General features: G+C 70.1%; 30 protein-coding genes (1 of these 30 only partly in view). 20 read left to right on the top strand and 10 right to left on the bottom strand.

What is annotated here, in order from left to right; genetic code table 11:
- Positions 1–222: 222 nt before the first annotated feature.
- Both B0F77_RS23610 and B0F77_RS23605 read right to left on the bottom strand, forming a co-directional pair.
- Positions 223–1,200, bottom strand: coding sequence for a transcriptional regulator (locus B0F77_RS23610; RefSeq protein ID WP_143466869.1), 978 nt, complete (start codon positions 1,198–1,200; stop codon positions 223–225).
- A gap of 95 nt (positions 1,201–1,295) precedes the next feature.
- Entirely contained in the window at positions 1,296–1,592 is a 297-nt protein-coding gene (locus B0F77_RS23605; RefSeq protein WP_143466868.1) for a hypothetical protein, read from the bottom strand.
- Between the two features lie 234 nt (positions 1,593–1,826).
- Here B0F77_RS23605 and B0F77_RS23600 point away from each other — a divergent pair, with 234 nt between their 5' ends.
- The 14 genes from B0F77_RS23600 to B0F77_RS23535 all read left to right on the top strand — a co-directional run bounded on the left by B0F77_RS23600 (position 1,827) and on the right by B0F77_RS23535 (position 23,304).
- Positions 1,827–2,357 carry an NUDIX domain-containing protein gene (locus tag B0F77_RS23600; RefSeq protein WP_086665140.1) on the top strand — a complete coding sequence of 177 codons (531 nt, stop codon included), beginning with the start codon at positions 1,827–1,829 and terminating at the stop codon, positions 2,355–2,357.
- Positions 2,358–2,386: 29 nt separating this feature from the next.
- Positions 2,387–3,358: a D-cysteine desulfhydrase family protein gene (locus B0F77_RS23595; protein WP_086665139.1), complete on the top strand. Its 972-nt coding sequence runs from the start codon at positions 2,387–2,389 to the stop codon at positions 3,356–3,358.
- Positions 3,359–3,675: 317 nt separating this feature from the next.
- Complete coding sequence (locus B0F77_RS23590) at positions 3,676–5,880, top strand: vWA domain-containing protein (protein ID WP_086665138.1); 2,205 nt, start codon at positions 3,676–3,678, stop codon at positions 5,878–5,880.
- Positions 5,881–5,899: 19 nt separating this feature from the next.
- Complete coding sequence (locus B0F77_RS23585; RefSeq protein WP_086665137.1) at positions 5,900–9,055, top strand: tubulin-like doman-containing protein; 3,156 nt, start codon at positions 5,900–5,902, stop codon at positions 9,053–9,055.
- Positions 9,052–11,361 (top strand): hypothetical protein, encoded by a 2,310-nt coding sequence (locus tag B0F77_RS23580; RefSeq protein WP_143466867.1) that lies wholly within the window; start codon positions 9,052–9,054, stop codon positions 11,359–11,361. The genes B0F77_RS23585 and B0F77_RS23580 overlap by 4 nt, the downstream gene beginning before the upstream one ends.
- Positions 11,358–12,320: a protein kinase family protein gene (locus tag B0F77_RS23575; RefSeq protein ID WP_086665135.1), complete on the top strand. Its 963-nt coding sequence runs from the start codon at positions 11,358–11,360 to the stop codon at positions 12,318–12,320. The genes B0F77_RS23580 and B0F77_RS23575 overlap by 4 nt, the downstream gene beginning before the upstream one ends.
- On the top strand, positions 12,320–13,402 hold the full coding sequence (locus tag B0F77_RS23570) for a TRAFAC clade GTPase domain-containing protein (RefSeq protein ID WP_086665134.1): 1,083 nt from the start codon (positions 12,320–12,322) through the stop codon (positions 13,400–13,402). The genes B0F77_RS23575 and B0F77_RS23570 overlap by 1 nt, the downstream gene beginning before the upstream one ends.
- On the top strand, positions 13,399–15,303 hold the full coding sequence (locus B0F77_RS23565; protein ID WP_086665133.1) for a DUF4231 domain-containing protein: 1,905 nt from the start codon (positions 13,399–13,401) through the stop codon (positions 15,301–15,303). Before B0F77_RS23570 ends, B0F77_RS23565 begins: the two co-directional genes overlap by 4 nt.
- Entirely contained in the window at positions 15,300–16,526 is a 1,227-nt protein-coding gene (locus tag B0F77_RS23560; protein WP_086665132.1) for a toll/interleukin-1 receptor domain-containing protein, read from the top strand. Before B0F77_RS23565 ends, B0F77_RS23560 begins: the two co-directional genes overlap by 4 nt.
- Positions 16,523–17,434, top strand: a complete 912-nt coding sequence (locus B0F77_RS23555) for an AAA family ATPase (RefSeq protein ID WP_086665131.1) — start codon at positions 16,523–16,525, stop codon at positions 17,432–17,434. The genes B0F77_RS23560 and B0F77_RS23555 overlap by 4 nt, the downstream gene beginning before the upstream one ends.
- Complete coding sequence (locus B0F77_RS23550) at positions 17,431–18,402, top strand: hypothetical protein (RefSeq protein WP_143466866.1); 972 nt, start codon at positions 17,431–17,433, stop codon at positions 18,400–18,402. The genes B0F77_RS23555 and B0F77_RS23550 overlap by 4 nt, the downstream gene beginning before the upstream one ends.
- Positions 18,399–21,545: a hypothetical protein gene (locus B0F77_RS23545; RefSeq protein WP_086665129.1), complete on the top strand. Its 3,147-nt coding sequence runs from the start codon at positions 18,399–18,401 to the stop codon at positions 21,543–21,545. The genes B0F77_RS23550 and B0F77_RS23545 overlap by 4 nt, the downstream gene beginning before the upstream one ends.
- Before the next feature lie 41 nt (positions 21,546–21,586).
- Positions 21,587–22,219, top strand: coding sequence for a GTP pyrophosphokinase (locus tag B0F77_RS23540; RefSeq protein WP_245848576.1), 633 nt, complete (start codon positions 21,587–21,589; stop codon positions 22,217–22,219).
- Positions 22,216–23,304 carry an MFS transporter gene (locus B0F77_RS23535; protein ID WP_086665128.1) on the top strand — a complete coding sequence of 363 codons (1,089 nt, stop codon included), beginning with the start codon at positions 22,216–22,218 and terminating at the stop codon, positions 23,302–23,304. The genes B0F77_RS23540 and B0F77_RS23535 overlap by 4 nt, the downstream gene beginning before the upstream one ends.
- Here B0F77_RS23535 and B0F77_RS23530 read toward each other — a convergent pair.
- Positions 23,291–24,112, bottom strand: a complete 822-nt coding sequence (locus tag B0F77_RS23530) for a MerR family transcriptional regulator (protein ID WP_086665127.1) — start codon at positions 24,110–24,112, stop codon at positions 23,291–23,293. The genes B0F77_RS23535 and B0F77_RS23530 overlap by 14 nt on opposite strands.
- 101 nt (positions 24,113–24,213) lie before the next feature.
- Between B0F77_RS23530 and B0F77_RS23525 the strand changes: the two genes are divergently transcribed.
- The 3 genes from B0F77_RS23525 (at position 24,214) to B0F77_RS23515 (ending at position 26,128) form a co-directional block, all read left to right on the top strand.
- Positions 24,214–25,137 (top strand): anti-sigma factor RsbA family regulatory protein, encoded by a 924-nt coding sequence (locus B0F77_RS23525; protein WP_086665126.1) that lies wholly within the window; start codon positions 24,214–24,216, stop codon positions 25,135–25,137.
- A 216-nt stretch (positions 25,138–25,353) separates the two neighbouring features.
- Complete coding sequence (locus tag B0F77_RS23520) at positions 25,354–25,707, top strand: DUF742 domain-containing protein (RefSeq protein WP_086665125.1); 354 nt, start codon at positions 25,354–25,356, stop codon at positions 25,705–25,707.
- Between the two features lie 85 nt (positions 25,708–25,792).
- Positions 25,793–26,128 carry a LapA family protein gene (locus B0F77_RS23515; protein WP_245848577.1) on the top strand — a complete coding sequence of 112 codons (336 nt, stop codon included), beginning with the start codon at positions 25,793–25,795 and terminating at the stop codon, positions 26,126–26,128.
- On the opposite strand, the gene B0F77_RS23510 is transcribed toward B0F77_RS23515, so the two are convergent.
- Positions 26,082–28,706, bottom strand: coding sequence for a helix-turn-helix transcriptional regulator (locus tag B0F77_RS23510; RefSeq protein ID WP_143466865.1), 2,625 nt, complete (start codon positions 28,704–28,706; stop codon positions 26,082–26,084). The genes B0F77_RS23515 and B0F77_RS23510 overlap by 47 nt on opposite strands.
- 280 nt (positions 28,707–28,986) lie before the next feature.
- On the opposite strand from B0F77_RS23510, the gene B0F77_RS23505 reads away from it, so the two are divergent.
- The gene (locus B0F77_RS23505; RefSeq protein ID WP_158102801.1) at positions 28,987–31,530 is read left to right on the top strand and encodes an AAA family ATPase; all 2,544 of its coding nucleotides are present in this window, start codon (positions 28,987–28,989) and stop codon (positions 31,528–31,530) included.
- On the opposite strand, the gene B0F77_RS23500 is transcribed toward B0F77_RS23505, so the two are convergent.
- Positions 31,470–34,268 (bottom strand): AfsR/SARP family transcriptional regulator, encoded by a 2,799-nt coding sequence (locus tag B0F77_RS23500; RefSeq protein ID WP_086665121.1) that lies wholly within the window; start codon positions 34,266–34,268, stop codon positions 31,470–31,472. The genes B0F77_RS23505 and B0F77_RS23500 overlap by 61 nt on opposite strands.
- Before the next feature lie 58 nt (positions 34,269–34,326).
- Positions 34,327–34,878 (bottom strand): RICIN domain-containing protein, encoded by a 552-nt coding sequence (locus tag B0F77_RS23495; RefSeq protein WP_158102800.1) that lies wholly within the window; start codon positions 34,876–34,878, stop codon positions 34,327–34,329.
- A gap of 148 nt (positions 34,879–35,026) precedes the next feature.
- Between B0F77_RS23495 and B0F77_RS23490 the strand changes: the two genes are divergently transcribed.
- Positions 35,027–35,530, top strand: a complete 504-nt coding sequence (locus B0F77_RS23490) for an EF-hand domain-containing protein (protein ID WP_086665153.1) — start codon at positions 35,027–35,029, stop codon at positions 35,528–35,530.
- A gap of 128 nt (positions 35,531–35,658) precedes the next feature.
- On the opposite strand, the gene folE is transcribed toward B0F77_RS23490, so the two are convergent.
- Positions 35,659–36,228, bottom strand: coding sequence for a GTP cyclohydrolase I FolE (gene folE / locus B0F77_RS23485; protein ID WP_086665119.1), 570 nt, complete (start codon positions 36,226–36,228; stop codon positions 35,659–35,661).
- On the bottom strand, positions 36,225–36,605 hold the full coding sequence (locus B0F77_RS23480; RefSeq protein WP_086665118.1) for a DoxX family membrane protein: 381 nt from the start codon (positions 36,603–36,605) through the stop codon (positions 36,225–36,227). The genes folE and B0F77_RS23480 overlap by 4 nt, the downstream gene beginning before the upstream one ends.
- 78 nt (positions 36,606–36,683) lie before the next feature.
- On the opposite strand from B0F77_RS23480, the gene B0F77_RS23475 reads away from it, so the two are divergent.
- Complete coding sequence (locus B0F77_RS23475; protein WP_086665117.1) at positions 36,684–37,358, top strand: helix-turn-helix transcriptional regulator; 675 nt, start codon at positions 36,684–36,686, stop codon at positions 37,356–37,358.
- A gap of 28 nt (positions 37,359–37,386) precedes the next feature.
- On the opposite strand, the gene B0F77_RS23470 is transcribed toward B0F77_RS23475, so the two are convergent.
- Both B0F77_RS23470 and cobN read right to left on the bottom strand, forming a co-directional pair.
- On the bottom strand, positions 37,387–38,811 hold the full coding sequence (locus B0F77_RS23470) for a non-reducing end alpha-L-arabinofuranosidase family hydrolase (RefSeq protein WP_425435709.1): 1,425 nt from the start codon (positions 38,809–38,811) through the stop codon (positions 37,387–37,389).
- Positions 38,812–39,166: 355 nt separating this feature from the next.
- Positions 39,167–41,322 carry the 3' portion of a cobaltochelatase subunit CobN gene (gene cobN / locus B0F77_RS23465; protein ID WP_086665115.1) on the bottom strand. The gene runs 1,408 nt beyond the window's last position, so 2,156 of the gene's 3,564 nt are visible here — the last part of the coding sequence; the start codon falls outside the window, past its right edge; the stop codon is at positions 39,167–39,169.

The following is a 41,322-nucleotide window of genomic DNA, read 5'->3' as shown; positions in this document are numbered from 1 at the left end:
CGAGCCGCTGCCGGCCCGCTCCGAAATGGAGCTCGCCGCCCGCTGACGGAACGCGGCCCATGGCCACTACCAGCGCAGTTGGTGGTAGTTGAGGTGATCTGCAATCGATTACATCGGCTCGTAACTACAGCCAACTCGCAGGTGCGGCGCCGTGAGAGCGCGACCATCGCGGACGCTTGTGTCCGCGATCGCCGAAGTCGTACCCAACCCGACAAAGCACTACTAGCCCAGCAACGTCGAACGGTGCTGCCACGCCAACGACAACAGCGCCGCACCCGCCGCCTGAGTCGGCTCGTCACGCCCGAACCGTTCGATGTTCGCGGCGGTGAACGGAAGCCCCTCCAGAACGCGGCCTTCCTCGTTGTGCGACACCAGATCCCCGAACAGCTCGTCGAACCGGGCAGCCTCGATCACCGCCACCGTCAGCATGTCGGTGGCGAACGTCAGCGGATCCACGCCCATGCCGAGGTAGAACACCCGAGCCTCGGACGTCAGCTGGTGCGCGAACGGCCAGCTCGAATAGTCGACGGAGTGGATCTCCGGCGCACCGAGCAGCTCCTCGGCGAACTCGCGGATCATGCAGTGCCACAACGAGAAGTCGCTGTCCTGCGAGCCCTGGAAGACACCGACGGGCAGCACCTGGTACATCCCGCCCGCGTGGCCAACGCGCTTCGGGTCGCGCCAGTGCAGGAAGAACGTCGAGCCCTCTGGCGAGTGGCGGATGGTCAGCGTGCTGATGGCGACGTTGACCGGTCGGCGGGTCAGATCGCACGGATTGCCGATCGACGACCGCAGCGGCAACTCGGAGACCCGGCCGAGCGAACGGGCCGCGTATTCGTGCGCGCAGGCCTCGCCCACGTCGATGCCGTCGAAGTAGGAGCCGATGCCGAACGTCATGAGCCGGCCGTCGAAGTCGAGCAGCCGGTAGGTCTCGCGGTTCTGGAACACCGTGGGCGCGGCGAGAGCGGCCATCGCCGCGGAGTAGCTGCCGAAGCCGTCCGGCAGAAGATCCGAGCGCGCACCGGGGAACTCGCCGGAGCTCCGCAGGTCGAGCGACAGGTCCGAGAGCGGAACGGGCGCCGCGGGCAGCCAGTGCGGGGCGGGGTGCCGGCGACCCTGGGCACGTCCGGGTACTCCGAAACGGCCTTCAGCGCCAGGTCGTGGCGGTGTTCCAGCAGGTGAGCACGCACTTCGAGCCACTCGGCAGACGTCGGCATGGACCCCATTGTCAGGCAGCGCACATGGCGAAATGACCGGGCCGCCCTATCCAGCCCGGTCTCCGCTCTGTGAGGCTGTCAGGCCCGCCAGCGCCTGGACGCGTGGACGACTTCGCCGACCGCGCGAGCAAGACTTCCGTCGGCGTCGACGTGGCTCTCGTACTGGACGGCCGACGGAAGCGGCTTGGCCACCTCGGGCGGTGCCTCGTACGGGTCGCTGTCTTCCCAACGCAGCCTGCGCGCCGTCTTCACGAACACGACCGCCGCGGCCAGCAGCAGCACCCCGATCGCGACCGGCCACAGGACCGATTCCGCGACCGCGATGGCGAACTGGACCTGGGCCACCACGACGAAGACGACAGTGAGTCCGACCACCGACCACGGGGCCGATCTACCGTCGCTTCTGCGCTTGGCGGCACCGGTTGCCCCCATTGGCGTCACCTCCACCGATGTTGTCGTGGACATCGGCGATTGATCGCACGGAGTTACAGCCCTCAGCGTACTCCCTGGTCGTTTGGTTGCGTTCCGTCATCTTCGGCAGATCTGCGGATTTGCGAATAGCCGCTGTACAGCCGTGCGCGATTCACCCTGTGGTGTGATCATCGGCTGGTGTCCGCTCTGCACGCGGGAGATCCCGCCTCATTCGCCGCCGACGTCCTGGACGAGGGTCCGGCCGAGCTCGAGTACGAGCCGGGCGTGGCGTCCCGGCGTCCCACCAAGACGTGTGCCGGTGGCGCGCTGATCCGTGATTCCGCGGGACGTGTGCTCTTCGTGGTGCCGGTCTACAAGGCGGTGCTGGACATCCCCGGCGGCATGACCGAGGACGACGAGTCCCCCAAGGCGGCGACGATCCGCGAGATCCGGGAGGAGCTCGGCCTCTCCCTGCCGCTCGGCCGGTTGCTCGTCGTGGACTGGACGCCGCGCAACGGGGTCTGGCGCGACTGCCACCAGTTCGTGTTCGACGGTGGCGTTGTGGACGGTGCCGTGGCGCACGATCCGGAACTGTCCGGGGTGGTCTACCTGACGCTCGACGAGGCCAGGCCCAAGATCTACCCGTCGCTGCACCGGCGGCTCACTCTCGCCGTCGCGGCGCTGGAGAGCGGCACCACGCGGTACGCCGAGTTCGGCCGGGAAGTCTGAGCCGCGAAAAGGACACTAGGCTCGCGCGCATGGATTTGAGCGCGTTCCCCCGAGTCGCACTGGGCAGCTGGCCGACCCCGCTGGACGACGCCCCGAGGCTCGCGGCCGCACTCGGCAGCCCGCCGGTCCTGATCAAGCGCGACGACGTCAACGGCCTCGGCGCGGGCGGCAACAAGCTGCGCAAGCTCGAGTTCCTGCTCGGGCAGGCGATCGCGGACGGCGCCGACACGATCATCACGTTCGGGGCGCTGCAGACCAACCACGGGCGCCAGACCGCCGCGGCGTGCGCGAAGCTCGGGCTGCGCTGCGAGCTCGTGCTCACCGCCAAGGTGCCGATGAAGGGCGACGCGTACGAGCGGTCCGGCAACGTCGTGCTGGACCACATGTTCGGCGCCGGCGTGCACATCTGCGCGGACGCCGACGAGACCGTCGCGGCCTACGAGAAGGTCAACCACGACAAGGCGGTCACGCTGCCCGTCGGTGGTTCGAACGGACTGGGCACGCTCGGCTACGTCGCGGCGGCCGCCGAACTCGTCGGCCAGCTGCACGACCGAGGCATCGACAACGCCACCATCGTCGTGCCGGACGGCAGTGGCGCCACGGCGGCCGGCCTCGCGCTCGGCACCGAACTGCTCGGCTGGCCCGGCAGGGTCCACGCCGCGAGCGTCTCGCACACCGCGTCCGACGCCGAGCAGGAGCTCCGCACCCTCGCGACCGACGCCGCGGCCCTCCTCGGGCGGCCGGCACCCGAACTCGGCCACGTCACCGTCACCGACGACACCATCGGGCCGGGCTACGGCGTGCCGACGCCGGAGATGTGGAACGTGCTCAAGCTGTTCGCGGAGACCGAGGGCGTGATCCTGGACCCGGTCTACACCGGCAAGGCCGCGGTCAAGTTCCGCGACCTCGCGCCACAGAGCGATGTGCCCGTCGTGTTCGTCCACACGGGTGGTCTCCCCGGCTTTTACGGGTACGCGCCGGAAGCCGTCGCCCAGTTCTGAGGGCGTGACCCATTAACGCATCCTATCGATGCGTTTCCTCGGCGCACCCGACATGCATCAGCCGCCAATTGACCACGTTTTGTCCATGATTTCAGGTCATTTGGGCGGGCATAATCGCGTCCATGTACGAGTACGTTTCAGCGCTGCCAATTTTTCACCCTACCGGCGCAATACGTGAGAAATCCACGCCCACTGGAATCCTCTGACCTGCGGTAACACCTCTGATCAGCGGCGTAACAACTCAGCGTGCGCGCTCGATCGAAATACCGCGACCCGCCAGTGCACCATTCCACGAGCGTCAGTGGGTGAATTGAGCCATGCGTCTATCAGTGCTCGCCTCGACAGCGGTTGTCGCGCTGCTGGTGCCGTTACCGGCGGGCGTGGCACAACAGTCGGAACAAGACCCCGTCATCACTCCCGCGAACATCGTCGTGCTCGTCGACGAGTCCAGCAGCATCAAGCCCGACGACATGCAGAGAGAACGCGAGGCGGCCGCGGTCATCGCGCTCGGGGAGTTCGCGCCGGGTTCGACGGTGACGGTCGCGGGATTCGGCAGCAACAACGGCCAGCCGGGGCAGAAGGCCGTCAACGAGGTGTGCCCGCCGAGCAAGGTGGCCTCGGCGCAGGACCAGCAGCGGCTCAGCGACTGCGTGAAGCAGCTGCACAGCCGCACGGCCGCCGAGGGTGACGGCACCGACCACGCGGCCGCGCTGCAGCAGGCGCTGAACCACCTCTCCGGCCAGAAGGACGGCGCCAAGCTGGTGTTCCTGCTGACCGACGGCAAGCTCAACGTGGAGGACAGTCCCGGCTACGCCCCGGACAACGTCGGCGACCAGCGCAACAGGATCGCGGCGGGGATCATCGACACGCTGCTGGTCAAGGCCCGCGAGGAGCAGGTGCAGATCTGGCCGCTGGGCTTCGGCGACGTCGACGGGTCACGGCTGGAGCAGTTCGCGAAGAGCGCCTACCAGGGCAAGTGCGGCGCCCGCTCCCCCACGCCGTCCGCGGCGATCGTCCGGACCAGCGCGGACGTCGAACAGGTGCTGCTCAAGGCGTTCGGGGCGGCGCGCTGTGCGGGTATCGGCGACATCCAGCGGACGACGGTCGGCAGCGGCAGCACCCAGACCGCCGAGGTGGTCATCCCGGTGATCGCGACCGACGGCTCGATCGTGGTGACCAAGCACGACTCCCGCATCTCGGTGTCCTATGTGGACCCCAACGGCACCACCGTGCCGAAGAACGGCAAGCAGGACGAGTCCACGTTCCAGGTGAGCGGCGAGAACGGGTCCGTCGAGGCGCTGCGGATCGTGAACCCGTTGCCGGGCAAGTGGAAGGTCCAGATCAGTTCGACGCCGGACGTGCCGCGGCAGGACGTCAGCACGGTCGTCATGTACCAGGGCGCGGTGCGGTCGACCATGATCCTCAACCCGCCGTCGCCGCGCGCCGGCCAGGAGGTCACGGTCGCGCTGAGCCTGCAGACCCGGACCAGGTCGATCACCGACCCGGCGGTGCTCAAGGAGCTGTCGTTCACCGCGGAGGCCGCCGGAACCGGCTTCACCACCCCGATCTCGCTCAACGACGAGGCTCGCGACGGCGATGACAAGAGCCAGGACGGCGTCTACACCGGCAAGGTCGTCGTGCCCGCCGAGGCCACGGGTTCGGTGAAGTTCACCGGCACCATCGCGGGCGTCGGCATCAGCGGGGACACCCGGAGCGTGGAGGCGCCGATCGTGCAGGGGCCGCCGGCGCTGACGGCGTCGAGCACGTTCGGCAACTCCGACCGCGAGGTCGCGCCAGGCGGGTCGATGAAGGGCGAGGTCACCGTCACGAACAACTCGGGGCGGGCCAGGAAGGCGCGGATCATCGCCACCGATCCCGCGCCGGGCACGCTCGTGTCGATCCCCGGCGAGCAGACGGTGCTGGACCTGCCGCCGTCGGGCAACAGCACGTTCGACTTCGACCTGCTCTTCGCCGACGACACCGTGCCCGGCCCGAACGCCGTCACGCTCAAGGTCGTCGACGACGAGAAGCCCGACGACGTCATCTACGAGTGGCGGCTCACGGCCAACGTCGTGAAGCCCACCTCCCCGGTGGTCTGGTTCGTCATCGCCGCCGCGGTCATCGCGCTGGCCGCGCTCGCCGGGTTCGTCGTCTGGCGCCGGCAGCGGGACGTGCGCGGGCTCGTCGTCCACCTGTACGAGGGCCATCGGCCGCGCGGTGACCTCGCGGCGCCGGAACAGCCGTCACGCACGTTCCGGTTCACACTCACCGAAGCGGCGCCGGGAGTCCCGCTGCTCACCCACTCGACGGGCGGCGACGACACCTACGTGCTGCGCCGGACCGGCGGCCGGCTCCGGCTGGTCACGCCCTACGGCGAGGACACCCGTTGCCACGTGGGCGATCTCGTCGACGTCACCCCGGCGCTCGCGATCAAGGTCCTCGACGAGCACGCACCTGTTGCCTTCACCGACGAGCAGGATCCGCTCACCACCCAGTCATCCGGCGACTCAGGCCTGCTCTAGCGGCAGCGGAAGGACAACCATGCAGATCTACCAGCCCATGCTGTACGTCGGACTGGGCGGGACCGGCTGCCGCGTCGGTGCCGAACTGGAGCGCAGGCTGCGCGAGGAGCTGTGCGGACCGGACGGCCGTGAGCTCCAGCAACGCATGCAGGGCAAGAACTTCCTGCCCTACCAGCTGCCGTCGTGCCTGCAGTTCGTCTACGCCGACCTGAGCGAGGACGAGTTCGGCGCGCTGGAACGCCGGATCGTGCCCGACCCCGAATACCTGCCCGCCGCCGAACGCACCATGCACCTCGTGCGGGAACTCGTGCCACAGCACGACACCTACCCCGAGGTGGCCCGCAGTCTCCGGCTCGGCGCGGCGCGGTACGTGGACGCGTGGCTGCCGCCGCCGCAGGGCGAGCCGCGGATCGGGCCGCTCGCGCGCGGCGCCGGCCAGTTGCCGACGGTCGGCCGGGCCGCGTTGTTCGAGACCTTCCGCGGTGGCACGTCGGCCGCGCAGGCGCCGCTGGCGAAGGCGGTCGGCGAGATCAACAACTCGCTGGGCGAGCTCGCGATGCTCGGTGGCGGCAAGAGGTCGTTGTCCTGCGACGTGTTCGTGGCGTTCTCCGTCGCGGGCGGCACGGGCAGTGGCATCTTCTTCGACTTCCTGCACCTGATCGGCGACGTCTTCGCGCACCAGGACTACCGCGCCCGGATCTTCCCGCTCGTGCTGATGCCGTCGGCGTTCGACGAGGGCCTGGGCGGCGGCCGCGCGGCGCGGCTCAACGCCGGCCGGTCGCTGCTCGACCTGTTCCGGTTGGTGGACGACCAGAACGCGCAGGTGGCGGGCACCGAGCTGGACAGCTCCGGGATCAACGGCACGCTGTCCGTGCGCTATCCGGACCGTGAGGAGATCCGGCTGCGGGCCTCGACCGTGCAGACCGCGTTCCTGTTCGGCAAGGGTGCCGGGGTGCAGCGCGAGGACCTGCACCGGTCGATCGTGTCGCTGGTGCTGTCGTTGATCGGCACGGACCTCGGCACCGAGGGCGACGGCGGCCGCACTGCCATCGCGCAGACCTACATGTCGTTCGCGGACAGCTTCATCAACAGCGCGGTGGAACGCGAGGTGCCCGCCCCGACCGGCATCGGAAACCGCGGTGTGTCAACGAGTTCGGTGGCGTCGATGACGGTGCCGGTGGACGACATCGCGGACATCGTGAGCACCCGGCTGCTCGCCGAGGCCGTGCTGGAGCTGGACGAACCGCCCACCGGGCAGGCGGAGAACAACGCCCAGTTCATCGAGCGCTTCTTCACCGAGTCCAATTTGGACCCGCTGCGGCTGCGGGCACCGGTCCCGATCAGCGAACCGGCGCCCGCGGTCGGCGCGGAGGCCGTCCAGCGCGCGCTCAACACCAGGGCCCGCACGATGGAGTCCGGCCTGCGCACGCTCGACCAGCAGCTGTCGCGGCAGATCCCGGAGCTGGTCGCGACGTTCGACGCGAGTCGTGCGGTGCGGTCGTTGCTGGGCGAGATCGACCTGTTCCGGCTGCGGCGCGTGCTGAACGGGCACGACGGCCTGCACGATCCGGCGAGCGAGCTCGGTTTCGCGAAGCTGCTGGAGCAACGGCGCGGCGAACCCCAGGCGCCGGCGGGGATGACGCTGAACCCACCGGCCGCGGCGGGCATCAAGGGCAAGTTCCTGCGCAAGCTGCAGTGGTCCGATCCCGCGGTGCGGTCGGCGATCTCGCGTCAGGACGACTGGTACGCGTGGCGGGCCAAGAGGGTGTGGCACGCCGCGTGGAACGACCAGGCGGTGCGCTGGGACCTCAAGCTCAAGGCGGTGCGCGGGCAGGTCGCCGGGCTGGTCGAGGCGTTCGAGGACCAGGCACGGCAGAGCGAACGGCGGTTCACGGCGCGGGCGCGCGAGCTGTACCAGCAGCGGGTCGGCGTCACGTACCTGTTGCCGCGCCAGGGCGATCTCGAACCGTTCTACCAGGCCGTGGTGCGCCGGTTCGTGGACTACTACGTGCACCAGGGCGGACGGCTGCGGCCGACCGCGACGCCAGGCGACCTCGTGACGGAGATCCTCGGCGACGAGGGCTGGCGGTACGCGTTCGACATGGTGCTCGACGGCCGGGGCGCGGGGATGGCCGTGGCGCACGTCAAGGACCGGGTGAAGCAGGCGGTGAAGCGCCTGTTCTCCTACCGCGACGGGCAGCACCGGCCGTTGCTGCCCGCGTTGCAGGACCTGCTCGCGGCCGCGGCGGGCAAGCCGGGCGTGGCGGTCGGCGACGACGAGCTGCAGCAGTTCCGGGAGAAGCTCGCCGGGCTCGTGCCGGGCGGGTTCGCCCCGAGCGGTACCGGCCGGCTGCGCATCCTCTTCTCCTATCCCGCGTCCGCCAAGGACTTCCAGCTGGAGAAGTTCCTGCAGCAGGAGGTGTCGCTGCCGCGCAGCGGGGCGGTGGTGGAGTTCCGGCCGATCGCGGCCGAGTCGATCGCGGTCGTGCTGTTCCGCAGTTCCATGGGGCTCACCGAGGTGCCTGAGGTCCGCGAGGTGCTCAAGCACTGGTCGGACGCGTTGAAGAACGAGGAACAGCAGGACTTCCTGCGCTGGCGCCAACGGCTCGGTTACGACTTCGGTTACCTGGCCACGATTCCCGAGCACCGCGAACGCATCCTGCACCACCTGCTGTGCGCGGCCTGGAACGACCAGATCTCGGTGGTCGGCGACGAGGACTCACCGTCGGCGATCGTCGTGCGGCTCGGCGACAACGCCCAGGCGACCATGCGGCTGGAGCTGCAGCCGTTCGGCCGGCTGTCCAGCTGGGCGAGCGTGCTGTCCGCGTACGAGGCGTGGGTGCTGACCGACGACGAACAGATCCGCCGCGACTTCTGCTCGAAGCTCATCGGGACGACCCCGATCGGCGTGGACCGCAGGCCGGACAAGCCCGCCCGAGTTTACGACCGGATCGTCGAGATGGCCGCGGGCGAGCTGGACCGCGTCGACACCGAACTAGCCCGGCGCAGCAGCGAAAGCGGATCCCGGCGGTTGTTCGCGGTGCGCGAGTTCTGGGAGACGACGCTGCCCGGCGCGGTGCGGCTGCCGTTCCGCGGCGTCAACAACCCGTTGCAGGACAACCTGCACGACCTCCGCGAGTGGGTCGCCCGCGACCCGGAGTGGCTGCGGCCGTGAAGCGGTTCGAGATACCGGATCCGGTGATGACGCTGGACCTGCGCTCCACCGAGGGCCAGGTCTACGCGGAGAACCTGCGCCGCCGCGACGCGAGCGAGCTCGGGCCGTCGAGCCGGGTGCTGGTCGTGGACACCACTACCGGCCTGAGCGCGCACCACGACTGGTTCGCCCGCCTGGCCCGGCTGCCGCAGGTGACCTCGGTCGTGCTGGTCGCCGTCGGCACGCTGGAGACGGCCGGGTCGGGACCGATGCTGCGCACCCCGTCGGCGTTCACCGGCGTGGGCGTGACGCTGTGGGTGGGCGACGGTCCCGGCGTGCCGTGGGAGGGCGGTTCGCAACGACCTGGCGCCGGTGCCGGCACCGCGGGACTCGACGATCTGCTGACGGCACTGCGGTTTCCGAGCGTGTTCGACCGCGTCTTCGAGGCGATCGGTGAGATGCCGCACCAGGCGGCGAACCCCGGTCTGGCGGTGGACTACGCGACGGTGGAGCCCGCGATGATGCGCGCGCTGCGGCTGCGGGCGTTGCGGCAGCTGGTCGCGACCGGGGTGTCGGCACGCCAGCACGATCGCGAGTCGGCCGAGCTGACCTCCGTGGTGCGCAGCGCGACCGGCGACGAAACGGCGACGCTGAAGCCCGGCTCGCCGCTGAGCGAGGCGACCACGCTCGCGCGGGACCGGCTGGCCAAGGCTCAACGGGCGGTGACCGCGCTGCGCGGCTGGACCGGCCTGCTCGGCACCCGGCAGGCGCACCGGGTCGTGCTGAGCAGACTGGCCGAGGCGGGCGAGGCGGTGACACGGCACCAGCAGGTGGCGCGCCGCGCGCTGGAGGACGCCGACGCGAGCCTCGCCGAGGGCTACCCGCCGCCGACCGACCTGGTCGAGCAGGGCCTGCCGTCACCGGCGCCGGTGAACTCCGTCGAGCTCGCCGAGTCGCTGCGCAAGGCGATCACCACCGAACTCGCGGGCGGACGGACGCTGCCGGGCCTCGCCGACCAGGCACGCGGGTTCGGCAACCAGCTCGGCGCCGCGCGCAGCCTCGCGGTCGTGGGCGGGCACACCGACGCCGAGGTGTGGACGCTCGCGCCACCGCCGATGCGACTGTGGCCGACGCCGGTCGCCGGGTTGCTGCCGGTGGTGCTGCTGACGTGCCTGGTGGCCGCGTGGCTGCCGGGGATGGACTGGTGGCCGGCGGCGGGACTCGGCCTGGTGTGGTTGCTGCTGCTGGGTTTGGTGACGAGCAGGGCGCCCGCCGGTGCCGGGCCGTCGGCGGCGACGGGCAGAGCGCCCGGCCGGCACGAGGCTTCGTCGCCACGCACGGCGACCAGCGGGTTCGTGCCAAGAGTGCAGGGGCGCAGAGCGGCCGGTCGGCAGCCTGCCTGGCTGCTGCTCGCGGCGACCGCCGGTGCCGCCGCCGTCGGGACCGTCGCCGGTGGGGTCGTGCCAGGGGTGGAGGTGGGCAGGCCGGTCGCCGGTGGCGTGCTGGGCCTGCTGGTCGTGGTGGCGGTGGCCGGCACGGTGATCGGGTGGAACCGCGCGGTGGACGCGTGGACCGCCGCGATTCCGTTGCGCCGCACCGCCGCCGCGCACCAACGCCTGGCCGACCAGGTCACCCGCCTGATCGAGCACCGGTGGACGCCCGCCGACCGCACCCGCCGGCTCGCGGACGCGTTGCTGGTGGTGGCGGGCGGAATCGACGCGGTGGCCGAGGTCTTCGCGGACGTCATCAAGAACCGGCCGGACGACGACGGCGGGCAGTCGGTGAGCGGTGACAGCTCGGAGGGTCTGGCCGAGGTGCTGCACCGCGACCTGGTGGCGATCACGCTGGAGGTGCTGCGGCCGTCGTTCGACGAGATCGCCTCCCGGATGCCGCTGTCCGGTGACACGCACCGATCCCTGTTGCGGGCGCAGGAACTCGTGTCGGACTACAACGACCACCTGGAACACGTCGGCCTGCGCGAGCTGCCGCCGTTCGTGACGGACGACGGTCCCCGGCGGCGGCTCGCGGCGACGCTGTGGCAGAGCTCGGCGGCGAGCCGGCGGGTGCTGCTGCTCACCGAACGCAGCCGGATGACCCAGCTCTGCGCGGCCGAGGACGTCCGGCGGCTGCAGGCGGACGGCGCCGTGGTCGTCCACTTCGCCTCCTCCGACATGGACCTGCCGCCGACCGACGGTGCCGAGGTCATCCGCACCAGGGGTGACGCGGTGGGCGCGATCAGGCTGACCCCGTTGCTGCGGCGCTACGTCGAGCGAGAGGTCCACACGGCCGAGCACCCCGCCGAGACCGAGGAAGGAGACGTCCCGTGACCGACAGGCACTACGACCCGGTCGCCGGCCGCGACCCGGCGGGCGGTCCCGCGTCGTGGCAGATCCACGTGGCCGGTCCCGCGCCGTTCCCCGGCTCGGTGCTCGTCGCCGAGCGGGTGAAGACCCACGACGGCCCTGAGCTGGTGCGCAGGTCATTGCCCCAGCTGAAGAACGCGGCCGACCGCGCGCTCGCGGAAACGTTGCTGGACAACGAGATCCGCGCGCTGACCCGGTTGCACGCCCGGTACCGCGAGCCGGTGCCGGAGCTGCCGGCGATCGTGGGCTACGACTTCGACTCCGCGGCGCCGTTCGTGCTGGTCGAACCGCCGAAGGGCCGGTTCGTCGACGGCAGCCGGACGCTGTTGATCGACGAGCGGCGCCGGTTCCTGATCGGCCTGTTCCGGGCGCTCGCCCAGCTCGCCGCGGTGGACCTGGTGCACGGGTCGGTCGAGCTGTCGTCGTTGTGCTGGGACGGCGGCACCGCCCAGCTGGTGAACCTGGAACAGGCCGTCCGCGTCGGCGAGCCGGCCCGCGACGGCGCTCCGGCGCACCCCGGCGACGACGTCCGTGCGGCGGGCCGGGTGGTGCACGAGCTGTTCACCGGCAAGCGGATCGGCCGCACCGACACCCCGGACCTGTCCGGTGAACCCGAGGAGCTGGCGACGCTGCTGCGCGACGTGTTCGCCCCGGACCCCGGTGACCGCCCCACCGCGGTGGAGATGCTCGCCCGGCTCAACGACCGCGAACCGTTGCCACCGCCCGTGAACGTGCGATCGGCCCTGCAACCCGGCTACGACCGGTTCGACGCCCTGCACCCGCCGTACGCGAAACCCGCTGCCGTGCAACCACTTGTCCCGCCGGCCCCGCCACGACGCCCGCTGTTCCGCCGTTTCTTCCCGCTCGCCGTCGGTTTCTTCATCGTGGCCACCGCCACCCTCGTGACCATGTGGGTGATGTGATGACCGCTCCCCCGGAACCCCAGCGCGTGCTGTGCCCGATCTGTCTCGGGTTCTTCCCGTGGCGGGAGGACGAGCTGTACCGGCCGGAAACCGACCAGAACGTCGGCGCACGGTGGGTGAAGGTCGACCTCGCGCACCTCAACAACCCGGTCCTGCGCAAGGACCGGCGCCGGCGCTGCTACGTCAAGTGCCCGAACCCCGGCCGGGAGCACCAGGAGCACTTCCTGCCGATCACCTACCGCGACCACGGCGAGCCGATCATCATCGGCCTCGTCGGGTCGAGCAGGGCCGGCAAGACCCACCTGCTGGCCACGATGATCCACGCCGCGACGCAGGGCGGCGGCCTGCGCCACCACGGGCTCGTCTTCGAACCCGCGGACGAGCTGCGCCACGCCGGCTTCCGCAGCCAGGTCAACGCGCTCATGCAGGGCAGGAAGAAGCTGGAGGCCACCGAGGACCTCAAGCAGGACTTCACCACCTACCTGCTCGTGCGCACGCCCGACGACAGGGCCCGGCCGGTGGTGTTCTTCGACGTCGCAGGTGAGGACTTCGTCGACCCCGGCCAGAAGGACCTGGGCGGGCAGTTCGTGCTGGCCGCCACCGCGTTCATGTTCGTCGACGAACCCGTGTCCGCGATCCCGGCGCTGTTCGGACTGCCCGCCAACCTGCCCAACGACGCGCTCAACAGTGCCCTGGCGCGAATCCAGGAACGTCCCGGCTTCAAGGACCTGCCGATCGCCGTGGTGCTGACCAAGGCCGACGAGGTCCGCTACGAGCACCCGGTCGACCACTGGCTGCGGCGCGACGACAGCCGCGCGCCGCTGGACGCCGGCCTGTTCCGCGACGAGAGCCGGGACGTCTACGCCTTCCTCGACCGGCACGGCGCGCAGGCGATGCTGCAGGTGTTCGACACCTTCAGCCGGGGCACCCTGCACGTCGTGTCCGCCACCGGTTCGTCGGTGGACGAGAACGGCGTGTACCCGCGAGGTGTTCACCCGGCTCGCGTGTTGCAACCGCTCCTCGCGCTCCTCGCGATGATCGGGCTGGTCCAGCAGCCCGGCGCGGCGGAGGTGGGCAGATGAGTGAACGGGTCGACCAGCTGGTCATCGGGTTCACCTCCAACGGCATGCAGCTGGTCGCGTCGTCGATCGCGAGCGCGACCGCCCGCTCTACGTGGCACCACCGGCTGCGCGAGCACGCGCGGTTGCTGAGCGGGCCGGAGCACCCGCCACCCGCCGTCGCGTTCAACCACCTGGACTTCGGTGACGACACCGCGGCGGTGCTGCGGCGGTTCGCCCTGCCCAGCGACGCGGGCCGGGGCGTGGCACATGCGATCATCGGCGACAGCGCCACGATCGAGCGGCTCGTGCCACGGCTCACGGGCTGGAACGGATGGCAGGGCGAGCACCCGGACAGCGAGCAGATGGACGCGTTGTGGCCGGGCGACTTCCCCGGCACGCCGCCGCAGTCCGAAGTGGACGAAGAAACGGTACGGAAAGTGCTGGACGAGGTGTATTCGTCTCAGAACTGCTCGTTCACCATCATCGGCGTCCCCGACGAGTCGCGGCTGCCGATCGTGTGGCGCGTCCGCGAGGCCTTGCCGAACGAGATTTGGACGTTCTCCACCTACGAGAAGAACGACGTCCCGCGGGACAACCTGCCGCGGCTCGTCTTCGTCTCCGAACCTCCCGCCAACGCCTACGTGGAGGGGGCCGGCCGGAAGCGGATGAACGTCGCCGGCCCGAGTCAGCCGCCGGAGAGCGCCCGGCCCGTGCCGGACGAGCCGCCGACGGTCGTCATCCAGTCGGTGATCGCCCCTGTCCCGCCGCCACCCGTCGTCGAGGACCAGTGGCACCGCGTCGTGCGCGACAAAGGACCGGTGCTGGACGGGCTTCTCCGGCTCGCCGAACTCGTCCGGACCACGGACAGGACCGAACTGCGCGAAAGCGCATTGGCGGCGATCGCCGATCCGGAGGTGCACGTGACGCGCGCCAACTACCTCGCCGAGCACCTGACCCCCTTCGACCGCGCCGCCGTCGACACCGCGCTCGGCCGCCGGTCGCGCGCTGAAGTGCACGTGTACGAACCCGCCGGCGTCACGGCACCCGCAGCGCCCGCCCGGCCGGAGATCGACGTGAAGCTGGTCGAAGACGTGTGGCACCGGCAGTTGCAGTGGTCCGAGAGCGCGGACAAGGCCAAGACGAAGGTCCTCCTCTACCGGCTGCTCGGGCTGGTCGCGCTGATCATGGGCGCGATCGGGGCGGTGCTGGCCTCCCAGCTCGCACCGGTCGACCAGGCCTGGATGATCGTCGTGGGCGTGACCACGGCGGCGGTGGTGTCGATCGGCACCTGGCTACGCACCTCGAAGGAGCCGAGGGAACGGCAGCGCTGGGCGGACGCGCGCCGCGCGTCCGAGGAGATCACCTCCGAACTGTGCACGTACCTCGTCGGCGCCGGCCGGTACCGCACGCCGAAAGCCGCCCAGCGGCTGAAGAAACTGCTCGTCACCCACGAGGGCGTCAGCGGGCCGGTCCGGCACCAGGAGAAACCGCGGATCCACGACATGGAGAGCTACCTCCAGGTCCGCGTCACCGGGCAGATCGACTACCACCAGTCCAAAGCGGACAGATACGAGACCGGGCTGGAGATCGCGAAGGTCGTCGAGGTCGGGTTCGGGTTCATGGCGGCAATGCTGTCGCTGCTGGCACCGCTGTGGGGCCAGGACATCGCGGTGTGGGCCGGCGTGTGCACCGCGATCGCGGGCATCGTCGCCGCGCACATCACGCAGATCGGCTACCAACGGCTGTGCGCCCGCTATCGCAAGACGGTGAAGGAGTTGCGGCGGTTGCTCGAGAACCTGCCGGACGACCCGGATCCCGCAGCACGTGACGCGTTCGTCGCGGACTGCGAACGCGTGCTGGTCGAGCAGAACGACGACTGGCACGCACACCTCACGCCGCTGGCGGGAAAGGAGCAGCCATGACGGACTACCTGTGGGACGTCTTCGTCAGCCACAGCACCTCGTCCGCGCCGGACGGCACCGCGTCACGGCTGCTCGACGAGCTGATCACCCGGTTCCCGCTGGCCGCGTGCCGGATCCAGGCCGACCGGACGTTCCTCGTGGAGGGCGAGCGGTGGGAGGAGGGCATCCGCGACGCGATCAACGACAGCCACCTCGGCCTCGTCCTGCTCGACGAGAACGCCCTGCGCAGCAGGTGGGTGCGCCGCGAGACCCGGCAGATGCTGGACCAGCCCAGGGAGAAGAACTACCGGATCATTCCCATACTCATCGGGATCCGCCCCGCACGGGTGAAACAGGAAGGGGTCAAGGAGTTCACCCGCCTCATGGACACGTTGCAGGCGTTGATCGTCGAGGCGGACGCGGTCGACGAGGCGGTGCGCAAGCTCGTCGAGGTGTTGCGGCTCAACGTGCTCGGCGACATCGAGGAGGGCGAGATGTCGTTGGTGAAGCGGCTCACCGAGTACCTGCCGGAGAACCAGGTCAAGCTCGCGAACATGTACCGCCGGCTGAAGGAGCAGCCGAAGCCGCCACCACTGCTGCCCAGGGAGGAGCTCTCCTTCCGCATCCTCCGGTCCAAACTGGACAGGAACGTCACGGATCTGATCATCGACTCCAAGCACCACTTCCTCACCAAGGTGAGCGATGACGGGCGCGAGATGTTCACCGACATGCTGGCGTCGAGCTGGATCGACTTCGAGGTGGCGAACAGGGCGGTCGAGGAGCACCCCGACGCACCGCAGAACCGCCGGCACGTCTGCGTGCTGGGCACCAGCATCGGCGTGGCGACGGGTGAGCAGCTCGTCCGCCGGGCGACGCACTGGGACGAGGTGACCGTCGACGTGCAGACGTGCGGGGACGTGCCGGTCGGTGATCCCGCGGAGATAAAACCGTTGCTGCTCAAGCAGTACGAGTGGCCCAACTGGACGGACAACTACCTCGTTCTCCAGGAGGGCTCGCGGCGCGGTTCGCGGCTGAACGGCGTGCTCGCCGCCCAGGACGCGTGGCCGGACGTCATGGTGGTGCTGGTGATCGGGCCGGACACCGACCTCACCCCGGACGACTTCGCCAAGCACCTAGGCGAGAACTACTGCCACACCGTGGTGGCACAACAGGACGAGCACTCGGCGAAGCTCGCGATGGACCGCATCCGCAAGCACCTCGGGGTGAGAAGGCAGGCGTCATGAGCATCGGGACCGGGGCGAACCAGATCGCCGAGCACGGCCGCAAGTACGTCCGCTCGGAGGACCTGAGCCTCGCCGTGCGGGTGGCGCGCGCGACGAACCGGCCGCTGCTGCTGTTCGGCGCTCCGGGTTCGGGGAAGTCGACTCTGGCCAAGAACATCGCGTTCGACTACGACCTGCGCTACTACGAGCACGTCGTCACCGCCCGCACCACGGCGCGGGATCTGCTGTGGTCGTTCGACAGCGTCCGCAGGCTCGGTGACGCCCAGGTGCGCCGGGAAGGCCTGCGGGACGACGACTACGTCACGCCGGGCGTGCTGTGGTGGGCCTTCGACCGCGCGGACGCGTTGGGCCTGTCCAAGTCGACCGAGCCTTATCACGACTGGAACTCGGTGGAGAAGCGGCGCGACCGCAGCGCCGTCGTGCTGATCGACGAGATCGACAAGGCCGACCCGGACGTGCCGAACAGCCTGCTGGTCCCGTTGGCGGGCCGATACTTCACCATCACGGACCTCCGCGACGCGAAGGACGTGCAGGAGAAGTCCGACCCGCCGTGTCTGATCATCATCACCTCCAACCAGGAACGGGAGCTGCCGCCCGCGTTCGTCCGGCGGTGCGTGGTGCACCAGGTGCGCGAGCACGACGAGGAGGACCTGCGCAAGATCGCCGAGCTGCACGTCGGCACCGAGGTCGACTACCCGCTGGACGACCTGATCAAGGCGCTGGAGAAGGCGCGGGCGAAGGCCGACACGGACCGGCGCCGGCGGCCGAGCACCGCCGAGTTCATCGACGCCATCCGGGCGTGCCTGGGCATCGGGATCACCTCGGGTGGGCACGCGGAGCTGAAGCCCGTCCTCAAGATGATCTTCAACAAGGAGACCGGGAGCGACTCGGCACAGTGGTCGTCGTGACGCCCGCGACGTGGCTCGGGGACGTGGTGCGCGCGGTCGCCGCCGAGACCCCGCCGGGCACCACCCCGGATCCCGAGCTGGTGCGCAGGATCGCGCGCCTGCTCGGGGTCGACCTCGGGCAGCACCACCTGGCGGCGGACGAGGAGCCGGCGTCCGTTCTCCCTCCGGATCGGCTGCACGCGACCGAGGCGGCCGTGCCGGCGTGGCAGGAGCAGGCTCCCGCCGCCACCGAGCGCGTGGTCCGCCGGAGCAGGGCGACCGGTGAGGCCGAGGAACGGGAGCAGGACCCGATGGCGGGGCTGCGCCGGTCGTGGGTCGAGGTGCCCGAGCAGCCGTGGGCCACCGACGCCGTGCCCGATCTGCCCCGCATCACCCCGGAGCAGCTGGTGGCGGACCCGCCGCACGAACCGTTGCTGCGGCGCGCGACCATGCCGGCCGTCGTGCAGGCGCTGCTGTCGCGGCACGTGCCGGACGACGAGATCGACGTGGCCGCGCTGGTCGAGCAGACGGCGACGGGCCGCGCGGTGCGTGAACTGCCACGGCTGCCCCGGCCGACGCTGCGGTTCGGCGCGCACGTGCTGGTCGACCAGTCCGAGGGCATGTCGTTGTTCTGGCGGGACCAGCAGACGCTCCTCGACGCGATCCGCGGTGTCGTCGGCGAGACGCTGACCGGGGTGAGCGTGCTGGACGGCTCGCCGCGCCGGATGCGCCGCGGGCACCTCGATCCGGAACCGGGACGCGCGGTGCTCGTGCTCGCCGGGTTCGGCATCCGCTGGGGCCGGGTGGAACGCAACGCGTGGGAGAACTACGTGGGCCGGCTGCGGCAGCGGGAGTGCCGGGTGGCGGCCCTGGTGCCGTTCCCGCGCGACCGGTGGCCCGGCTGGCTGACCTCGCTGATGCCGGTGGTCTGCTGGGACCGGGTGACCACCGTCGGGGCGGTGCGGGCGGCGCTGGGGAAGGCGTCGTGATCCGCGAACGGCTGCGGGCCGAACTCTCCCGCGAGCGGCTGCGGCCGGACGTGCTGCTCGCCGTCGCGCTGAGCACCGCGACCCGGATCGAGGCGGAGCTGGTCCGCGAGGTCAGGCTGGCCGTGCTGCCGCAGCTCGACGTCGGCGCGGAGTCCGACTTCTGGTTCAGCGAGTGGGTCGGGGCCCGGCAACGGCAGGTCGTGGCGCTGCGGGCGGATCTGCTCGAACCGTTGCGCGCCCGGCTCGACCTGTTCGACGAACCGGCGCGCGCCGCGTTGTGGGCGGCCGTCGAACGCGTGCACGTCAACCTCTCCCCCGCGCTGGCGCTGGAGGAACAGGTCACCTGGCTCGCCTGCACCGGCGGCGAGCCGGGGCTGCGGAAGGCGCGGACGTTGCTGCGCAGCGCCTCCAAGGCGATGGCGGTCGAACTGCGCGACGGCGTGGCGGGCTGGGTGATCGACGCGATGTCGCGGCTGCCCGCGAAGGTGTTGCACAGCAACGACGGCTGGCACCTCGTGCTGAACGCGCGGAAGATGCGGTCCGACGACATCTCGGCCGAGCCGAAGGGGATGGACCGCAAGGTCATCGAGGAGATCCTCATCCCGGTCGCGCACGACGGCGCCGACACGGCCATGCGCCGCGTCATCGGGGTGCGCTGGGACGACGGCGTGCTGGTGCTCGGCGAGGGCGTCGAGGGCGGCATCACGATCAAGCTGCCGCACCACGTGCCGCCACTGGTGGAACTGGTCGACAACGGCAGCGAGCAGTCGCGCTGGCTGTCGTTGCGCAAGATCAGGTACTACCGCCCGGAACGCCCCGGCGGGGTCCGGCTGCGCACGCTCGACGGGCGGGTGTTCGAGATCCCCGAGGCGATCGGTGGCGCGGTGCACGCGTCTCCGGTGCTCGTGCAGGTCGAGGGTGCCCAGATGGAGGGCGCACAGGGTGAGCCGGCCCGGTTCTGGTTGCAGCCGGTGCGGTTCGAGACCGGCGGCCGGGCGCGGCAGGGGCAGCCCGTGGCGTTGCTGATGAAGGTGCTGGACACCATCCCGGTCGACCCGAACGCGCTGACCAGGCTGCACAAGTGGCTCGCGCAGGGCACCCGCTCGGCGATCCGGCTGCTGCACGGGTGGACCGAGGAGCACCGGATCCGGCTGGCCACCCAGATCGCCGCGGAGAGCGAGCAGCACGGCTGGCACGTCTACCGCGGCCGGCAGGACCCGGCGGCGGCGCAGTGGTTGCGCGCGGACAAGCCGCGGCCGGGCAGCAGCGGTGTCCTGCTCGTGGTGGACCGTGCGGACTCGTGGCACCCACAGCACCTGCTGGGCATGCTGAGCGCGTTGCTGGACGACGAGACGCCGACCCGCGTGCTGCTGCTCTCACCCGACGCTGGGCACTGGTGGAACGCGATCACCCGCTCGTTCGAAGGGTCCGGAGTGGACCTCGGCGTGCAGAAGCTGTTGCCGGAACAGCCTCATCGCAGCTCGGCCGACCTGTTCGCGGCGATCGTCGACGTCGTGGCGGACGCGGCGGGCGAGGACCTGTCGTCGTTGCGCCCGCGCGACCGCGGCCGGCCAGAGGACGTGGAACTCAGCGCGGTCGCGGCCGCACTGGACCTGATGAAGGGACCGGCCGGCCAGACCAGCGCCGCGAAAGCCGTGCTGCGGCACGAACATCGCTACCGCGAGGAACGCGAGTCCGCGCACGCCACCCGGCTCGCCGCGCTCGTCCTGCTCGCCACGCTGCTGCGGCCGTTGCACGTCGGCGTGGCCAGGGAGCTGAGCCTCCACTTCGGACTGATCGAGTCCGAGGACGACTGGCGGCCGTTGCTCGCCGCGTACGAACGCCTCTACCCGCTCGACCAGGACGCGCTCGACCCGCTCGGCCGCTGCCAGCTCGCGGACCACCTGCTCGCGGGCGTGCTGGTCGACCGCGACGCGGACCTCGGCGTCGACCCAGGCTGGGCACTGGGCCTCGTGAGCTCGATCGCGGCGGCCACGTTTCCGGCCGAGGACCCCGATGTCGCGAAGGCCGAGTCGCACGCGCTGACCGCGCTCGGCCACGCCGCGACGAGGTTCGCGAAGCTCGCCACCGACCACCTCAACCCGCTCGTGCGGGCCCGGCCGGAACTGCTGGCCGCGGCGGGCCCCTCGGCGATCCTGTCGGTCGTCGGGCAGGCCGACACCGACCTGCTCGACGTGATCAGCCAGGCGTTGCGCGACGTCCCGGACGTCCGCCTCGCGCCCGCGATCGCGGAGCTGGAGCGCGAACTGGTGGACCGCAGGATGGAGGAACCGGGCGGAGGTCCCGGCCGCGACGCGCCGTTGTTCCTGCGGCTGGCGCACAGCCAGGCTCGCGCGGGCCTGCCGGAAACCGCGCTGGCGTCGGCCGAACGCGCGACGACCGAGTACCGCCGTCTCGTGCTGACCGAACCACGCGTGCACACGCAGAGCCTGTGCGAGGCGTTGATCCTGCAGAGCGAACTGCTGGGCGAGCTCGACTTCCCGGCACAGGCGCTGACCGTGGCCGAGGACGCCGAGGCACGCCTGCGCAAGCTGCAGCTGCGGCAGTGGGCCCGGCCCAACGCGAACCTGGGCTCCGCGCTCGCGAACCTGGGCCGGCAGAAGGCCCGCGCCGGCAACGCGCCGAACGCGCTGCAGGACGTTCTCCAGGCCGTGCGGATCCTGCGCAGCCTCGCCGCCACCCAGTCCGCCGAGTACTCACCGGAACTGGCCGACGCGCTCGTCAACCTCGCCGAACGTGCCGCACAGGTGCACCGAACCGAGATCGCGCTGGCCGCCGCGGAGGAGGCGGTGGAACGGTCCGAGGAGCTCTACCGCAAGAACAAATGGGCCCACATCCACCGCTACGCCGCCGCCCAGGCGTGTCTGGCCTCGCTGGTTCCCGACGCGTTGCCGCAGGTGGAACAGGCGGTGGAGCTGTACCGGCGAGCCGCGCAGGCGTCGTCCGACCGGTTCGAGCCGCACCTCGCCGCCACCCTCGTGCAGTACGCGAAAGCCGCCCACCGGGCCGGGTCGCGAGCCGCCGCGGCCGACGCCCTGACCGAGGCCATCGCCCTGTGGGAACGCCGGGAACGACCGGCCGAACTGGCCGAGGCCGTCGCTCTGCGTGACGAGTGGGCGTGACCTCCGAGCCGGGGACTCCGCGTGATCAGTACCCTGGAGTCGTGACCGACCTGGCCGACGACCTGAGCCTCCTTCGCGACCTCGACCGGCGGTTGCTCGTCTACAAGTTCGGGATCGAGGAGCTGATGACGAAGCTCCGGATCCTCAGCGAGGAGTTCGACTCGGTCCACCGGCACGACCCGATCGAGCACATCACGAACCGGGTGAAGAAGCCAGAGGGCATCCTGGAGAAGCTGCGGCGCAAGGGCTTCCCGCTCGAGGTCGACCGCATCGGCGACCACCTGGACGACATCGCCGGCGTGCGCGTCATCTGCCCGTTCGTGTCCGACGTGTACCGGGTGTCGGCGATGCTCTCCCGCCAGCACGACGTGAAGATCCTGCGCACCAAGGACTACATCGCCTCCCCGAAGCCGAACGGGTACCGCAGCCTGCACCTGATCGTGCAGATCCCGGTGTTCCTGTCCGACCGGGTCGAGCACGTGAAGGTCGAGGTGCAGCTGCGCACCATCGCGATGGACTTCTGGGCCACGCTGGAGCACAAGCTGTTCTACAAGTACGACGACAGCCCGCCCGCCGACTTCGTGGACGAGCTGATGTCCTCCGCGATGATCGCGGCTCAGCTGGACGAGCGGATGGAGTCGCTGCACCGCCGCATCCACCAAGACGAAGCGTGAGGAACGTCCTGCCGCTGTGCGCAGCGGGCTTCGTCACGGCGTTCGGCGCGCACAGCGTCGCCTCCAGCCTGGGCTTCCTCCAGACGAACCTGCTGGCACTGGGCCTGATCCTCGCGATCTACGACGGCGCGGAAATCGTCCTGAAACCGGTTTTCGGCTCCCTGGCCGACCGAATCGGTCCCCGCCCGGTCCTGCTCGCGGGACTGGCGGCGTTCGCCGTCGCGAGCGCCGCGTTCGTGCTGATCGACAACGTCGCCATCACCCGGTTCGCTCAAGGTGTCGCCGCGGCGGCGTTCTCCCCCGCCGCCAGCGCGATGGTCGCCCGCCTGACCCCGGAATCAGCCAGGGGCAAGGCGTTCGGGCGTTACGGCGCGTGGAAGGGCATCGGCTACACCGCCGGTCCGTTGCTCGGTGGCGTGCTGATCCACTTCGGCAGCTTCGACGTCCTGTTCCTCACGATGGCCGCGCTGGCAGCGGCAGTGGCGATCTGGGCCGCGGTGACAGTGCCGCACCTGGAACCCCTGCCGCGCCACCGGCAAACCGTCCGGGACCTAGCGAAACGCCTGTCCCACAGCGACTTCCTCCGGCCGACGGCGGCGCTCGCCGCGTCCACGGCGGCACTGGCCACCGGAGTCGGCTTCCTGCCGGTGAAAGCCGCCGAGCACGGCCCGATCGTCACCGGCGCCGCGGTCAGCCTCCTCGCGATCACCGCCGCACTCGTCCAGCCGCGCATCGGCAAGGCCTTGGACGCCGGACGCATCGCCACCCGCCGCGGCACCCGTGCGGGCATCCTCACGGCGGCAGCGGGTTTCGTCGCGGCCGCGACGATTCCCGGACTCCCCGGCGCGCTCGTGGCGGCCGTCCTCATCGGAGCCGGTTCGGGAGCCGTGACCCCGCTGGCGTTCACGGCGCTGGCCAAGTCCACACCGGACGAACGGATGGGTCAGACGATGGGCAGCGCCGAGGTGGGCCGGGAGCTCGGCGACGCGGGCGGCCCGCTCATCACGGGCGGGCTCGCCGCGGTCGCCTCGCTCCCGGCCGGCCTGCTCGGGCTGGCCGTCGTGATCGCGCTTACGGCTTGGTGATCTCCACCTGCAGCTCGGTGGTCCACTCGGCGGGGTCCCCGTGGCCGTAGTTCAGGTAGACCTCCCGGGCGAACCCGTTCTGCCGGTAGCCGTGAGCCTCGATCCACGACGCGACGGCCTGGTAGGTGGCGTCGACGTCGTCCATCGGCCCCCGGTGCACGACCGTCGCGGCGGTGGCCAGGGCCGGCAGGTCCACGACCTCGAACTCGAAGGCGGCGGTCGGTTCGACCGACACCGCCATCCCGGCGTGCACGACCACGGTGTCGCCCTCGGCGGGTTCGTAGGTGGCGATCCCGTACCCGGTGATGGGCACGCCGGCACGGTCGAGCCGCGCCATCAGCTCCGGGTACATCGGTTGGATGACCGGACCGATGTCCTCGGGCCCGTAGGACGCGGCGGTCGCGGTCAAACGGGCGACGCGGACGGTGGGAACGGGTTTCACAACAACGTCGTCAGTGGGCATGGCGCCTTCCCTTTCAATGGCGCGGAGACGTGCTTCGACCCGGCGCAACCGCGACTCGTCCGCAAGAATCTGCTGCCGCAGCTCGGCGCGCCGCAACGAAAGCATTCCGTGCAGCTGCTCGACGGAAAGTTTGTCGTCGAGCACGATTCGTACCTGGTCGAGCGTGAGACCGAGGTCCTTCAGCGCGATCAGCCGGTTGAGTCGCTGCAGCTGGGCCGCGGTGTAGAAGCGGTAGCCGGACGACGGATCGACGTGGGCCGGCGGGAGCAGGCCGACGGCGTCGTAATGGCGCAGCATCCGCACCGACACACGCCCCAGTTGGGCGAAGTCTCCGATGGTGAACATGACTGCTCCTGTGTAGGGGCTGACACGGTGTAAGAGTCAAGAAATGATGGTTTGAGCAACGCGCCGGGTGCGCACCCTGGGGCGTTGACGAGAGGTGGCACATGACGTTCGCACATCCGGCGTTGTTCTACTCCGATGAGGAGTCCTACATCGACGGGACCGTCCCGTTCGTCATGGAGGGCCTCGCGAACGCCGAACCGGTCGCCGTGGCCGTGCCCAGCCGGAACCTGGAGCTGCTCAAAGAGGCGCTGAGCGGGTTCGCGCACCACGTGACGTTCATCGACATGGCGGACACCGGCCGCAACCCCGGCCGGATCATCCCCGAGCTCCGCGCGTTCGCCGACCGGCACCGCGGGGCCGTCCGCATCATCAGCGAGCCGGTGTGGGACATGCGCACCGAGGTCGAGTACCCGGCCTGCGCACTGCACGAAGCCCTGGTCAACTACGCGTTCAGCGGCCGTGACCTCAGCATCCTCTGCCCGTACGACATCTCCGGCCTCTCCCACGACGTCCTGGCCGACGCCGAGAAGACCCACCCGATCGTCATCGACGCGAGCGGTCACCGTCCCAGCGACCACTTCCACCCCGCGCGGGTCGTCGTCGCCACTCACTCGCTCCCGCTGGCGACCCCGGCGGACGCGGCGAGCACGCTGGCAGGAGCGGGTGCGATGGCCGCGGTGCGGGCGTTCGCCCGTGAGCAGGCCACGAAGTTCGGCCTGTCCCGCGACCGCGTCGACGACTTCGCGCTCGCGGTCACCGAGCTCGCGACGAACAGCGTCCGGCACGGCGGCGGCGAGAGCACGGTCCGGGTCTGGACCGAAAGCGAAAGTATTGTTTGCCAAGTCAACGACAACGGCCACATCACCGATGTGCTGGCCGGCCGTACACCGGTTCACGCAAACGAACCAGGTGGTCGCGGACTGTTGCTGGTGAACCGTTTGGCCGACCTCGTGCGCACCCAAACGACGTCGTCCGGCACTGCAATCCAGGTCAGATTCGATCTGGGGAACAAAAAGGCAACGTGATCGACATACATTTGGCCGTGTTCGTTATAGCTTGAGGACGTGCACGACAAGGAAGCGACGGAAATCGGTTACACGGGGGCGCGTTTCGGGTCTCCGGCGACCCGTAGACGACTGCGCGCCGATCAAAGACCTGACCCGCACGGCGCGGAGACGCAGCAACTGCCCCGTCAGCAACCGTTGCGCCAACGCCCACCGGAACCGCCACCGGAGTGGCCGATGCAGGAAGAAGATCCACCACCCGCCCCCGCACGGGACAGCTCGCTCATCCGTCCCTACGCCCGCACCGGTGGCCGCACCACGGCCCGCCACGACCTTCGCCTGGAAACACTGCTCTCCACGGATGAGGACCGGCTGTACCGCGCCAACAACGACCAGGCGGCCATGATGCGGCTGTGCCTGCAGCCGCGGTCGGTCGCCGAGATCTCCGCGCTCATGAAGATCCCGCTCGGCGTCACGAGAGTGCTGCTGAGCGACCTGATCACGCTCGAGCTGGTCGCCGTGCACGAGCCGGGCGACAAGCCGAACATGGCGCTGCTCGAACGGGTTCTCTCAGGTTTGCGCAGGCTGTAACCCTTTTGCCAGCGGGCGGAAGCGCGCCTGGTCGCCGATAATCAGCACCGTGGCGACTCCCAGCGACGAGACCCCGAAGACGCCGATCACCGAGCCGATCCCGACCACGCCTCCGGCGGCGGCCGCACCGAAGAAGCTGCGGCCCACCCGGATCAGCGGCACGTGGATCGCCGTGCTGATCGCGATCGTCGTGCTGATCTTCCTGCTCGTGTTCATCCTGCAGAACGGCGACAACGCGACGATCCGCTTCCTGTGGGGCGAGTTCAGCCTGCCGCTCGGGGTGGCGCTGCTGTTCGGCGCGATCGGCGGCGCGGTGCTGGTCGCGGTCGTCGGTGCGGCCCGCATCCTGCAACTGCGCCGTCAGGCCAAGCGGATCACTGGTCGTCCCTCGACCTCATCACCAGCTCGACGCGAGAGCTGATCTCCAGTTTGCGGAAGATCTTGCGCAGGTGGAAGTTCACCGTGTGCGGTGACATGAACAGCTGCGTGGAGATCTGCCGGTTCGTCTGCCCCTTGGCGACGAGGTTCGCGATCGCCCGTTCGGTGTCGTCCAAACTGGACCATCCGGACGCCGGCCGCATCGGTGCGGCGCGTCGGCGGCGGCCGAGTTTGCGCAGCCGGCCGAGCACGCGGGCGCTGTCGCGGGACGCGCCGATCTCCCGGTACAGCCCGAGCGCGTTCTCCAGCGCCTTGACCGAGGCCGCGCGATCGGCCGCGGTCGTCAGCAGCACGCCGAGGTCCTCGGCCGCGTTGGCCCTGGCCCACAGGTCGCGGTGCTGCTGCGAGGCCAGTTCCAGCAGCGAGGCGTCGGCGTCGAACAGGCCGCGGGCGTGCAGCGCGGCCGCCGCCACCACGCGCAGTCCGGGGTTCTCCTCGGCGAGCCGTTCCACCCGGTCGACCACGGCCTTGGCCAGCCGTTCGTCCCCCGCCTCCAGCGCGCGGCGGACGAACCAGCCGGCGGCACGGGGTTCCTCGGCGAACAGCCCGGACGCCACCAGTCCCGGGTACTCGTCGGTGAGCAGCCCGAGCGCCTTCTCCAGACCATTGGCCACGTACGAGACCAGCACGTCGGCCCACTGGTAGTAGGCGCGCGAGAAGATGATCCCGTCGACCGGGACGCGTTCGCGGTACCGCTCGACGTGGTCGATCGCGGCGGGCAGGTCACCGGTGTGGATCGCGACCACGGCCAGCACCGCCAACGCCGGCGCGACCAGCGCGACGTGCCCGGTCTCCTCCGCCACCGTCAGCGCGCCGCGCGCCTCGACCGACGCCTCCTCGATCCGCCCTGCCTGCAACAGGATGCGCGCCTGCACGACCGCGGTCATCAGTTCCTTGGTCACGACCGCGGACGGCCCGCTGCGCGCTCGCCGCACCACGCTGTCGGCCTCGGCGAACTCGCGCATGCCCGAGTGCAGCGTCGCGAGCAACAACTGCGGGTACGCGCAGAGGTCGTGCGAGGTCACGGACTGCGCGGCCTCGCGGGCCAGTTCCAGTGCCGCACCGGGTCGTCCGGTGTCGCGCGCGATCGCCGCCAGCACCGCCAGCGCCGTTGCCAGCACGTCGTCCGGCGAACCCGAGTGGGTGCGCACGACCGTCTCGGCCAGCTCCTCCGCGCGGCGCCGGTCGTGGCCGAGCAGCGCCATCATCCGGGTGATCTCCACCCACGGCGCGAGTTCCGGCAGCAGGTCGGGTTCGGCGAGCAACGCCTCGGAGATCGCCGCCGACTCGCTGTGCCGCGCTCCCAGCAACGTCGTCGTGGCGACGCAGTGCCGCAGTTTGGCCGCGGGTTCCGGGGAGACCTGGCGGGACAACGCGTCCTGCGCGAGCGCTTGCGCGGCGGTGAGCTTCCCGGCCGCGATCAGCGCGCGCACCGCGACGACCGTGCGGTGCACCAGCGAAGCGGACGCCTGGTCGGTGAGTTCGAGTGCCCGCACCGCGAGTTCGGCCGCGGCGTCAGGCGCGTTCCACAGCACGGCGATCGCCGCCGCGACCAGTCCGTCGATCGACCGCACGTCACCGCGCTGGGCGCCGTGCAGGAGGTGTTTGGCGGCGTGGACGGCGGAATCCCCGCGCCGCAGCAACATCTCGCCGGCCTCGCGGTGCAGCGCGCGACGCACCGGCGGTGGCACGGAGTCGGCGACCAGCCGCCAGAGCAGCTCGTGCCGGAACGCCAGGCGGTCGTCCAGCGACGTCACCACCCCGGCGCCGATGACCTCCTCCAGGGAGGGCAACAGGATCGCGGTGCTGGAGGCGAGCATCTCGGCGACGTCACCGGGTTCGAAGCGGGGACCGAGCACGGACGCGACCTGCAGCACGTGCCTTGCTTTGCCGCTCAACGAACTGACGCGGTCGCGGAGCAGCGACTCGGTGCGCCGCGGCGAGCGGTCGGACCTGAGCGACGCGTGCTCGGCGGTGATCACGATCTGACCGTCTTCGCCGAGCGCCTGGAAAAGACCGACCAGGGCCCCGGGATTTCCCTGGGCGGTCGCCGCCAGCGCCCGGAGATCGTGATCGGGAACGCCTCCGGCGAGATCGGCGACGAGGTCCACCACCACGTTGTCCGGCAACGGTCGCAGCTCGATCCGCAGGGCTCCGCGCTGTGCGGCGGCGGCGAACAGGCGGTCCGCTCCCTCGCCGCAGCGGCGGGCGAGCAGCCAGACGACCTTCTCGTGGGTGGGGGCGGGGAGCAGGGCGCGCAGCGCGGTCAGGGTCGCGGGCTCGGCCAGGTGGAGATCGTCCAGCACGACGAGCGTGGGACCGTCGGGGTGCCGTTCGGCCAGGCGGGCCAGCAGAAAGGGCTGATCCAGTTCGTCCTGTGCCGTGGCGACTTCGAAACCGCGGCGCGTGGCGACGGCGGCCAGCTCGCTCAGCAACCGCGTCTTGCCGGTTCCCGCCGCGCCGTCCACCAACACCACACCGGTGCCCGCGTCCAGCACACCGCTGAGGAGTTCCCGTTCTCCCGCACGGCCGCGGAACACTCCGTCCCGATTCCCCGACACCCATTTTCCTTTCGCTCCGCGGCGGCGGAGATGAAGATCTGCCTTACCACAACGACCTGCATCCCGACCAGCCCTGAGGCAGCACCTCTAGGCCGTTGGGATGACCACAGGAGGCCACTGTCCGGCTGCCGCTACCCATTCGAGTAGTTGCCCGGCGGATCATACGGGCCGCCACCCTGTTGAGACGCCCATAGCGCAGGAACCTTTACCTGGGCAAGTGGCGCGCTTTCTCATAGCATCAATTCCGCTGATCCATTCACCCACGGATTGTGGAGAGATCTTGGAAAACCGGCTGAAAGTGTGGTGTGCCGGAATCAGCGACCGAGTGACGCCGGGCACGACCACCGTGGTGGAAGGCGCTCCCGGTACCGGGAAGACCGCGGCGCTGGACGACCTCGCCGCGCGCTGGGAAGCTTCCGGCCGGCATGTCGTGCGGGCGCGCGGCAGTGCACTGGAGAGCGACCTGCCGTTCGGGATCGTGGCCCAGCTCTTCGACATGATCGACCCGGATGTAGTGCCCGCGGAGGCGCTGGGCGCGCTGCGGCTGACCGCGCCGGCCGCCGACTTCGCCGTGCTGCACGGCGTGTACCGGCTGGCCGCGACGCTGGCGGGCACGTCGGGCCTGCTCATCGCGGTGGACGACGCGCACTGGGCGGACGCCGCGTCGTTGCGCTGGCTCGCCTATCTGACGTTGCGGGTCCAACGGTTGCCCATCGCGGTCGTGCTGACGGTGGGTGCGGGCGAGCGGTGCGACGACCCTTCTCATGGCGAGATCATGGCCGCGTGCGGACGTGTGACGCTCGACAACATGTCCGCGGACGCCGTCGCCGCGTTGATCTCCCCCGCCCCGGCTCCCGAGTTCGTCGCGGCGTGCCTGGCGGCGACCGGCGGCAATCCGCTGGCGGTGACCCGTCTGGTCAGGGCGTTGGCGGAGGACGGGGTGCCACCGACCGCCGAGGCCGCGTGGCGGGTCGCGCACCGCGGCGCGGAGGTGTCCGGCGAGATCATGGCGGCCCGGCTGCGGCGTCGTCCGGCCGCCGTGGTGGCCGCGGCGCACGCGCTGGCCGTGCTCGGACCGTCCCCGCATCCCGGCGTGCTGGCCGAACTGACCCGGCTCTCGCCGGCCGAGCTGGCCGAGGCCGTCCGGACGGTCGAACTGCTCGGGGAGGCCGGACCGGCCGTGCTCAACGACATGCCTGCCGTTGCGCGGGCTGCACTGCATCTGCGGGCCGCACAGTCGTTGCGCACGCACGGTGCGTCCGACCGGGTGGTGGCCGAACATCTGCTGGAGACCTCGCCGGGGCTGGAACCGTGGGCGGGCGAGGTGCTCGACCGGGCCGCGCAGGAGGCGGTGAACCGGGGTGACACCTCGGGTGCCGCGCGGTTGTTGTGGCGGACCCTGCGCGAATCGGTGGCGAACCCGTCGCGGGCACTGCGGTTGCTGGGTGTCGCGGAGCTGGTCGGCGACCTGCCTGGTGCCACCGCACGATTGCGGGAGGCCTTCGAGTCCGATTCGGACGATCCGGAGTCCGCCGTCGCGCTGTCGTACGCCTTGCACGCCGAGGGAAAACCGGCCGAGCTGGCTTCGGTGCTGGCCGGTTCGCCGTGGGCGCGGGCACATCTGGCCGTGCACGGGTTGGTGTGGCAGGAGGCCGTGCCCTCGTCGGTCTCGCTCGACACGCCCGCCGGGGTGCTGCACCGCGTGATGGTCGGTGACATCAGCGCGGCCGAGGCGGTTCTGCTCGTGTCGGCGGAGAGCACGATGTCGTCGCTGACGTCCGCGATGATCCTCAACCTGGCCGACTCACTGGACGCGGCACTGGCGCTGCTCGACGACGTGGATCGCACGCAGCCTCCCGCAGTGCGGGCGCTGACGTACGTCATGCGGGCGAACGTCCAGCGGCGTAAGGGAGATCTGGTGTCCGCCCGCGCCGAGCTGGAGCTGGCGAGCGACCAGCTGCGGCAGGATCGGCGCTGGCACGCGGTTTCCGCGTGGCATGCCGCGTTGCTCGCCGACATCCTCCTGGAGGAAGGGCACACCGACGAGGCCGCGGCGGTGATCGCCGAGGCGATGACGGAAGAAGCCCGCAGGACGTGGACCTACGCCAGTCTGCTCACGACTCAGGGCCGGATGCTGACCGTGCGAGGGGCCGACCACGAGGCGCTGGAGTCGTTCCTGGCGGCGGGACGGCACTGCGGGGGCTGGCCCTATCGCAATCCCGCGCCACTGGCCTGGCGTTCCGGGGCCGCGCTGGCCTGTGCGGCGCTGGGAGACGGCGAACGGGCGCGCGAACTCGCGCTGGAAGAGGTCGAGCTCGCGCGCGTTTGGGGCGCGCCAAGGGCGTTGGGCATGGCGTTGCGCGCGGCCGGCCGGGTCACCGCGGGCGCGGCCGGGCGGACGCTGCTGGAAGAGGCCGTGCGGGTGCTGCGCTCGTCACCCGCCCGGTTGGAGTTGGCGCGTGCGTTGGTCGACCTCGGCGTCGTGGCCCGGCGACAGGGCGATTCCTCCTGTGCACGAACAAGTCTGCGGGAAGCGGTGGACCTGGCGCAGAAGTGCGGATCTTCCGCGATGGCCGCGCGGGCGCACTCCGAACTCGTGGCGACCGGCGCCGGGCCTCGGCGGATGCGCCAGACCGGGCCGACGGCGCTGACCCCGACCGAGCACCAGGTGGCGGCGCTGGCGGCACGCGGCCGTTCCAACGAGGAGATCGCCGCCACGTTGCTGATGCCCGCGGACTCGGTCGAGGGCGTGCTGTCCGGGACCTACCGCAAACTCGGTGTCTCCGGCCGGTTGCAGCTCGCCGAAGCGCTCGACGCCGGGTAACCGGCCAGGTGTTCCTGGATGCGGGACGCGTCCTCGGCCCGGTGCTGCGCCCGGTACAGCTCCAGGGACCGCTGCCAGGTGGCTCGCGCCAGGTCGTGGTGCCCGAGAGCGCGCTGGGTGTGCCCGAGCCGCTTGAGCGTGTCGGCTTCGTGGTAGTCGTAACCGATCTCGCGGATCAGGCTGAGCGCCTGCTGGTAGCGGTCGAGCGCCTGAGCGAGGTCCCCGGTGTGGTGGGCGATGTACCCGAGGCTGTCCACCGTGGTCGCTTCCAGTTCGCGGTCGCGGTTCTGGCGAGCCATCGTGAGAGCGGTCTCGCAATGGACGCGCGCCTGCTCGTACTGCCCGAGCTGGGCCTGGTGCCAGCCGACCTGGGTGTGGGACCACGCCTCGTAGACGGGCAGGCCGATGTCCTGGAACAGGCGCAGCGCGGGAACGGCGTGGTCCAGCGCCAGCCGGTCGTCGCCCAGTTCCTCGCCGAACCCGGCGAGGACGTGGTGCGCGTTGGCCTGGCCCATGACATCGCCCATCTCCTCGCAGGCCGCGAGGACGACACGGAGGTGCTGGAAGGCTTCGGTGTGCAGGCCCAGTCCGCCGCAGGCGACGCCGAGGCGTTTCCTGACCAGGGTCCGCACGCGCTCGTCGGTCGTGTGCTCCACGGCCGCCATCCCGGCCCGCCACACCGCGACGAGGTCGTGGTAGTTCCCCCTTCGGCGCAGGTACGTGTCGACACCCCAGGCCAGGTGCCAGACCTTGTCGTGCCAGCCGTGTTCCGCGGCCAGTTCCTGCACGGCGAGCAGGTTCGGGAACTCGGCGGCCAGCCACTCCATCGCGGCCGCGCCGTCGCCGAACTCGCGCGGGACGCAGCCGGGTGCGGGCGGTCCGAGCTCGACCGGATCTCCCGGCACGTCCAGCACGCGCTCGGCCGCGAACGCGGTGTGCACGTAGAAGTCGACTACCCGTCGCGGCACGGCGGTGTCGTGCCGGCCGCGTTCACCGGCGTACAACCGGACGAGGTCGTGCATCCGGTAACGGCCGGGGGCGTGTTGATCGACCAGGTGCGCCTGTTCCAGTTCGCGCAGGCAGGTGCGGACGCGGGCGATCGGCAGAGCGGTGAGGCTCGCGGTGGCGGCCAGGCCGATGTCCACGCCGGGAGCAAGCCCGAGCGCACCGAACACGGCCGCCGCTTCGGCGGACAAAGCGTTGTAGGACCACGAGAACACGGCACGCAGGTTCACCAGGTCCTCGCCCGCGTCCAGCGTGTCCAGGGCGCTTTGCTCGCGCAGTTCGTCGACCAGCACCGACAACGGGAAGTCCGGATGCGCGGTGGCGCGGGCGGCCACGATGCTGATCGCCAGCGGCAGACCCGCGCAGCAGGCCAGCAGTTCCTCCGTCACACCAGGTTCGAGCCGGTGTTCGCCCAGATGCGTGGCCAGCAGCCGACGTGCCTCGTCGTCGGTCAGCCGGGCCAGGTTCAGCGCATGTGCGCCGTGCGCGGCGACCAGCCCGCTGAGGTGGCGGCGGCTCGTCACCAGCACGAGGCAGGTCGGGCTGCCGGGCAGCAGCGGGGCCACCTGGGCGCTGTCGACAGCGTTGTCAAGGAAGACGAGCATCCGTTTGCCCGCGACGAGGCTGCGGTACAGACCTGCTTGCGCGTCCACGTCGACCGGGACGCCGGAGGGCGCGACACCGAGCGCGTCGAGGAAGCCGCGAATGGCGGTCGCGGCGGGCATCGGTTGGCCTGCGGGATCGAACCCACGCAGGTTGACGTACAGCTGGCCGTCGGGGAACCGGTCGAGGTGCAGGTACGCCCAGTGCGACGCCAGCCAGGTCTTGCCCATCCCGCCGAGTCCGCCGATCGCGGAGATCACCACGGTGTCGTTGTGCTGTCCCGCGGCGGCGTCGAGGCGGGCCAGCTCGCGGGTTCTGCCGGTGAACAGCCGTGGCCGGGCGGGAAGTTGTTGCGGTATCTGCGGTTTGGCTCGTCCGGCCGGCACCGTGAGTGCCGGGTCGGCCGCGAGGACCTGTTCGTGCAGACGGCGCAACGGTTCGCTGGGATCGGTGCCGAGCTCGTCGGCCAGCAGCTTGCGCACCTGCTGGTAGTGCTCCAGCGCGTCGGCAGTGCGGCCGCTGCGGTACAGCGCGAGCACGAGCTGCCCCGCCAGGCGTTCGTCCAGCGGGTGCTCGGCCACCCACGCGGTCAGGTCGGGCAGGAGTGCGGCGTGCAGGCCCAGGCGGAGCTGGACGTCGACGAGGTCGAGCCGGACCGCGTGCCGGTGGTGGATCAGCGTGGCGCGCAACGACTCCAGCCAGGCGGTGCCCAGTCCGGCGAACGGTTCCCCTCCCCACAACTTCAGCGCCTCCTCCAACAGAGCGGCGGCCTCGCTGTCGGCACCGGCGGCGCGTCCGTCCTCGACGAGCCGGCGAAACCGGTGCAGGTCCACGGTTTCCGGGTCGGCGGTGAGCTGGTAGCCGGTCGACCTCCTGGCGATCGTCACCCCCGCCGCGGGTGCCAAAGCGTTGCGGAGCATGGTGATGCTGTGCTGAACGGCGGCACGCGGCTTGCGCGGAAGGCGGCGATCGCTCCACACCCGATCCACCAGTTGGTCCACTGACACCACCTGGTTCGCCTCGACCAGCAAAACCGCCAGCACAGCACGGAGTTGCGCGTACCCGATCGCGACCGGCCGGCCGTGGACGTGCGCCTCGACATCGCCGAGCAGTCGGAACCGCACCGTCATCTGGTTTCCTCCCCGTGCCCCTTCAGCATGCATACCGGGGCACGGGGAGGAAGTCACGTCACGGCCAGATCTGCCACCACTGGTCGTTGTAACCGAGAATGCAGTTGTAGGTCACGGCGCTCTCACCGTTGTTGCCCTTGTTGGACGGTACGGCGAGGCAGCGGCCGTTCTTGTAGTTGCGCAACCGGTAGTGGACGTTGTCGGGCATGAGTTCCGGCAGCCACCACTGGTCGTAGTAGCCGTCGACGCAGTCGTACTGCACGACCTTGGCGCCGTTCCTCGGGTTCGCCGCGGCGACGCACCGGCCGGTGTTCTGGTTGCGGAGCCGGTAGTACCCCGGCGCGGCGTCGATCGGCTCGAAACGCCAGTACTGGTCGGTGAACGAGGAGATGCAGTCGAAGTGGATCACCGGCGTGCTGTTGCCCGCGAAGGTCACCGCGAGGCACTTGTGGTGGTAGTTGTTGATCAGGTTCTGGTACGTGCCCGGATTGATGCCTCGCACCGCCGGTGGCTGCTGCTGCTCCGTGGCCACCGCCGCGGCCGGCACCAGGAACAGCGCGGCCGTCGCGGCCACCACGAGCGTCAACGCCTTGCGTAACCAGATTCTCATCGATCCTCCAGAGTCCCGGTCTGACCCGCTCAGCGTCACCCCCTGCCCACTGGCGATTCGTTGGCGTCGAATGAGTGAGCAGGTCAGACTGGTTCGGACCCGTTCGGCCGATGGTTTCCGTTGCGACGTTCGGCCTATCGTGCTGCGCATGGCGAGTGACTTGCAGAGGCGCAAGGTGTCGGTGGTGTTCGGCGCGATGGACGCCAACAGCGACGGCTACCTGGACGAAGGCGACTTCCGCGCGCTCACCGCGCGCTGGGTGACGTTGCGCGGCGGCGACGAGGAACTGCTGTCCGGGGTGATGATGGGTTGGTGGGCGACCCTGTCTGCGGCCGCCGGCCAGGACCGGGTGACCATCGACAACGTCCTGAGCATCGTGGACGCGCTCCCGAAGACCCCGGAGGCGGTCACCGACACGGCGGACGCGATGTTCGGCGCCGTGGACGAGAACCGCGACGACTACATCTCCTCGGACGAGTACCAGGCGATGATCACCGCGTGGCTCGGGCACGACGGCGTCACCGACTTCGCCGCGCTGGACGGCGACGGCGACGGCCGGCTGTCGCGCGAGGAATTCGCCCAGCTGTGGCTGGAGTTCTGGGCCGGCGACAACGCGGAGGCCGCCGGCACCTACGTCTTCGGACCCGTCTAGTAGTGCTTTGTCGGGTCCGGAGGGACGGACTTCCGCGACAGCGGGCACAGGCGACCCCGGTGGTCGCGTTCTCACGATGCCGCACCTGTAAGTTGGTTGTAGTTACGAGCCGATGTAATCGANNTCAACTACCACCAACTGCGCTGGTGCACGAGGGTGAAGAACTCCTGACGTGACGCGGGATCCTGCCGCAGCACGCCCTGCAGCGCCGACGTGACGGTGCGGGATCCGTTGACCCGCACCCCGCGCAACGTCATGCACATGTGCTCGGCCTCGATCACGACGCCGACACCCTTGGGCCGCAGGTGTTCCCGCAGCCAGTCGGCGACCTGCTTGGTGAGCCGTTCCTGCACCTGCAGGTCGCGGGCGAACATCTCCACGACCCGGGCGAGCTTCGACAGGCCCAGGATCCGTTCGCCCGGCAGGTAACCGACGTGCGCGACCCCGTGGAACGGCAGCATGTGGTGCTCGCACAACGACTGCACGGGAATCCCGCGCGCCAGCACGAGTTCGTCGTAGCCCTCGTCGTTGGGGAACGTCGTCAGGTTGAACGTGCGCGGGGTGAGCAGCTCCGCGTACGCGTCGGCGACGCGGCGCGGCGTGTCGGCCAGGTGCACCGAGAACGGGTCCTTGCCCAGTGCCTTGAGCAGGTCGGCGACCGCCTGCCGCGCCCCTTCGGTGTCGATCGCGTCGGTCATCGAGCGGCCGCGAGCCGGGACAGCGCCAGCGCGCCGACCAGCAGACCGAAGTCGCGCAACGCGATGTCGTAGTAGCCGGGCCCGGTCACCAGGTTCACGATGATCCCGAGCAGCCAGGCGGCGACGACGAGCCCGCCCCACTTCGGCCGCAGCGCCACCAGCACGCCGGCCACGATCTCGATCACGCCGACGAGGTACATCGCGGTCTGCGGGCTGCCGGGCACGATCGAGTCGATCCACGGCGCCAGGTAGACGGGCCAGTCCACGAGCAGGTTGAAGAACTTGTCCAGCCCGAACAGGATCGGCGCCACCGTGAAGACCGTGCGCAGCAACACGAACGCCTGCGTCGCCGGTTCCGTGCGCGTCAGGACTGCCATGACTCCTCCTTCTAACGACAACTTCGACTAACGTTAGAACCAGGTGCCGAATTTCGTCAACTGGAGTAGGTTTTAGAGATGGCCGACCACGTCGCCGCCGTCGCGGCCCTAGACGAGCCGAACCGGCGCAAGCTCTACGACTACGTGGTGCGCCAAATCGCGCCCATCAGCAAGGACGAGGCCTCCGAGGCCATCGGGCTGCCGCGCACGACCGCCGGGTTCCACCTCGACAAGCTGGTCGAGATGGGGCTGCTGGACGTGATCCACGAGCGGCGGTCGGGCCGGACCGGACCAGGCGCGGGACGGCCGGCGAAGCTCTACCGGCGATCGGGCGAGCAGATCGAGGTGTCGCTGCCGGATCGGCGGTACGAGGCGGCGAGCCACCTGCTCACCGACTCACTCCTCGAAGCCCAGACCACGGGCGAACCGCCGCGCGAGATCCTGAACCGGCGCGCCTACGAGTGGGGCGAGGACCTGGCGACCGGCGCGAACGGCGACGTCACGCGGGCGTTGGAGGACCTCGGCTTCGAACCGCGGCAGGACGGCACGACGGTCCTGCTGGGCAACTGCCCGTTCCACAGCCTGGCCCAGAAGCACACTCAGCTGGTGTGCGGGATGAACCTCTGCCTGATCAGCGGAATCCTGGACGGCATCGAGGCGCGCAGCCACACCGCGCGCCTCGATCCGTCACCAGGTCACTGCTGCGTCCGCCTGGAGCGGAACGGACCGACACCCTCATCCGATGAGCGGTGAGGGTGCCGGCCCGGTCGAAATCAGGTGATCAGCGCTGGAGCGTCAGCACAGCCGGTCGCCAGGGCAGGGAGTTGTAGGGCTGGCCGTCGGACCCCGGGTCACGCCCCTGATAGAGGAGCTGGAGGTTGCAGGGGTCGATCGTCTTGGTCTGGTCCGGGTTGGTGCGCACCAGGTCGCCGTGACTGATGTCGTTGGTCCACGTGACACCGGTGTTGGCCTTGCCGGCGAACGGATTGCTCTCCGAGGCCGCCTGTGGGGTCCACGAGCCGCCCAGGCTGGTGGCGGTGAACGAGCGGAAGTAACGGCCGCGCGCGCCGATCGCCTCGACGATCATGAGGTACTGGTTCTGGTCCTTGACCTTGTAGACCTCGACCGCTTCGAACAGGTTCTCCCTCGTATCGGTCATGATCGTCGTGTACGACGTGCCGAAGCTGCCGGGGAAGTTCCCGATCGGCATGGTGGCGCGGTAGATGTTTCCGTTGTCACCGGCGAAGAACAGGTACATGTTCGTGCCGTCGCCGATGATCGTCTGGTCGAGGGCGCCACCGCCGGGGATGTTGCCGGAGAAGAGTTCCTGCGGCGCCGACCACCCGTTGGCGTTGGTGGGGTCGCTCGTGGTCCGGTAGCTGAACGTGGTGGGACCCCACTGGTAGGCGAGCACCCAGATGTTCTTCGGTGCGAAGTAGAACAGCGTGGGTGCGACGGTACCGAGGTTCATCGTGTTCTGCGGAGCCGAAGCCATGTCGGACCAGTTGGTGAACGCGCCGAAGTTCATCGAGCCGTAGTGCTGCCCCGTCGAGTCGACGGTCGACCCGTAGACGAGGTGCTTGCCGTTGTGAACGACGGTGCTGAAGTCCTTGAGCGAGACCCACCCGGACTTCGGGTTCGCCAGCACGCCCGTCGACGACCAGCGGTAGCTCGACGGGAGCTGGCACGATCCGCCCGGCCCGCCACCCACACGGACCAGTTGCCAATGCTGGTTGGAGCCGTTCCAATCGCCGTACTGCACGACCGCGGCCCCATCCGCGGTCGACAGGCCGGTCACCTCGACGGCCTTGCCGCTGTTGCGATTGATCAGTCTGACGTGGCCGCCGTCGGAGTCCGCGAGCCGGAACTGCTGGTTGGTGCCGTTGAGATCCGCCCACTGCCGGATCTTCCCGCCATCCGCGTTCGACCAGCCGTCCACGTCGAGGACCTTGCCGGAGTTCTTCGACTTCAACCGGTAGTAGCCGCCCCCGGAATCGACGAACTGCCACTGCTGGTTGGCCCCGTCGTGCCGAGACCACTGGTGGATCACCGCCCCGTCCGCGGTGGAAGCACCCGCGACGTCCATCGCCTTGCCGCTGTTGCGGTTGATCAGCACGTACCACGCGTTCGTGTCGACGGTCGCCGCCGACGCCGCGCCGGGGTTGAACGCGACCGCCACGGCAGCCACGACGACGGCCGCGAGCACGGCGCTCAGCGCGGACTTCCACCGGCTGCGCCGGAAACCGGCCGCACGGTGACGCAGTGAATCCACAGTGATTCCCCCTCGAAGTCGATCCGCACGTTGTTAGCGCTAACAATCACCTCCTTGTGAAACTGCCAGATCTTTTCCGGGCACTCAAGGGCAACCGCTCGGTAACCTGCCCCACCAGCGAATTCGTCGAACAATGCGTCGAATCGCGTTCGACACCGAGGGCACGCCTGGTCGAATTCAAATCGCGCTTTCGCCCCGGTGCGACCGTGCGGAAATCGCCCGCCCCACGAGTGGTCGATGAAGGGCGCCTTCCTCGACCTGAGGTGGATGAAGGCGCCCTTCATCCACCTCAGGCGCCGTCTTCGAGGTCGCCCTCGGTCTCCAGGTAGGCGGCGCGGAGAGCGTCCAGAGTGGACGGTTCCGGGTGCTCCCACATCTTGCGCTCGGCCGCCTCCAGCAGGCGTTCGGCGATGCCGTGCAACGCCCACGGGTTCGAGGTCTGCAGGAACTTGCGGGTCTCCGGGTCGAGCACGTACGTCTCGGTCAGCTTCTCGTACATCCAGTCCGCGACGACGCCGGTCGTGGCGTCGTAGCCGAACAGGTACTCGACCGTCGCCTGCAGCTCGAACGCGCCCTTGTAGCCGTGCTGCCGCATCGCCCCGACCCAGCGCGGGTTCACCACGCGGGCCCGGAAGATCCGTGACGTCTCCTCGGTCAGCGTGCGGGTGCGGACCGCCTCCGGGCGCGTGCTGTCACCGACGTACGCGGCGGGTGCCTTGCCCGTCAACGCCTTCACCATCGTGACCATGCCGCCGTGGTACTGGAAGTAGTCGTCCGAGTCGGCGATGTCGTGCTCGCGGGTGTCGATGTTCTTGGCCGCCACCGCGATCCGCCGGTACGCCGACTCCATGTCCTCGCGCGCCGCGACCCCGTCGACCCCGCGGCCGTACGCGTAGCCGCCCCACACCGCGTAGACCTCGGCGATGTCCGACGAGTCACGCCAGTTGCGGCTGTCGATCAACGGCAGCACGCCCGCGCCGTACGCGCCCGGCTTGGAACCGAAGATCCGCAGCGTGGCCCTGCGCTCGTCGCCGTGCTCGGCGAGATCGGCGACCTTGTGCGCGTGCACGAAGTTCTGGTCCGCCGGCTCGTCCAGGTTCGCGACCAGCTGCACCGCATCGTCCAAAAGGGACACCACGTGCGGGAACGCGTCGCGGAAGAACCCGGAGATCCGGACCGTGACGTCGATGCGCGGCCTGTCCAACTCCTCCAGCGCGATCACTTCGAGGCCGGTGACGCGGCGGGACTGGTCGTCCCACACCGGTCGCACGCCCAGCAGCGCGAACACCTCGGCGATGTCGTCGCCGGCCGTGCGCATCGCGGACGTGCCCCACACCGACAGCCCGACGGAAGGCGGCCACTCGCCGTCGTTCTCCTCGCGGTACCTGGCGAGCAGCGAGTCCGCCATCGCCTGGCCGGTCTCCCACGCGAGGCGCGACGGGATGGCCTTCGGGTCGACCGAGTAGAAGTTGCGGCCGGTCGGCAGCACGTTCACCAGACCGCGCAACGGCGAACCCGACGGGCCGGCCGGGATGTAGCCGCCGTCCAACGCGTGCAGCACGTTCGTCATCTCGTCCGTGGTGCGGGCGAGCCTGGGCACGACCTCGACGGCCGCGAACTCCAGGATCTTCTGCACGTCCGTCGACTCGTGCAGGGTCTTCGCGACCTCGCGGTCCCAGCCCGCGTCCTCCATGGCCTGGACGAGGGCCCGAGCCTGTTCCTCAACGGCGTCGACGTCTTCGCGCGCGGTGGTCACCAGCCCCAGGGCTTCCCGCAGCCCCGGCAGCGCGGCGACCTGGCCACCCCACATCTGCCGTGCCTGCAGCATCGCGAGCACGAGGTTGACCCGGACGCTGCCGGTCGGCGCCTCGCCGAGGATGTGCAGGCCGTCGCGGATCTGGACGTCCTTGACCTCGCACAGCCAGCCGTCGACGTGCAGCAGGAACTCGTCGAACTCGGCGTCGTGCGGCCGGTCGTCGAGGCCCAGGTCGTGGTCGAGCTTCGCGGCCTGGATCAGCGTCCAGATCTGCGCGCGGATCGCCGGCAGCTTCGCCGGGTCCATCGCGGAGATGTTGCCGTACTCGTCGAGCAGCTGCTCCAGCCGCGCGATGTCGCCGTAGCTGTCGGCGCGGGCCATCGGCGGCACCAGGTGGTCGACCAGCGTGGCGTGCGCGCGCCGTTTCGCCTGCGTGCCCTCACCGGGGTCGTTGACGAGGAACGGGTAGATCAGCGGCAGGTCGCCGAGTGCCGCGTCGGTGCCGCAGGACGCCGACATGCCCACGGTCTTGCCGGGCAACCACTCCAGGTTGCCGTGCTTGCCGACGTGCACCACGGCGTCCGCGCCGAACGACGACTCGATCCACCGGTACGCCGCGAGGTAGTGGTGCGACGGCGGCAGGTCCGGGTCGTGGTAGATCGCGATCGGGTTCTCGCCGAACCCGCGCG

This window comes from Lentzea kentuckyensis, from assembly GCF_002150765.1.
GTDB classification, from domain to species: Bacteria; Actinomycetota; Actinomycetes; order Mycobacteriales; family Pseudonocardiaceae; genus Lentzea; species Lentzea kentuckyensis.
The sequence above is the reverse complement of the archived record's forward strand: the minus strand, read 5'-3'. Positions and strand labels throughout refer to the sequence as shown.

Coding starts and splice junctions, on each gene's coding strand:
- B0F77_RS23595 (WP_086665139.1), top strand. CDS start 2,387: ATGGATTTGAGCGCGTTCCCCCGAGTCGCACTGGGCAGCTGGCCGACC.
- B0F77_RS23590 (WP_086665138.1), top strand. CDS start 3,676: ATGCGTCTATCAGTGCTCGCCTCGACAGCGGTTGTCGCGCTGCTGGTG.
- B0F77_RS23585 (WP_086665137.1), top strand. CDS start 5,900: ATGCAGATCTACCAGCCCATGCTGTACGTCGGACTGGGCGGGACCGGC.
- B0F77_RS23570 (WP_086665134.1), top strand. CDS start 12,320: ATGACCGCTCCCCCGGAACCCCAGCGCGTGCTGTGCCCGATCTGTCTC.
- B0F77_RS23565 (WP_086665133.1), top strand. CDS start 13,399: ATGAGTGAACGGGTCGACCAGCTGGTCATCGGGTTCACCTCCAACGGC.
- B0F77_RS23560 (WP_086665132.1), top strand. CDS start 15,300: ATGACGGACTACCTGTGGGACGTCTTCGTCAGCCACAGCACCTCGTCC.
- B0F77_RS23555 (WP_086665131.1), top strand. CDS start 16,523: ATGAGCATCGGGACCGGGGCGAACCAGATCGCCGAGCACGGCCGCAAG.
- B0F77_RS23530 (WP_086665127.1), bottom strand. CDS start 24,112: ATGTTCACCATCGGAGACTTCGCCCAACTGGGGCGTGTGTCGGTGCGG.
- B0F77_RS23525 (WP_086665126.1), top strand. CDS start 24,214: ATGACGTTCGCACATCCGGCGTTGTTCTACTCCGATGAGGAGTCCTAC.
- B0F77_RS23520 (WP_086665125.1), top strand. CDS start 25,354: ATGCAGGAAGAAGATCCACCACCCGCCCCCGCACGGGACAGCTCGCTC.
- B0F77_RS23500 (WP_086665121.1), bottom strand. CDS start 34,268: ATGACGGTGCGGTTCCGACTGCTCGGCGATGTCGAGGCGCACGTCCAC.
- B0F77_RS23495 (WP_158102800.1), bottom strand. CDS start 34,878: ATGAGAATCTGGTTACGCAAGGCGTTGACGCTCGTGGTGGCCGCGACG.
- B0F77_RS23490 (WP_086665153.1), top strand. CDS start 35,027: ATGGCGAGTGACTTGCAGAGGCGCAAGGTGTCGGTGGTGTTCGGCGCG.
- folE (WP_086665119.1), bottom strand. CDS start 36,228: ATGACCGACGCGATCGACACCGAAGGGGCGCGGCAGGCGGTCGCCGAC.
- B0F77_RS23480 (WP_086665118.1), bottom strand. CDS start 36,605: ATGGCAGTCCTGACGCGCACGGAACCGGCGACGCAGGCGTTCGTGTTG.
- B0F77_RS23475 (WP_086665117.1), top strand. CDS start 36,684: ATGGCCGACCACGTCGCCGCCGTCGCGGCCCTAGACGAGCCGAACCGG.